The organism is Bordetella genomosp. 13 (assembly GCF_007679965.1).
Taxonomy (GTDB): domain Bacteria; phylum Pseudomonadota; class Gammaproteobacteria; order Burkholderiales; family Burkholderiaceae_B; genus Bordetella.
Genome location: NZ_VEHL01000008.1, coordinates 225773 through 283443 on the forward strand (window position 1 = coordinate 225773; position 57671 = coordinate 283443).

General features: G+C 68.8%; 43 protein-coding genes and 1 pseudogene (2 of these 44 running past the window's edge). 37 read left to right on the top strand and 7 right to left on the bottom strand.

The annotated features are described in order from the left end of the window. The 8 genes from scpB to typA form a co-directional block, all read left to right on the top strand. Positions 1-606, top strand: the 3' end of a protein-coding gene (gene scpB / locus FS845_RS19545) for an SMC-Scp complex subunit ScpB (RefSeq protein WP_144638441.1). Its footprint begins 648 nt before the window's first position; only the last 606 of its 1254 coding nucleotides appear in the window; its start codon lies off the left edge, out of view; its stop codon occupies positions 604-606. Between the two features lie 17 nt (positions 607-623). Next, positions 624-2693, top strand: coding sequence for a pseudouridine synthase (locus FS845_RS19550; RefSeq protein ID WP_260986356.1), 2070 nt, complete (start codon positions 624-626; stop codon positions 2691-2693). Between the two features lie 443 nt (positions 2694-3136). After that, entirely contained in the window at positions 3137-3643 is a 507-nt protein-coding gene (gene rimP / locus FS845_RS19555; protein ID WP_144638660.1) for a ribosome maturation factor RimP, read from the top strand. Further along, positions 3640-5118 (top strand): transcription termination factor NusA, encoded by a 1479-nt coding sequence (gene nusA / locus FS845_RS19560; RefSeq protein WP_144638443.1) that lies wholly within the window; start codon positions 3640-3642, stop codon positions 5116-5118. The genes rimP and nusA overlap by 4 nt, the downstream gene beginning before the upstream one ends. A gap of 79 nt (positions 5119-5197) precedes the next feature. Next, on the top strand, positions 5198-8329 hold the full coding sequence (gene infB, locus FS845_RS19565; protein WP_144638445.1) for a translation initiation factor IF-2: 3132 nt from the start codon (positions 5198-5200) through the stop codon (positions 8327-8329). 21 nt (positions 8330-8350) lie between these two features. Beyond that, positions 8351-8752, top strand: coding sequence for a 30S ribosome-binding factor RbfA (gene rbfA, locus FS845_RS19570; protein ID WP_144638447.1), 402 nt, complete (start codon positions 8351-8353; stop codon positions 8750-8752). A gap of 35 nt (positions 8753-8787) precedes the next feature. After that, on the top strand, positions 8788-9540 hold the full coding sequence (gene truB / locus FS845_RS19575) for a tRNA pseudouridine(55) synthase TruB (RefSeq protein WP_144638449.1): 753 nt from the start codon (positions 8788-8790) through the stop codon (positions 9538-9540). Then, positions 9537-11357: a translational GTPase TypA gene (gene typA, locus FS845_RS19580; RefSeq protein ID WP_144638451.1), complete on the top strand. Its 1821-nt coding sequence runs from the start codon at positions 9537-9539 to the stop codon at positions 11355-11357. Before truB ends, typA begins: the two co-directional genes overlap by 4 nt. A 174-nt stretch (positions 11358-11531) precedes the next feature. Here typA and FS845_RS19585 read toward each other — a convergent pair whose 3' ends face one another. Beyond that, positions 11532-12158: a TIGR00730 family Rossman fold protein gene (locus FS845_RS19585; protein ID WP_144638453.1), complete on the bottom strand. Its 627-nt coding sequence runs from the start codon at positions 12156-12158 to the stop codon at positions 11532-11534. Positions 12159-12210: 52 nt separating this feature from the next. Here FS845_RS19585 and polA point away from each other — a divergent pair, with 52 nt between their 5' ends. From polA to FS845_RS19600, 3 genes are all read left to right on the top strand, one after another. Beyond that, entirely contained in the window at positions 12211-14928 is a 2718-nt protein-coding gene (gene polA, locus FS845_RS19590) for a DNA polymerase I (RefSeq protein WP_144638455.1), read from the top strand. A 712-nt stretch (positions 14929-15640) separates the two neighbouring features. Next, on the top strand, positions 15641-16504 hold the full coding sequence (locus tag FS845_RS19595; RefSeq protein ID WP_144638457.1) for a ZIP family metal transporter: 864 nt from the start codon (positions 15641-15643) through the stop codon (positions 16502-16504). 52 nt (positions 16505-16556) lie between these two features. Continuing rightward, entirely contained in the window at positions 16557-17345 is a 789-nt protein-coding gene (locus tag FS845_RS19600; protein ID WP_144638459.1) for a dienelactone hydrolase family protein, read from the top strand. Between the two features lie 159 nt (positions 17346-17504). On the opposite strand, the gene FS845_RS19605 is transcribed toward FS845_RS19600, so the two are convergent. From FS845_RS19605 to glnE, 3 genes are all read right to left on the bottom strand, one after another. Continuing rightward, positions 17505-19166: a Na/Pi cotransporter family protein gene (locus tag FS845_RS19605; protein ID WP_144638461.1), complete on the bottom strand. Its 1662-nt coding sequence runs from the start codon at positions 19164-19166 to the stop codon at positions 17505-17507. A gap of 409 nt (positions 19167-19575) precedes the next feature. Continuing rightward, positions 19576-20247 carry an epoxyqueuosine reductase QueH gene (locus FS845_RS19610; RefSeq protein ID WP_144638463.1) on the bottom strand — a complete coding sequence of 224 codons (672 nt, stop codon included), beginning with the start codon at positions 20245-20247 and terminating at the stop codon, positions 19576-19578. 290 nt (positions 20248-20537) lie between these two features. Further along, positions 20538-23330 carry a bifunctional [glutamate--ammonia ligase]-adenylyl-L-tyrosine phosphorylase/[glutamate--ammonia-ligase] adenylyltransferase gene (gene glnE / locus FS845_RS19615; protein ID WP_144638465.1) on the bottom strand — a complete coding sequence of 931 codons (2793 nt, stop codon included), beginning with the start codon at positions 23328-23330 and terminating at the stop codon, positions 20538-20540. Positions 23331-23408: 78 nt separating this feature from the next. On the opposite strand from glnE, the gene FS845_RS19620 reads away from it, so the two are divergent. After that, positions 23409-27227, top strand: a complete 3819-nt coding sequence (locus FS845_RS19620; RefSeq protein ID WP_144638467.1) for a YhdP family protein — start codon at positions 23409-23411, stop codon at positions 27225-27227. 192 nt (positions 27228-27419) lie between these two features. Here the strand turns inward: FS845_RS19620 and rho are convergent, their stop codons facing one another. Together rho and trxA are read right to left on the bottom strand one after the other, a co-directional pair. Beyond that, positions 27420-28676, bottom strand: a complete 1257-nt coding sequence (rho, locus tag FS845_RS19625) for a transcription termination factor Rho (protein ID WP_144638469.1) — start codon at positions 28674-28676, stop codon at positions 27420-27422. A 137-nt stretch (positions 28677-28813) separates the two neighbouring features. Next, on the bottom strand, positions 28814-29140 hold the full coding sequence (trxA, locus tag FS845_RS19630) for a thioredoxin TrxA (protein WP_144638471.1): 327 nt from the start codon (positions 29138-29140) through the stop codon (positions 28814-28816). A 296-nt stretch (positions 29141-29436) separates the two neighbouring features. Between trxA and FS845_RS19635 the strand changes: the two genes are divergently transcribed. The 12 genes and pseudogenes from FS845_RS19635 (at position 29437) to FS845_RS19690 (ending at position 41201) form a co-directional block, all read left to right on the top strand. After that, on the top strand, positions 29437-31401 hold the full coding sequence (locus tag FS845_RS19635) for a DNA topoisomerase IV subunit B (RefSeq protein WP_144638473.1): 1965 nt from the start codon (positions 29437-29439) through the stop codon (positions 31399-31401). Next, a complete protein-coding gene (locus FS845_RS19640; RefSeq protein ID WP_144638475.1) occupies positions 31401-31979 on the top strand; it encodes a YcxB family protein in 579 nt (192 codons plus the stop codon). Before FS845_RS19635 ends, FS845_RS19640 begins: the two co-directional genes overlap by 1 nt. Before the next feature lie 49 nt (positions 31980-32028). Continuing rightward, entirely contained in the window at positions 32029-34344 is a 2316-nt protein-coding gene (parC, locus tag FS845_RS19645; RefSeq protein ID WP_144638477.1) for a DNA topoisomerase IV subunit A, read from the top strand. Between the two features lie 325 nt (positions 34345-34669). Further along, on the top strand, positions 34670-35230 hold the full coding sequence (locus tag FS845_RS19650; protein ID WP_144638479.1) for a MarR family winged helix-turn-helix transcriptional regulator: 561 nt from the start codon (positions 34670-34672) through the stop codon (positions 35228-35230). After that, a complete protein-coding gene (gene ectA / locus FS845_RS19655; protein WP_144638481.1) occupies positions 35227-35799 on the top strand; it encodes a diaminobutyrate acetyltransferase in 573 nt (190 codons plus the stop codon). Before FS845_RS19650 ends, ectA begins: the two co-directional genes overlap by 4 nt. 102 nt (positions 35800-35901) lie before the next feature. Next, a complete protein-coding gene (gene ectB / locus FS845_RS19660; protein ID WP_144638483.1) occupies positions 35902-37209 on the top strand; it encodes a diaminobutyrate--2-oxoglutarate transaminase in 1308 nt (435 codons plus the stop codon). Further along, positions 37206-37604, top strand: a complete 399-nt coding sequence (locus FS845_RS19665) for an ectoine synthase (protein ID WP_144638485.1) — start codon at positions 37206-37208, stop codon at positions 37602-37604. The genes ectB and FS845_RS19665 overlap by 4 nt, the downstream gene beginning before the upstream one ends. A 16-nt stretch (positions 37605-37620) precedes the next feature. Next, a complete protein-coding gene (thpD, locus tag FS845_RS19670; protein WP_144638487.1) occupies positions 37621-38544 on the top strand; it encodes an ectoine hydroxylase in 924 nt (307 codons plus the stop codon). A 385-nt stretch (positions 38545-38929) separates the two neighbouring features. Continuing rightward, positions 38930-39269: pseudogene (locus FS845_RS19675) on the top strand (type II toxin-antitoxin system RelE/ParE family toxin). After that, complete coding sequence (locus FS845_RS19680) at positions 39266-39601, top strand: helix-turn-helix domain-containing protein (protein ID WP_144638489.1); 336 nt, start codon at positions 39266-39268, stop codon at positions 39599-39601. Before FS845_RS19675 ends, FS845_RS19680 begins: the two are co-directional and overlap by 4 nt. Before the next feature lie 88 nt (positions 39602-39689). Continuing rightward, complete coding sequence (locus FS845_RS19685) at positions 39690-40238, top strand: DUF924 family protein (RefSeq protein WP_144638491.1); 549 nt, start codon at positions 39690-39692, stop codon at positions 40236-40238. A gap of 90 nt (positions 40239-40328) precedes the next feature. Beyond that, on the top strand, positions 40329-41201 hold the full coding sequence (locus FS845_RS19690) for an MOSC domain-containing protein (RefSeq protein WP_144638493.1): 873 nt from the start codon (positions 40329-40331) through the stop codon (positions 41199-41201). Between the two features lie 146 nt (positions 41202-41347). Here FS845_RS19690 and sugE read toward each other — a convergent pair whose 3' ends face one another. Further along, positions 41348-41665: a quaternary ammonium compound efflux SMR transporter SugE gene (gene sugE, locus FS845_RS19695; protein WP_144638495.1), complete on the bottom strand. Its 318-nt coding sequence runs from the start codon at positions 41663-41665 to the stop codon at positions 41348-41350. A 334-nt stretch (positions 41666-41999) separates the two neighbouring features. Between sugE and FS845_RS19700 the strand changes: the two genes are divergently transcribed. The 13 genes from FS845_RS19700 to alaS all read left to right on the top strand — a co-directional run. Then, complete coding sequence (locus FS845_RS19700) at positions 42000-43046, top strand: CDP-6-deoxy-delta-3,4-glucoseen reductase (protein ID WP_144638497.1); 1047 nt, start codon at positions 42000-42002, stop codon at positions 43044-43046. 165 nt (positions 43047-43211) lie between these two features. After that, positions 43212-44468 carry a D-amino acid dehydrogenase gene (locus FS845_RS19705; RefSeq protein ID WP_144638499.1) on the top strand — a complete coding sequence of 419 codons (1257 nt, stop codon included), beginning with the start codon at positions 43212-43214 and terminating at the stop codon, positions 44466-44468. Between the two features lie 5 nt (positions 44469-44473). Next, entirely contained in the window at positions 44474-45805 is a 1332-nt protein-coding gene (locus FS845_RS19710) for an extracellular solute-binding protein (RefSeq protein ID WP_144638501.1), read from the top strand. 323 nt (positions 45806-46128) lie between these two features. Next, the gene (locus tag FS845_RS19715) at positions 46129-46566 is read left to right on the top strand and encodes a hypothetical protein (RefSeq protein WP_144638503.1); all 438 of its coding nucleotides are present in this window, start codon (positions 46129-46131) and stop codon (positions 46564-46566) included. A gap of 133 nt (positions 46567-46699) precedes the next feature. After that, on the top strand, positions 46700-47659 hold the full coding sequence (locus FS845_RS19720; RefSeq protein WP_260986357.1) for a TcpQ domain-containing protein: 960 nt from the start codon (positions 46700-46702) through the stop codon (positions 47657-47659). A gap of 53 nt (positions 47660-47712) precedes the next feature. Further along, positions 47713-49317 (top strand): hypothetical protein, encoded by a 1605-nt coding sequence (locus FS845_RS19725; RefSeq protein WP_260986358.1) that lies wholly within the window; start codon positions 47713-47715, stop codon positions 49315-49317. A gap of 9 nt (positions 49318-49326) precedes the next feature. Beyond that, on the top strand, positions 49327-50613 hold the full coding sequence (locus tag FS845_RS19730) for a type 4b pilus protein PilO2 (RefSeq protein ID WP_144638505.1): 1287 nt from the start codon (positions 49327-49329) through the stop codon (positions 50611-50613). Continuing rightward, positions 50600-51361 (top strand): hypothetical protein, encoded by a 762-nt coding sequence (locus FS845_RS26875; RefSeq protein WP_260986359.1) that lies wholly within the window; start codon positions 50600-50602, stop codon positions 51359-51361. Before FS845_RS19730 ends, FS845_RS26875 begins: the two co-directional genes overlap by 14 nt. After that, positions 51351-53060 (top strand): GspE/PulE family protein, encoded by a 1710-nt coding sequence (locus FS845_RS19740; protein ID WP_260986360.1) that lies wholly within the window; start codon positions 51351-51353, stop codon positions 53058-53060. Before FS845_RS26875 ends, FS845_RS19740 begins: the two co-directional genes overlap by 11 nt. 206 nt (positions 53061-53266) lie before the next feature. Continuing rightward, on the top strand, positions 53267-54340 hold the full coding sequence (locus tag FS845_RS19745; protein ID WP_144638667.1) for a general secretion pathway protein: 1074 nt from the start codon (positions 53267-53269) through the stop codon (positions 54338-54340). Positions 54341-54387: 47 nt separating this feature from the next. Further along, positions 54388-55005, top strand: coding sequence for a type 4 pilus major pilin (locus FS845_RS19750; RefSeq protein WP_144638509.1), 618 nt, complete (start codon positions 54388-54390; stop codon positions 55003-55005). A 7-nt stretch (positions 55006-55012) separates the two neighbouring features. Then, positions 55013-56167: a shufflon system plasmid conjugative transfer pilus tip adhesin PilV gene (locus tag FS845_RS19755; RefSeq protein WP_260986361.1), complete on the top strand. Its 1155-nt coding sequence runs from the start codon at positions 55013-55015 to the stop codon at positions 56165-56167. Between the two features lie 87 nt (positions 56168-56254). Next, positions 56255-57671, top strand: partial view of an alanine--tRNA ligase gene (gene alaS / locus FS845_RS19760; RefSeq protein WP_144638510.1) — the 5' portion only. Its footprint extends 1202 nt past the window's final position; only the first 1417 of its 2619 coding nucleotides appear in the window; the start codon lies at positions 56255-56257; the stop codon falls past the right edge of the window.

The window sequence follows — 57671 nt, forward strand, 5'->3', positions numbered from 1 at the left end:
GCCGGTATGCCGGTGCAGGAATCGTCCGATCCGGACGCGCCGGCGGCGCAGGCGGACGATGCGCCCGCGTTCGACGCGGAGCTGCCGGCGGCTGCAGAAGGCAATGCGCCGGCATCCACGGTGGATGAAGGGGCTGGCGATGCCGATCGGAACGGCGCCCAACCCGTCGAGCATGATGGCAATACACCGGACGCGGCCGATACGGATGCCGAAGCCGATGCGGATGACGGGATCGACGTCGACCCCGAGGTTCGGGCCGACGCGGATGTCGAAGCAGACGCCGGGGCGCAAGCCGATGACGGCATCGATGCGGACAACCCCGACGAATCCCGGCAGTTGGCCGCGGGCGGCATGACGCCCGAGCCGCTGCCCGATATACCCGAGGTGATGCCGATCCAGGGCGACTACGTCCAGCGGATCGAGGGCGACCACATCACCCCGCCCGACGCGGCGCCGGAAATCCAGCCGGGCCTGCGTCGACCCGAATTTACGCCGCCCGGTCTCGAACCCGAGATCGTGCCGCCCAAACCGGACGAGATCCCTGGGACACCGTCCGATCCCGACCAAGATGATGTGCCTGCCCCCGGCAGGCTCCCCAAAGTTTGACATTCGGAGCTGTCTCAGTGACAACGAATACCCATAACCAGGAAGACACTTCCCTCCCGCGTGAAGAGGCGTCTTCGCCCGCCCCGACCCAGGCGCCGGCGCAGGCCGCCGACGCTGCCGCGCAAGGCGCGGGCGGCGAGGCCGCCGAGTCCGGCGAGGGCAGGGCGCGCGGCCGCAAGCTGCGCACGCCTTTCCGCCGCCGCCGCGGCGACGCCACGGCGGCGCCTGGCGAGGCGGGCGCGTCGGGCGAAGCCCCGGCTGCCAAGGCGCCGAGGGCGCCGGCCAAGGGCAAAGCGCACGCCAAGGGCGGTGAGTCGGCCAAGAGCGGCGCCGCTTCCAAGGGTGGCGCGTCGTCCCGGGGCCGGGCGTCGTCGCGGGCGCAGGCGCCCATCCAGGCCTACGGGGCCGACGATGCACCGATGGCCGATGATGCGCTCATGGACGATGACGCGCTCATGGCCGATGGAGTCGAGGTGGTGGAAGCGCCCGTGCCCGACGTCGATCCGCGCGTGCTCGAGCGCGAGACCGACGAGGCCCTGGCCTATCTGGATGCCGACGCGCGCACCGAACAGCGCCTGGGCAAGTACCTGAACAGCGAGGCCGTGATGCCCAAGCTGCACAAGGTCCTGGCCGACGCGGGCATCGGGTCGCGCCGCGAGATGGAAGAGCTGATCGTCGCCGGCCGCGTGTCGGTCAACGGCGAGCCGGCCCACATCGGCCAGCGCGTCGCGCCCAACGATCAGGTGCGCGTCAACGGCAAGCCCATTGCCCGTACCAATACCAAGAAGCCGCCGCGCGTGATCCTGTATCACAAGCCGGCCGGCGAGATCGTCAGCCACGACGATCCGGGCGGCCGCGCCAGCGTGTTCGCCCGCCTGCCCAAGCTGCGCACGGGCAAGTGGCTGTCGGTCGGCCGCCTCGACCTGAACACCGAGGGCCTGCTGATCTTCACGACCTCGGGCGACATGGCCAACCGCATCATGCACCCGCGCTACGGCACCGAACGCGAGTATGCCGTGCGCGTGCTGGGCGAGATGGACGAGGCCACGCGCCAGTCGCTGGTCGACGGCATCGAGCTGGAAGACGGCACGGCCGCCTTCGGCGCGCTGGATTACCTGGGCGGCGACGGAAGCAATCGCTGGTATCGCGTCACGCTGCAGGAAGGCCGCAACCGCGAAGTGCGCCGCATGTTCGAATCGGTGGGCGTGACCGTCAGCCGCCTGATCCGCACCCGCTTCGGCGACGTCGTGCTGCCGCGCAACCTGCGCCGCGGCCGCTGGGAAGAGGTCGAGCCGCAACTGGTCAGCGCCCTGATGGTGCAGTTGGGCCTGTTGCGCGACGGCGACGACGGCGATGGCCGCCGCCGCTCCAAGCAGCCCCAGTCGCATGACAGCGCGCTGCCCCCGGGCTTCGGCACGCTGGAACGCAACGGCATGAACGGCGCCCGCATCGGACGCCGTGGCAAGCTGCAGGGCGGTCGTCCGGCCGGCGCGGCAGGCGGCGGCCAGGCGTATCCGTCCGATCCGTTCGGTACCGGCCTGATGTTCACGGGCGGCTATGCCAACGGTCATCCGATGGGCAGCGAAGGCGGCGGCGCGCGCGGCGGCAAGGCCGGCGGCGGCAAGCCGGGCGGCGCGAAGGGCGGTCACCGGGCGGGTGTCGGCAAGGGCGGCAACGGCAAGCCGGGCGGTCCCCGCCGCGGCGCCGGCAACGCCAGTGCCGGCGCTGCCGTGAACGGCAATGTCAACGGCAACGTGGGCGGCTTCAACGCCGAGGCCGGCAACGGCGCCGGCAAGCCGAAGGCGGGCGGCAAGGCGCGCGGCGGCCAGGGCGGCGCCCGCAAGCAGGCGGCCGGGCAGGGTGGCCGCGCCGGCGGCCCCAAGGCCGCCGGTCCGCGCGGACCCAAGCAGGAGGGCGCGCGCGGCAACGCGGCGCCCGGCAACAAGGGGTCGGCCAAGCCGCGTGCCCGCAAGCCGGGCGGGGGGGGCGCGGCCAGCGGCGGCCGGGGCGACGACTGGCAGCCCCGCGGCGCCGCGGCGCACGAGTCGCGCCTGGGCTTCCTGGGCGGGCGCGGCCGGGACCGCTGACCGGATTCTTGGCGTAAACCCTATTCTGTTCAGGCAAATAGCTGGTTTATCTGCTAAAATCAATGGTTTTCATGGCGGTTGCATTGGCCACCGGTATTGGTGGCTGATACAAGGTGCCAGGGTCGGCAGGTCTGCAGGCACATCTTGGTCCCGGTACAAGTTTCCAGGACCAGGGGTTTCCAGGCCCAGGGTGGCTGCACGGTTGCATGGGATTCGCATGCAGATCCGCAGCCCAGCCGCCGTAGCAAGGTAGACACAAGCCCCAAGCCTGGCGCCGCGCCTACGCAAGTCGGTGCCGCCGGGCTTTCGAGCAGGGCTGCTGGAATACGGTGGGCTGGGTATGCAGCCCATTTTTTATGGTCGTTGGGTCGACCCCAGGCAACAAGCGTCTTTGTGGGCGCCGCCAGCTGAAGGGCGCGGCGCGGGGGCATTTTTTAGAGCGTATGGCTGATTTATTCGCATTGACCGAAGAGGCACTGGCCGGCATTGACGTCGAACTCGTCGACGTCGAGCGCGCGGCCATGGGCCTTTTGCGCGTCACGATCGACAAGATCGGTGGCGTACGCATCGAAGACTGCGAGCAGGTCTCGAAGCATCTGTCGCGTGTGTACGAAGTCGAGAACATCGACTACAAGCGCCTGGAGGTCGGTTCGCCCGGCGTCGACCGGCCGCTGCGCACCCAGACCGAGTTCCTGCGTTTCGCGGGCGAGCGCGTCGAGATCAAGCTGCGCGAGGCGGTCGATGGCCGCAAGGTGTTCACCGGTACGCTGCGCGGGCCCGACGAATCGCCCGCGGATGCGCCGGCCGATGCGGCGCGCGCCACCCCCATCACATTCGCACTCGAATTCGAGGCAAAAAAGAACGATATCCAGGTGCTGAGCTTCACGCTCGATGACATCGAGCGCGCCAAGCTGGATCCCGTTCTGGATTTCAAGGGCAAAAAGCGATGAGTCGCGAAATTCTTCTGTTGGTCGATGCACTGGCGCGTGAAAAGAACGTCACGCGCGACACCGTGTTCGGTGCGCTGGAAAGCGCGCTGGCCTCGGCCATGAAAAAGCGCTTCAAGGAAGACGCCGAGATCCGCGTCAGCATCGATCGTGAAACCGGCAGCCATGAAGGCTTTCGCCGCTGGTTGGTCGTGCCCGACGAAGCCGGCCTGCAAGAGCCCGACAAGCAGGAAATGCTGTCCGATGCCCGCGAGCTGCTGCCCAGCATCGAGGTCGGCGAATACATCGAGGAACCGCTCGAACCGGTCGAGTTCGGCCGTATCGGCGCGCAGGCCGCCAAGCAGGCCATCCTGCAGAAGATCCGCGACGCCGAGCGCGAGCAGGTCCTGAACGACTTCCTCGACCGCGGCGAGACCATCGTGTCCGGCACCATCAAGCGCATGGACAAGGGCGACTGCATCATCGAGACGGGCAAGATCGAGGCCCGCCTGCCGCGCACCGAGATGATCCCGAAGGAAAACCTGCGCATCGGCGACCGCGTGCGCGCCTTCGTGTTGCGCGTCGACCACGCCGCCCGCGGCCAGCAGGTCATCCTTTCGCGCACGTCCCCGGAATTCATCCGCCAGCTGTTCGAGAACGAAGTGCCTGAAATCGAGCAGGGCCTGCTCGAGATCAAGGCTGCGGCCCGCGACGCCGGCGTGCGCGCCAAGATCGCCGTGATCGCGTACGATAAGCGGATCGATCCCATCGGCACCTGCGTCGGCATGCGCGGCTCGCGCGTCACCGCGGTGCGCAACGAGCTCGGCGGCGAGCAGGTCGACATCGTGCTGTGGTCGGAAGACCCCGCGCAGTTCGTCATCGGCGCCCTGGCGCCGGCCAACGTCGAATCCATCGTGGTCGACGAAGACCGGCATGCCATGGACGTCGTGGTCGACGAGGAAAACCTGCCCAAGGCCATCGGCGCCAAGGGGCAGAACGTCCGTCTGGCGTCCGAACTGACCGGTTGGCAGATCAACATCATGACGCCGGAAGAAAGCCTCAGCCGCCAGGAAACCGAGCGTGTCGGCCTGCGCGTCACCTTCATGAGCAAGCTCGACGTGGACGAGGAAGTCGCCGACATCCTCATCGACGAAGGCTTCACCGGCATCGAGGAAATCGCCTACGTGCCCATGCAGGAGCTGCTGGAGATCGAGGCCTTCGACGAGGACACCATCAACGAACTGCGCGCCCGTGCGCGCAACGCGTTGCTGACCGAAGCCATCGCCCAGGAAGAACGCCTGGAGACGGCGCAGGACCTGCTGGAACTGGAAGGCATGACGCCCGAGCTGGCTGCCAAGCTGGCCGAGCGCCAGGTGCACACCCGCGATGACCTGGCCGAGCTGGCCACCGACGAGCTCGCCGAGATCGCCGGTCTGGACGAACAGCAGGCCAGCGACCTGATCATGCGTGCCCGGGCCCATTGGTTCGACGAAGAATGACCATGTACCTGAGCGCCCGCCAACACCGTCGCGCATCGTGGACATCACATAGATAGAAGCAAATAGGGAAGAGAGCCTAATGTCGAGTAATACCGTCGCGCAGTTCGCCACAGAGTTGAAGATGCCCGCCAACGTGCTGCTGGAGCAGCTGCGTTCGGCTGGCGTTGACCTCAAGTCGGTGGACGACGCGGTCACTGACAGCGACAAGGCGAAGTTGCTCGATTCGCTGCGCCGCGCGCATGGCGGCGCCAGCGAGGGCAAGAAGATCACGCTGACTCGCCGCCAGACCTCCGAGATCCGTCAGGCCGATGCAACCGGCCGCTCGCGTACGATCCAGGTCGAGGTGCGCAAGAAACGCGTGTTCGTCAAGCGCGACCCGTCCGAGCTGGCCGCCGAGCAGGCGGCTGCGCGTGCCGAGGACGAGGCCGCCGTCCAGGCCGAGGCCGACGTCGAAGCCACGCCCGCGGCCGCCGAGCCGGCGGTGCAGACGCCCGCGCCGGTCGCCGAGAGGTCGGTCGCCGAGAAGTCGGTCGCCGAGAAGTCGGTCGCCGAGAAGTCGGTCGCCGACCAGCCGGCCGAGCCCGTGGCCGAGGCGCCCGTCGAGCAACCCGTGCCGGCGGAAGCCGCACCGGTCGAGCCGCCCGTGGCCCAAGCCCCGGCGGCCGAACCCACTCAGGCGCCCGAGGCGCCCGCCAGCGAGCCCGAGCCCGTCGCCCCCGTGGCGGCCGAGCCCGCGCCGGCGGCACCGGTCGAGCCCGAATCGAGGACGCCCGCCGAGGCGCCCGCAGACACGCCGGCCTCCACCGACGCCCCGAATGAACCCGCTGCCGCGCCTGCCGCTGAAAAGGCTGAGCCGGAACCCGTTGTGCACGCCCAGACTGAAAAGACCTCCAAGGCGACGGCGCCTGCCGCCCAGCCCGCCGCACCGACTTCGCAGGCCAAGCCTGCTGCCGCCGCGCCTGCCAAAGCCGACGCGCCCCGCCGTCCCGACCTGCGCCGCGGCCCGCCCGTGGTCGCCGCCTCGGCGCTGGCCGCCGCATCCGACCGTGGCCGTGACGAAGCGCGCCGCAAGGCCGAAGCGGAGGCCGCCGCGCTGCGCGACATGCTGAACCGTCCGCGCAAGGTGCTGCGCGCGCCCGAGCCCGAGCAGCCCGCGGCTGCCCTGTCCGGCACGCTGCACAAGCCCGCCGCCAAGCAGGCCGCCCCCGGTGCCGCCGCGGCAGCACCCAAGAAAGACGGAAACAAGCCCAACGCGCCCGGCGCCAAGAAGACCATCAAGACGGCCGAAGTGTCGTCCACCTGGTCCGATGACGCCTCGCGCAAGAAGCCTGCCGAAAAGCCCGCCGCGCCGACGCGCGACGGCTGGCGCGCCGGCGGCAAGGGCGGCAAGAATTCCCGTGGCGGCCGCAACCAGCAGTCCGATCGCCGCAACGAGCCCGTGGCGCAGGAGTTCATCGCCCGCGAGATCCACGTGCCCGAGACCGTCACGGTGGCCGACCTGGCGCACAAGATGTCCGTCAAGGCCGCCGAGGTCATCAAGCAACTGATGAAGCTGGGCCAGATGGTCACCATCAATCAGGTGCTCGACCAGGAAACGGCCATGATCGTGGTCGAGGAACTGGGCCACAAGGCCATCGCGGCCAAGCTGGACGATCCGGAAGCCTTCCTGGACGAAGCGCCCGCCACCGCCGAGGCCGCCGAAGTGCTGCCGCGCGCGCCGGTCGTCACCGTCATGGGCCACGTCGACCACGGCAAGACCTCGCTGCTGGACTACATCCGCCGCGCCAAGGTCGCCGCGGGCGAAGCCGGCGGCATCACGCAGCACATCGGCGCCTATCACGTCGAGACCGAGCGCGGCATGGTCACCTTCCTGGACACCCCGGGCCACGAGGCGTTCACCGCCATGCGAGCCCGTGGCGCCAAGGCCACCGACATCGTCATCCTGGTGGTGGCCGCCGACGACGGCGTCATGCCCCAGACCCGTGAAGCCATCCACCATGCCAAGGCCGCAGGCGTGCCGCTGGTGGTGGCGGTCAACAAGATCGACAAGCCCGAAGCCAATCCCGAGCGCGTCAAGCAGGAACTGGTGGCCGAGCAGGTCGTGCCGGAAGAGTACGGCGGCGACGTGCCGTTCGTGCCCGTGTCCGCCAAGACCGGCGCAGGCATCGACGACCTGCTGGAAAACGTCCTGCTGCAGGCCGAGATCCTGGAACTGACGGCGGCCGTCGAGGCCCCGGCCAAGGGCCTGGTCATCGAAGCCCGCCTGGACAAGGGCCGCGGCCCGGTCGCCACGATCCTGGTGCAGAGCGGCACGCTCAAGCGCGGTGACGTGGTGCTGGCCGGCGCCAGCCATGGCCGCGTGCGTGCCATGCTGGACGAGAACGGCAAGCAGATCCAGACGGCCGGTCCGTCCATCCCCGTCGAGATCCAGGGCCTGACCGAAGTGCCGGCCGCCGGCGACGAACTGATGGTGCTGACCGACGAGCGCAAGGCGCGCGAGATCGCGCTGTTCCGCCAGGGCAAGTTCCGCGATGTCAAGCTGGCCCGCCAGCAGGCCGCCAAGCTGGAGTCCATGTTCGACAACCTGGGCGAGGGCACGCAGACACTGCCGCTCATCGTCAAGACCGACGTGCAGGGTTCGCAGGAGGCGCTGGTCACGTCGCTCACCAAGCTGTCCACCGACGAAGTGCGCGTGCAGGTCGTGCACGCGGCCGTCGGCGGCATCTCGGAAAGCGACGTCAACCTGGCCATCGCCTCGAACGCCGTGGTCATCGGCTTCAACGTGCGCGCCGACCAGAGCGTGCGCAAGCTGGCCGAAGCCAACGGCGTGGACCTGCGCTACTACAACATCATCTACGACGCCGTGGATGAGGTGAAGGCGGCCATGTCGGGCATGCTGGCTCCCGAGAAGCGCGAAGAGATCGTCGGCCTGGTCGAGATCCGCGAGGTCTACAGCATCTCGCGCATCGGCAACATCGCCGGTTGCATGGTGCTGGACGGTTTCGTGCGCCGCGATTCGCAGGTCCGCCTGCTGCGCAACAACGTGGTCCAGTGGACCGGCCAGCTCGATTCGCTGCGCCGCTTCAAGGACGACGTGCGCGAGGTCAAGTCGGGCTTCGATTGCGGTCTCACGCTGCGCAACAACAACGACATCCAGGTGGGCGACCAGCTGGAAGTGTTCGAGATCAAGGAGATCGCGCGCACGCTGTAAGCGCGCGTACGCCGTCTTTCCATGAGCCGTCACAAGTCCAAATCCATCCCCGGCCGCAATCTGCGGTTGGCCGACCAGATCCAGAAGGATCTGGCCGGCCTCATCCAGCGCGAGGTCGATGTGTCCCGCGCCGGATTGATCACGCTGTCCGGGGTGGAACTCTCCACCGACTACGCCCACGCCAAGGTGCACTTCACCGTGCTGGGCGCCGAGCCGGAAGCGGCCGCCGCCCTTCTCAACGAGAAGGCCGGCTGGCTGCATTCGCAGCTGTACAAGCTGCTGCACATCCATACCGTACCGACGCTGCGCTTCTACCACGATCCCCAGATCGAACGCGGCATCGAGATGTCCACGCTCATCGACCGCGCCAACCGCGGCGGTCCGGTGCTGGACGAACCCGACGAGCCTGAAGACAAGCCCTGAGGGGCTGTCGTCGCTTTTTTTTCCGGATTCCGACGATGGCCAAACGACGCGGGCTCGCGCTCGACGGTGTGCTGCTGCTCGACAAACCCGTGGGCTTGTCCAGCAACCACGCCCTGCAGCGCGCCAAACGCACGGTGGACGCGGCCAAGGCCGGCCACACCGGCACGCTCGACCCCTTCGCCACCGGCCTGCTGGTGTGCTGCATGGGCCGCGCGACCAAGATTTCCGGCGCCATGCTCGACGCCGACAAGACCTACCTCGCCACCGTGCAGTTCGGCGAGGAAACCGATTCCGGCGACCTGACCGGCATCGTGACCGCCCAGGCCGGGCCCGATTTCACGGGCGTGGACGAGGCGGCGCTACGCGACGTCCTGTCACGATTCAAGGGCACCATCGAGCAGATTCCGCCGATGTATTCTGCCCTTAAGCGCGACGGCAAGCCGTTGTACGAATACGCGCGGGCCGGCATCGAACTGGAGCGCCCGCCGCGGCAGATCACGATCCACCGGATCGAGCTGCTTGAATTCAAGGGCCGGCAGGCCCTTATCGAGGTGGCCTGCAGCAAGGGCACCTACATCCGGACGCTGGCCCAGGACATCGGGCGCGCGCTGGGTTGCTTTGCCCACCTGGCGGCGCTGCGGCGCACGCACGCCGGGCCATTCTCCCTGGACCGCGCCGTCACGCTGGAGGCCCTGCAAGGCCTGCCGGACCCCAAGCAGGCACTGCTTGGCATGAACGAATTGCCGGCGGGCCTGCTGCCCGCCACAAACTTAAAGGACTCTCTATGACTCGCGCCTTGCGCAACGTCGCCATCATTGCCCACGTGGACCACGGCAAGACCACGTTGGTCGACCAACTGCTGCGTCAATCGGGCACCTTCCGTGAAAACCAGGCGGTGGCCGAACGGGTCATGGACTCGAACGACCTGGAAAAGGAACGCGGCATCACGATTCTGGCCAAGAATTGCGCCGTCGAGTACGAAGGCACCCACATCAACATCGTCGATACCCCGGGACACGCCGACTTCGGCGGCGAGGTCGAGCGCGTGCTGTCGATGGTCGACGGCGTGCTGCTGCTGGTCGACGCGGTCGAGGGCCCGATGCCCCAGACCATCTTCGTCACGCGCAAGGCGCTGGCGCTGGGCCTGAAGCCCATCGTCGTGGTCAACAAGATCGACCGTCCGGGCGCGCGCCCCGACTTCGTCATCAACGCCACGTTCGAACTGTTCGACAAGCTGGGCGCCACGGAAGAGCAGCTGGACTTTCCGGTGGTCTACGCCTCGGGCCTGTCCGGCTACGCCGGCCTGACCGACGACGTGCGCTCGGGCGACATGCGTCCGCTGTTCGAAGCCATCCTGCAGCACGTGCCGCAGCGCGACGATGATCCCAACGGTCCGCTGCAGATGCAGATCATCTCGCTGGACTACAACAGCTACGTCGGCAAGATCGGCGTGGGCCGCATCAACCGCGGCCGCATGCGTCCGCTGATGGACGTGGCTTTCCGCTTCGGTCCCGACGCGCCCGTGCAGCGCGGCCGCATCAACCAGGTGCTGAAGTTCAGCGGCCTGGAGCGCGTGGTCGTCGATGAGGCCGAAGCTGGCGACATCGTGCTGATCAACGGCATCGAAGACCTGAGCATCGGCACTACCGTGACCGACGTGGCCACGCCGGAAGCGTTGCCCGTGCTGCGCATCGACGAGCCCACGCTGACCATGAACTTCATGGTCAACACCTCGCCGCTGGCCGGCCGCGAAGGCAAGTTCGTCACCAGCCGTCAGCTGCGCGACCGCCTGGACCGCGAGCTGAAGGCCAACGTGGCGCTGCGCGTGCGCGACACCGGCGACGACACCGTGTTCGAAGTGGCGGGCCGCGGCGAACTGCACCTGACCATCCTGCTGGAAACCATGCGCCGCGAGGGCTACGAGCTGGCCGTGTCGCGTCCGCGCGTGGTGTTCAAGGAAATCGACGGCGTGAAGTGCGAGCCGTTCGAGGCGCTGACGGTCGACGTCGAGGACGCTCACCAGGGCGGCGTGATGGAAGAGCTGGGCCGCCGCAAGGGCGACCTGCAGGACATGCAGCCGGACGGCCGTGGCCGTACCCGCCTGGAGTACATCATTCCGGCGCGTGGCCTGATCGGCTTCCAGAACGAGTTCCTGACGCTGACGCGCGGCACCGGCCTGATGAGCCACATCTTCCACGAGTACGGTCCCCTGCGCGAAGGCTCGGTGGGCGAACGCCGCAACGGCGTGCTGATCAGCCAGGACAACGGCGACGCCGTGGCCTACGCGCTGTGGAAGCTGCAGGATCGCGGCCGCATGTTCGTCAATCCCGGCGAAGCGCTGTACGAAGGCATGATCATCGGCATCCACAGCCGTGACAACGACCTGGTGGTCAACCCCATCAAGGGCAAGCAACTGACCAACGTGCGCGCGTCGGGCACCGACGAAGCCGTGCGCCTGGTGCCGCCGATCCAGATCACGCTGGAATACGCGGTGGAATTCATCGACGACGACGAACTGGTCGAGATCACGCCGAAGTCGATCCGCCTGCGCAAGCGCCACCTGCAGGAACACGAGCGCCGCAAGGCGTCGCGCGAAGGCGCGTGATCGACACGGGGCGCGCCCGCGCGCCCCGCGCCGGTGTGGCGAACGCCCGCCGAACCGCTCCAGGCCGAATCCGATGTCGGCCGCCAGGCGGGTCGGCGGGCGTTTGCTCGTCGGGCGCGATCCATGCGCCAGCCTGCGCGGGGCCGACCGTCCCGCCGCGCAGGGCGCCGCCGATCAGGCCGGCAGCGACGGCGCGTACTGCGCTTCGTCCAGGTGCTTGCGGTGGAACTCGACGATGCGCGCCACCACCCGTTCGGGATCGTCCTCGATGATGAAGAGGTTCAGGTCGTGCGCGCCGATCATGCCATTGCCCAGCAGCTGTTCGCTCATCCAGTCGACCAGGCCGCGCCAGTAGTCGCTGCCCACCAGCACGATGGGGGCAGGGGGCACCTTGCCGGTCTGCACCAGCGTCAGGGCCTCGAACAGTTCGTCCATCGTGCCGAAGCCGCCGGGCAGCGACACGTAGGCCATGCTGTGCATGAAGAACGTGGCCTTGCGCGAATAGAAGTATTCGAACGACAGGCTGATGGTCTGGTAGGCGTTGTTGTGGGCCTCGTGCGGCAGGCTGATGTTCAGCCCGACGCTGGTGCCGCCTGCCTCGTAGGCGCCCTTGTTGGCCGCTTCCATGATGCCGGGGCCGCCTCCCGCGATGACGGCGAAGCCCGCGTTGGCCAGCGCCGCGGCGATGGCGATGCTGGTTTCGTAGTGAGGCGAGTCGCGGCTGGTGCGCGCGCTGCCGAACAGGCTTACCGCCGGTCCGATATCGGCCAGCTTTTCAGCCGCGGCCGTTATCTCTGACATAATCACCGGAACTTGTTTGCCGGCGGGGGTGCCCAACTCTGCCTTTTTGACCATGAAGAAAACCTTATTGCTGGTAGACGGATCGAGCTACCTGTATCGCGCCTTTCACGCCATGCCTGACCTGCGCAATGCGCAGGGAGAACCCACGGGTGCGCTGTACGGCGTCGTGAACATGCTGCGCAAGCTCGTAGCGGATCATAAGGCAGAGTATGCCGCATGCATCTTCGATGCGCGCGGCAAGACATTCCGAGACGACTTGTATCCGGAATACAAGTCGCATCGGCCACCCATGCCCGATGATCTATCAGCACAGATCGAGCCCATCCTCCGTGTTGTGCGCGCGCTGGGCTGGCCCGTGCTGGCCATCGAGGGCGTCGAGGCCGACGACATCATCGGCACGCTGGCGCACTGGGCGGCCAGGCAGGGCGTGGACACCATCGTCTCCACCGGCGACAAGGACCTGGCGCAACTGGTCACCGACCAGGTCACGCTGGTCAACACCATGAGCGGCGAAGTGCTGACCCCGCCCGGCGTCATGGCCAAGTTCGGCGTGCCGCCCGAGCGCATCGTCGACTATCTCATGCTGGTGGGCGACACCGTCGACAACGTGCCCGGCGTCACCAAGGTGGGCCCCAAGACGGCCGCCAAATGGCTGGCCGAGCACGGTTCCGTCGACCAGCTGGTCGAGGCCGCCGCATCCATCAAGGGCGTGGCGGGCGAGAACCTGCGCGCCGCCATCGGCCAGTTCCCGCTGACACGCCAGCTGCTGACCGTGAAGTGCGACTGCGACCTCACGGGCCACGTCGCGGGCCTGCCCGACCTGGAATTCATCACGCCCGACACGGCCACGCTGGTCGAGGCCTACGACCGCTATGGATTCCGTACCTGGCTGCGCGAACTCAGCGGCGACGAGGAACGCCTGCCGGCGGGCGACGCGCGCGCGGCGGTCGACATCCCCGTCGCCCCGGCCGAGCAGGACTACCGCATCATCACCGACTGGGCCGCCTTCGACGCCTGGATGGCGCGGGTGCAGGACGCCCCGCTGGTGGCGCTGGATACCGAAACCACCTCGCTGTCCGAGATGCAGGCGCGGCTGGTGGGCATTTCCATGGGCGTGGCGCCCGGCGTGGCCTGCTACATCCCGGTAGCGCATCGCGGACCCGAGGCCGGCGAGCAATTGCCCAAGTCCGAAGTGCTCGAACGCCTGCGCGGCTGGCTGGAAGATCCTTCGCGCGCCAAGCTGCTGCACCACGCCAAGTACGACACGCACGTGTTCGCCAACGAGGGCATCCGCCTGGCGGGCATCTCCGACGACACCATGCTCGAAGCCTACGTGCTGGAATCGCACCGCGGCGTGGGCCTGTCCGAACTGTCGCAGCGCTTCCTGGGCCGCAGCGGCATCTCCTACGAAGACCTGTGCGGCAAGGGCGCCAAGCAGATCGGCTTCGACGAGGTCGCGGTCGAGCGTGCCGGCCACTATGCCTGCGAGGACGCCGACTTTACCATCCAGCTGCACCAGGTGCTGCGGCCGCGCGTGGCCGCCGAGGCCGGGCTGGAGTTCATCTACCAGCTCGAGATGCAGGTCTCGGGCGTGCTGACGACCATCGAGCGCAACGGCGTGCGCGTGGATGCCGCCGAGCTGGGCCGCCAGAGCCACAAGCTGGGCCAGGAAATGCTGCTGCTGGAGCAGCGCGCCTACGAGCTGGCCGGCCAGCCGTTCAACCTGAATTCGCCCAAGCAGCTGGGCGAGATCCTGTTCGGACGCATGCAACTGCCCGTGGTGCGCAAGACGGCAAGCGGCGCGCCGTCCACCGACGAAGAGGTTCTGACGCGCCTCGCGCAGGACTATCCGCTGCCGCAGGCGCTGCTGGAGTACCGCGGGCTGTCGAAGCTGAAGTCCACGTACACCGACAAGCTGCCGCGCATGATCAACCCCGACACGGGCCGCGTGCACACGCACTATTCGCAAGCCGCGGTCATCACGGGCCGGCTCGCTTCGTCCGATCCCAACCTGCAGAACATCCCGGTGCGCACCGAGGCGGGCCGCCGCGTGCGCGAGGCCTTCATCGCCGAAAGCGGCACGCTGCTGTCGGCCGACTATTCGCAGATCGAGCTGCGCATCATGGCGCACGTGTCCGACGACGCGAACCTGCAGAAGGCCTTCGCGGCTGGCGAGGACATCCACCGCGCCACCGCGGCCGAGGTGTTCGGCGTGCCGCTGGACGCGGTGGCTTCCGAGCAGCGCCGCGCCGCCAAGGCCATCAACTTCGGCCTGATCTACGGCATGGGCGTGTTCGGCCTGGCCTCGAACCTGGGCATCACGCGCGACGCCGCGCAGGCCTACATCGACCGCTATTTCGCGCGCTATCCCGGCGTGGCCAGCTACATGGACATGACGCGCCAGATGGCACGCGAACAGGGCTACGTCGAAACCGTCTTCGGCCGCCGCCTGCAGATGCCGGACATCCGCGCCGCCTCCGGCCCGCGCCGCCAGGGCGCCGAACGCGCCGCCATCAACGCCCCCATGCAGGGCACGGCCGCCGACCTGATCAAGCTGGCGATGGTGGCCGTGCAGAAGTGGCTGGACGACGAGAAGCTGCGCACGCGGATGATCATGCAGGTGCACGATGAACTGGTGCTTGAAGCGCCGGACGATGAGCTCGAGGTGGTGCGCGAGGCGTTGCCGAGGTTGATGTGTGGGGTGGCGACGTTGAAGGTGCCGTTGGTGGCCGAGGTCGGGGTGGGCAAGAACTGGGAGCAGGCGCACTGATTGCCGTGTGCTGTGCTTTGGATTGCTTCTGCTGGCGGGGCGTTCTGGGTTCTTGAGGCGTCCCGCATGAGGGCGGAGGGCGCACGCCGGCCAAGTCGTCGGGCTCGGGCGCGCCACCAGGCGCCCTCGGTCCCCTGCGGGGACTTCCCCTCCTCCAATTGGCCGGCGCGCGCCCTCCGCCCTCATGCGGGACTCACGACATCGGCATGCCGTCCGTATACGGCAGGGCCGCTGGTCATCGCTTGTTTTTTTTCTCTCTCTCCTCTTCTCTTGAGGCATCGATCAATGGAAGCGTTGGTCATGCGCAATGTTTTCGCGCGCCCGGACGACGTAGCTATCCGTCCGCCTGCATCACTTGCGTGCTCGCACAGCTCCATGATCGGGGCAGGTGTATCCCATGTCGTAAAGGGAGAGAGAAAAAACCGCAGTACGGAACATCGAGCTGCTTGAGCAGCGTCGGGGCTTGCGGGGGCGTGACGGCCAATTGGAGGAGGGGAAGTCGCCGAAGGCGACCGAGGGCGCCTGGGGGCGCGCCCGAGCCCGACGACTTGGCCGGCACGCCCCCGCAAGCCCCGGCGCTGCGCCTCAAGAACCCAAATATTCCGACCATCGATCACCTCACGTCCCTAAGACCCCAGTCAGCCCTGTAACGATATAATGTTGCGACACTGAATAGAACAAAGACGTACCCCGTCAAGCAGACGCCCCCACCATGTTGCTCCTCTGGATTCTCCTTGCCACCCTGGCTGGCGGCCTCATCGCCATTTCCATCGCCAGTTGGCTGGCCTACCGTGTGTTCGCCCAGTACCTGCATCACATGGTCAGCCTGTCGGTCGGCGTGCTGCTGTCCGTGGCGCTGCTGCACCTGATGCCCGAGGCGTTCGAGACCGCGCAGGCCGACGCGCGCACGCTGTTCGGCCTGCTGCTGGTGTCGCTGATCGCATTCTTCGCGCTGGAGAAGATCTCTCTCTTGCGGCACAGCCATCATCACGAAGGCGATGGGCATCATCACCATCATGGCCATGACCGGCACGAGGCCGGGCGGGGCGGGCGTTTCATCCTCATCGGCAGTTCGCTGCACAACCTGTGCGACGGCGTGCTGGTGGCCGGGGCTTTCCTGACGGATCCCTTGCTGGGCGTGCTGACCGCGGCATCCATCATCGTGCACGAAGTGCCGCACAAGCTGGGGGATTTCGTGGTGCTGATCAACGCGGGCATCGCGCGCCGGCGCGCCGTGATGCTGATCCTGCTGAGCAGCCTGTGCACGGCGGCGGGCGGCGGTGTAGGATATTTCGTGTTGCAGGAAGCGCAGGCCTGGACGCCCTACATCCTCGTGATCGCGGCCAGCAGTTTCCTGTATATCTCGGTTGCCGACCTGATGCCGCAGATGCACGAGCGCGTCTCTCTGTCCGACGCGATTCCGCAACTGCTGCTGGTGGGCGTCGGTGTGGTCCTCATCTATGGCGTCACCACCCTCATGCACCACGGGCACGAACACGGGCATGAACACGACGCCAACCACGGCGAGGCCGTGCACGGCGGCCATGCGCACGGATCCGCCACGGCGCATCCATAGCGGGCGGGGCAGGCGGCCGGGTCCTCCGTTTCATCCAACCAGGAGTCCCGCCATGAATTTCGCCGCCGCCGCCGGCAATCCCGCATCGACCACCATCCACACCGACAGCCAGGGCCTGGCCCAGGGCGACTTCGAGCTGCCGACCGCCAACGGCACGATCAGCGCCTACTACGCGGCGCCCGAAGGCAAGAAGGACCTGCCCATCGTGCTGGTGGTGCAGGAAATCTTCGGCGTGCACGAACACATCAAGGACCTGTGCCGCCGCTTCGCAAAGCAGGGCTACGTGGCCGTGGCCGCCAACCTGTACGAGCGCCAGGGCGACGCTTCGCAATACACCGACATCCCCAAGCTGGTCTCCGAACTGGTCTCCAAGGTGTCCGACGAACAGGTCTTCGGCGACCTGGACGCCAGCGTGGCCTGGGCAGCGGAGCACGGCGGCGACGCCACCCGCGTGGGCATCACCGGCTTCTGCTGGGGCGGCCGCATCACCTGGATGTACGCCGCGCACAATCCGCGCGTGAAGGCCGGCGTGGCCTGGTACGGCAAGCTGGCGTCGGGCCATGGTCCGCTGATCAAGCAGTACGTGGTCGACATCGCCGGCCAGCTCAACGGCCCCGTGCTGGGCCTGTACGGCGCCAAGGACGAGAGCATTCCGCTGGCCGACATCGAGAAGACCAAGGCCGTGCTGGCCCAGGGCAACGAGAACTCGCGCGCGTCCGAATTCGTGGTGTATCCGGACTCGGGCCACGCGTTCATGGCCGACTACCGTCCGTCCTATGTGAAGGCCGATGCCGAGGATGGGTGGAAGCGCGCGCTGGACTGGTTCGACCGCTATCTCTGACAGGGCCGGGCTCGGGCCCGGCGTCCGTGTGCGTCCGTGGCCGCGGGGCGCCACGTGGCGCAGCGGACCGAAGCGACGCGTGGATCCACGCGTCGCCGTTTCACGCGACGATCACGGTGCCGCTTTACACAAAGATCACGGCGCCGCTTCGCACAACGATCACGGCGCCGCTTCGCGCAGCCGGCTGGGCAGCAGTTCGCCGTGTCGCGCCAGCAGCGGATAGGCGGCCGCGCCCACCAGGTGCGAGTTGACGTTCTTGGCGTCGCGCAGGATGTCCAGGTAGAGCGCGCCGACTTCCGCGGTCTCGACCTCGCCGTTCTTGATCTTCTGCAGGTGCGCCTCGGCCGCGCGCACCTCGATCTCGCGCAGCCGGGATTTTTCGGCGGCCAGCATGCGCGCCTGCCGCAGGTCGCCGTTGACGAACAGCGACGCGGCCAGTTGCTGGTTGGCCATCACCATGTCCAGCGTCTCCTCCAGTTCCGCGCGCTGGGCAGGCGCCAGCGTCCAGCCATGCTTGCGCAGGCGCGTCGCGTGGCCCAGCAGGCCGTGGTAGGCCAGGTCGCCGGCATGGCCGATGTTGCTGCTGAACGCGAGGATGTCGTCGCGGCGTTCGCGGTCTTCGCGCGTCATGTTCTCCTGGTCCAGCGTGGCCAGGTAGGCGGTGATGGCCTGCTCGATCCTGTCCAGCGCCACGTCCAATTGCCGTGCCTGCGGCAGGCGGCGCCGGTTGTCGCGGCGGAACGCGGCGCGCGCCACCAACAGCTGGGTCTGCAGCATGTCCGCCATGCGCAGGGCCTCGCGCGTGGCGTTGCCCAACGCCACGCCGGGTATGCCGTGCGCCCGCTCGTCCAGATAGCGGGGCCGGCCGGGATCATCCGGATTCGCGCGGCTGGGCAGCCACCGCGTCAGCAGGGCCGCGTAGGGCGTCACCACGGGCAGCACCAGCAGCGCGACGGCCAGGTTGAACAGGGTGTGGAAGTTCGCCACGTCGCGCGACGGGCCGCCGGGCAGGGCATTCAGCACCGCGGGCAGCAGGGGCAGCAGCAACAGGCCCAGCACCACGCCGGCCAGCCGCGTCAGCAGATTGCCCAGTGGCAGGCGCCGCGCGGCCGGGTCGTCGCCCGTCACGCCTTCGATCATCGGATTGATCGCGGTGCCGAGGTTCGCGCCCAGCACCAGCGCGTAGGCCAGCTCGGGCGAGGCGACGCCATGTCCGGCCAGCGACATGACCAGCACGACGATGGCGACGCTGGAGTGCGCGGCCCACGTCAGCGCGGCCGACAGCAGCACGGCGGCCACCGGCTGGCTGGACAGCGCATTCAGGATGATGGCGAACAGCGGCGCGCGTCCCAGCGGCTGAAACAGCAGCATCAGTTGATGCAGCGACAGCAGCAGCAGGCCCAGGCCGATGAAGACGCGCCCCAGGTCACGCGGCCGGCCCGGCGGATTGCGCCGGAACATCCACACGCCGATCAGCACCAGGATGGGAATCAGCGGCGTCAGGTCGAAGGACAGCAGCTGCACGATCAGCGTGGTGCCCACGTTGGCACCCAGCATGGCGGCCAGCGCGGGCGCCAGGCCCACCATGCCGCCAGCGGCAAATCCGGTGACCATCAGGCCCGTGGCGGTGCTGCTCTGCAGGATCGCCGTGATGCCCAGCCCGGTGGCGAACGCCCGCAGCCGCGTGCCCAGCGCGCGCCCCAGCACCGCGGCCAGCGTGGCGCCGAACGCGCGCTGCACCCCGGTCTGCACCATGTGCACACCCCACATCAGCAGCGCGACGTAGCCTGCGAAATCGAGCAGCGGCAGCAGTCCGGACATCGTCTTCGTGGCACTCCCTGGACGACAGCGTTCGCCGCATCCTTATGTGACATGAAATATAAATGACATGATCGCACGGGTGGCGTGCGGCGACAAATCCGCGCCAGGGGCGGGGTGATCGCGACGCCATCACAGGCTGCCGCCAGGCACCGGCGGCAGGCCCCGGCACGGCGTACAGCGGTGCGCGGCAACAATGCCGCGGCAAACGCCGATGCCTGCGGGGCAGGTCGTCGCCTTTACTGCGCGGAATGAGCGGTCCTGGTGGGCAAAACAACCCTCCGGGGTGGCGGCCTTTGGCGTTGCCGGGCGTCTCTCCGGCCGAGTGCCCACCGCCAACGAGCCGGGGCCATGGCGCACCGGCGTATCCGGCGGCGGGTGGTCCGGGGAACCGCGGCGGACCTCGCGCGCCTTACGAATCGCCGCTGATGATCTCTTCGCGGCCGTAGAACTTCACGCCGATGTGGATGCGTTCGCGTCCTTGCGAGCGGCGGTGGCGGTTGGTGTCGCGCAGCGAATACACGCAGCCGCAATATTCCTGCTGGTAGAAGTTCTCGCGCTTGCTGATCTCGATCATGCGCGACGAACCGCCGCCCTTGCGCCAGTTGTACGTCCAGTACACCAGATCGTCGTAGCGCGCCGCGGCCCGTTCGCCGCAGCCGTTGATCTGGTTCATGTCCTTCCAGCGCGAGATGCCCAGCGAACTGGTGATGGTGTCGAAGCCGTGCTCGTGCGCATACAGCGCGGTGCGCTCGAAGCGCATGTCGAAGCACTTCGTGCACCGCTCGCCGCGCTCGGGCGTATCCTCCAGCCCCTTCACGCGCTCGAACCAGTTGTCCATGTCGTAGTCGGCATCGATGAACTCGATGCCGTGCTGCTCGGCGAACCGGATGTTCTCCTGCTTGCGGATCTCGTACTCCTTCACCGGATGGATGTTCGGGTTGTAGAAGTAGATGGCGTACTCGATCCCCGACGCCGTCATGGCCTCCATGACTTCCCCGGAACAGGGCGCGCAGCAGGAGTGCATCAGCACCTTCTTGCGGCCGGCGGGCAGATCGAGCTTGGGACGAACGAATTCAGACATGGCGGATGTCGCCGCAACGACAGGGAGTATCCCGTCCACTACGGCCAATCGGAAAAACGCTGGGAGAATCCATAGTTTACTGCGTTGGCGGCGGCATGCCCCACCTCTCTCTCACAGGACTGGCGAGGGACTCCTGACAGTTGAATGCGCCGCATCGTCCCTGACCCCGTAAGCGAGCCGCATCCGTCCCGGAGAAGTCCCGCCCGCAGCGCGAAAGCGCGAGGACGGGACTACGCAGGGACGGATGCGGCGTCTTAAGAACTCAATACAACGCAGCCACAAAACACCCTTTACTCCCCCAACACCGCCTTCCACAATTCACCCACAGCCTCCCTCTCCCCCGCCACCTTCTCCACCGGCACCCGCGCCTTCTCCACTCCCTGCAACCGCAGCGAATGCTGCATCCGCCGCAGCGTCCGGTACGCATCGCCCGCCAGCCGCGCCTGCCCCGGATCGATCAGCCCCGCCTGTCCGGCCAGCCGCAGCAGCGTGATGTTCCCCAGGTTGTTCACCAGCTCGCGATGCTCCGCGCCATGGCACAGCACCAGGTATTGCGTGACGAACTCCACGTCCACCATGCCGCCGCGATCGTGCTTCAGGTCGAACAGCGGCGTGGGATTGGGATGGCCCGCGCTGATCTTGCCCCGCATGCCCAGCACCTCGCGGCGCAGCTCGGCCGTGTCGCGCGGCTGCACCATGATCTCGGCGCGGATGCGCTCGAACCGCGCGCCCACCGCGGGATCGCCCGCCGAATAGCGCGCGCGCGTCAGCGCCTGGTGTTCCCACGGCCATGCGTGGCCGCGCTGGTACTGCTCGAAGGCCTCGACCGACACCGCCAGCAGCCCCGCGTCGCCATCGGGCCGCAGCCGCAGGTCCACCTCGTACAGCCGGCCCGACGAGGTCATCGTCGACAGCCATGACGTCATCCGGCGGCTGAGCTTGGCATAGACCTCGGCCGCGTCCTCGCGCGGATCGTCGAACAGGAACACAAGGTCCAGGTCGGAGGCATAGCCCAGCTCCTTGCCTCCCAGCTTGCCGTAGGCGATGACGGCGAAGCGCGGCTGCGCGGCGGGCACGCGGTTGACCAGCGGCCACACGCGCCGCACCGTCTCGGCCAGCAGCACGTCCGCCAGGGCCGACAGCTGGTCGGCCAGGCGTTCCACCGTCAGCTCGCCTTCCAGGTCCTGCGCCAGCAGCTGGAAGCTGGCCTGGCGCTGCACGTCGCGCATCAGGTTCATCTGGCGCTCGACGTCGGGTTCGCCGCCCGGCAGTACGCAGGCATTGAGATCGGCCGTCAGCTGGCGCGCCAGCTGCGCGAAATCGAGCGGCTCGAACAGCGTGCGCCAGTCGATCAGGCTGTCCAGCAGCAAGGGATGTTGCGTCAGGTATTGCGCCGCCCAGGGACTGGCGGCCATCATGCGCGCCACGCGCGCCAGGGTGTCGGGGTACTCGGCCAGCAGCGCCAGATAGGCGCTGCGCTGCGCGATGGTCTCGATCAGGTCCATCAGGCGCACCGCGGCGTCGCGCGGATTGGGCGTCTGCAGGGCGGCCTGCAGCGCGGCCGGCAGCAGGGCGTCCACGCGTCGGCGGCTGCTGTCGGGCAGGCTGCGCACGCGGTGGCTGGACAGCAGCGACTCGGCGCGCCGCACCAGCTCGTCGGCCTCGTCGGCACCGAAGCCCGCGCGGATCTGCGCGGCCAGGCGGCTTTCGGCGTCGTCCTGCGCCTGGTCGTCGGGCGGCGCATTGCGCTGCGCCGCGCGGCCCAGGCCGGGTTCGTCCAGGTCGCCCATGCCCGCCAGGCGGAAGGCATCGCGGAAGGTCTGGGACACGAACTGGCGATGATCCGCGAGCGTGCGCTCGAATTCGTCCGACGCACAGCCCAGCGCGGCGGCCAGCGCGGCGCGCTGCTCAGGGTCGCTGGGCAGCAGGTGCGTCTGCGCGTCCTCGCGGTATTGCAGCGCGTGCTCGGTGCGGCGCAGAAAGCGGTAGGCGGTCTCAAGCCGCTGCGCATCTTCGGGCGTCACCAGCCCCGCGTCGCGCTCGGCGTGCAGCGCGGGCAGCAGCCCGCGGTGGCGCAGGGCGGGCATGCGGCCGCCGCGCACCAGCTGGAACAGCTGCACGATGAACTCGATCTCGCGGATGCCGCCGTCGCCCAGCTTGACGTTGTTGGCGCTGTCGACGCCGCTGCGCGACAGGGCGCGGCGCTGCCAGTCCTGGCGGATGCGCTCGCGCAGGGCGCGCAGCGCGGCCAGCGCGTCGAAGTCGAAGTACTTGCGGTACACGAACGGCATGCGCAGGCTTTCGAGCTGGCGCGCCTGCGGTTCGGGATCGCTGTCGGCATAGGCCCGCGCCGGCATGAGGCGGCCCTTCAGCCAGGCGTAGCGCTCCCATTCGCGCCCCTGGCCGATCAGGTAGTTCTCCAGCGCGTCCAGGCTCCAGGCCAACGGCCCGGCATCGCCGTCGGGGCGCAGCCGCAGGTCGGTGCGGAACACCTGGCCGTTGGCGTCGACCTCGGACAGGATGGGCATCATGCGGCGCGTCAGCCGGCCGTAGAACTCGTGGTGGCTGATGGAGCGTGGGCCGTCGGTGTCGCCTTCCTCGCCGTACAGCATGATGAGGTCGATGTCGGACGAGACATTCAGTTCGCGCCCGCCCAGCTTGCCCATGCCGACGATCAGCATCTCCTGCGGCGCGCCGGTGGCGGGGTCGCGCGCCACGCCGTGCACCTCGCGCAGTTCGGCCGCCACGCTGCGGTAGGCGGCGTCCACGGCCACGTCGGCCAGTTGCGTCATGCCGCCGACCACTTCCTCCAGCTCGGCCTGGCCTGCCAGGTCGCGCACCATCAGGGTGGTGAACACACGTTCGCGCAGCTTGCGCAGCACGCTGCGGCATTGCGCGCCGGGCAGCGCCTCGGGCGCGTCCGGACCGGCCAGCTCGGCCATCCAGCTGGCCAGCACGTTGGGCGTGACGGGGCGTCCGGCGGCATTTTGCAACCAGGCGTACAGGTCGGGATGGGCGTCCAGGCGGCGCCGCAGGTGGCCGGACCAGGCCAGCGCGGACTCGAGCAGGGGAGCGGAAGACATGGTGCGGTCTCGATGGCGGAATGTCGTGTAATGTATAAAGGGACGATACCGCAACCTGCCTGCTCCTGCCGACCCTCCGTGCCCGTTTCCATCAAAGTCTTGCGTTGCCTGTTCTGGGGCGTATTGGCGGTCTTCGTGCTGGCCGCCGCTGCGTTCCTGAGCCTGCGGTACTGGGTGCTGCCGCGGGTGGATCAATGGCGTCCGCAGATCGAGCGCCACGTGTCCGATGCGCTGGGCGCGCGGGTGCGGATCGGCCACATCGACGCCGACTGGAGCGGCCTGAATCCGCGCCTGCGCCTGGCCTCGGTGCGCGTCTACGAAGACCAGCAGGCCGAGCCCGCGCTGGACCTGCCGTCGGTCAGCGCCGTGGTGGCCTGGCGCAGCCTTGCGCGCCTGTCGCCGCGGCTGCTGGACCTGCGCGTCGACGAGGCCGACCTGACGGTGCGCCGCGACCCCGAGGGCCGCATCTGGGTGGCCGGCCAGTCCATCGATCCCGACGAGCCTTCCGACGGACGGTCCCCCGCGCTGCGCTGGCTGCTGGCGCAGCGCCAGGTCGTGCTGTATCACGCCACGCTGCGCTGGCAGGACCAGCAGCGGCAGGCGCCCGAGCTGGTGCTGTCCGATCTCGACGTGCTGCTGCGCAACGGCGCGCTGTCGCACCGCTTCGGCATCCATGCGCGCACGCCGGGCGACCTGGCCGCGGGCTTCAGCCTGCGTGGCGAGTTCAATCGCCACCTGTTCTCGCGCGACGGCGGCAACCCGTTGCGCTGGGACGGGCAGGTCTACGTGCAGCTCGACGATGCGCAGCCTTCGGCATGGCAGCCCTGGGTATCGCTGCCGGCCCGTCCCGACGGCCGCATGGCCGCGCGCGCCTGGTTGCGCATGTCGCATGGCCAGGTGCAGGACGTGACGCTGGACACCGTGCTGCGCGGCATGCGCTGGCAGGGCCCCGAGAATGGCGGCGGCGCGATTGCTGCGCGCGCCGTGCGGGCCCGCCTGCAGGGCGCGCCGGGCGACCTGTTCCAGTTTGAAGACGTGCCGCTGGCGCGCAGCAAGGATGCCGCGGGCCTGGCGCTGAATACCGAGATAGAGGGCCTGCGCATCGATGCGCCCCGTGTGTTCGAGACGCCCGGCCTGGCGTTCGACCAGGCGCAGATCGATGGCCGCGTGCTGCAGCGGCCCGGCCAGCCGCGCACCCTCGAACTGCGCCAGGCGCGCGCCGTCAATCCCGACGTGGATGCGCGCCTGCAGGGCACCTGGCACGAGGACGGCCGGGCGCCCGCCGGCATCGCGGACCTGCGCGGCAGCCTGGCGCGCGCCTCGATGCCGGCCATCCACCGCTATCTGCCGCTGAGCGTGAGCGAGGATGCGCGCCGCTGGCTGGCCCGCGGGCTGGTGGCCGGCGAGGTGCGCGACGCGGCGGTCACGCTGCGCGGCGACCTGACCGACTTTCCCTTCGGACGGCAGGGCAGCACGGGCGAGTTCCGCATCGCGGGCGCGTACCGCGACGCGGTGGTCGACTATGCGCCGGCCGAAGGCAGGCGCAAGGGCTGGCCGCGGCTGGAGAAGCTGCACGGCGGCTTCGCCATCGACAAGGCCAGCCTGACCCTGGATACCCGGGACGGGCAGGTGCCGACCGGTCCCGGCCAGGTGGTCGGGCTGGGCGCGGTGCAGGCCTCGATTCCCGATCTGGAACACGATGCGGAACTGTCGGTGACCGGCGCCTCCGAAGGCCCGGCGCCGGCGTACCTGGCGCTGGCCGCGAATTCGCCGCTGGGCGGCCTGCTGGACGGCGTGCTGGCCGAGGCGCAGGGCACGGGGGTGTGGCAGGTACCGCTGAAGCTGCGCATCCCGCTGGCCAACGTCGATGACGCGCGCGTCGAGGGGCATGTGGGCTTCACGGGCGGCGATTTCCAGTTGATGCCGCAGATCCCGCGCTTCACGCAGCTGCACGGCGAGCTGGGTTTCACCGAGCGCGGCCTGGAGGCGCGCGACCTGCGCGCCACTTTCCTGGGCGGCCCCGCGCGCGTGTCGGGCGGCATGGGCAATGGCCGCGCGCTGAACTTCGCCGGTACGCTGAGCGCCGCCGGCCTGTCGGAACTGAGCCGCTCGCCCGGCTTGCAGCGGCTGTCGGGCAAGACCGACTACCAGGGCCGGCTGACCTACTCCAAGGGCGCGGACCTGGATGTCTCGGTGCAGAGCGAGCTTACGGGCATGGCCATCGACCTGCCGGCCCCCGTCGGCAAGCGGGCCGAGACGGCCCTGCCGCTGCGGCTGCAGTTCAGCCCGGCCACGGACCGCGGGCCGGAGGGCCGGCGCTGGCTGTCGGGCGGCCTGGGCGAGGACATCAACCTGCTGCTGGAACGCGACCCGTCGACGCGCGGCGGCGGTCCGTATTTCGGCCGCGGCGCGTTGGGCGTGGGCCGCGCGGCCACGCTGCCCACGCAGGGCCTGAGCGTCTCGGGCAGCTTCGACACGCTGGACCTGGACGGGTGGAACGACGCGGCCGAGGCCTTCGCCGCCGAGCCGCCGCCCGCCGAGGCGCGGCGGGCACGCGCGCGGGCGGCCGCGGCGCAGGGGACGCAGTCCGCTTCGCAGGGTACGCAATCCGCCACGCAGGCCGCGCAGTCCGCTGGCAAGGCTCCCATGCAGCCCGCAGGCAGGCGCGAGCCGGGCGCGCCCGATGCCGCCGAGTCCGGCCTGATGCCGCCCCTGAACCAGATCAGCCTGTCGGCCAAGCGCCTGCAGGCCTCCGGCCATACGCTGGACCAGCTGACGCTGTACGCGCAACGTCCCACGCCGGCCCAGTGGCGCGTCAATCTCGACGCGCGCCAGGCGGCCGGCACGCTCGAATGGACGGAGGCCCAGGGTGCCGTCGCGGGCAAGGTGCTGGCGCGTTTCTCGCGCCTGGCGCTGGGCGGCGAGCAGGGCATCGGCACCGGGGACGAGAGCGGCGGCGGGCAGGGCCAGGACGCCGACTCGGGCAGCGAACTCTCCGACATCCCCGCCATCGACGTGCAGGCCAAGCAGTTCACCCTGTACGGCCACGACGTAGGCAGCCTCGAAGTGCTGGGCACGAACCTCGAGCGCGGCAACCTGTGGCGCCTGGACAGGCTGCGCATCGCCAGCGACAGCGCCACGCTGGACGCGAAGGGCCAATGGCGCCTGAGCGGCGGCGACCGCGGGCTGACCGTCGACACCAAGGCCTCGTTCCAGGACCTGGGCAAGTTCCTGGCGCGCGTCGGCCACGAGGGTACCATCAGCGACGGCGCGGGCACGGTGGACGGCCGCATCGCCTGGCGCAATTTTCCGTGGCGCCACGACGTGGCCGACCTGGAGGGCGGGCTGGCCGTCAGCCTGGACAAGGGCCGCTTCCTGAACCTGAACTCGCGCACGGCGCGCCTGCTGGAAGTGCTGTCGCTGCAATCGCTGCAGCGGCTGATCAAGCTGGACGTGAATCCGATCGACGTGCTGCGCGAAGGCTTTCCGTTCGACACGGTGCGCGGCAACATGAAGATCGGCGGCGGCGTGGTGACGACCGACGGCTACAAGATCAATGGCCCGGTGGCGGCCGTCTCGCTTGAAGGCAAGGCCGACCTGGTGGCCGAGCGCTGGGACATGCGCGCAGTGGTGGTGCCCAACCTGGACGCCAGCGGCGCGGCGGTGGTGACGGCGCTGGCCGTCAATCCTTTGGTCGGGCTGGGCGCGTTCGTGACGCAGTGGCTGCTGAAGGAGCCGCTGGCCGAGGCCATGTCGGTGCGGTACCGGGTCACCGGACCGTTCGACGATCCCAAGGTCGAAAGCGTGGATTCGGACGGGACGCGGACGACGCCGTCGCCCGCGGCGCCGCAGCAGCCGTGGCCGCAGCAGCGCGGCGATGGATGGGTCGAGCCCTGAGCCGTACGACCATCAGGTGTGCCGGGATAGGCGGCTGTCCGCCGACAGGGCCGGCAGGAGCTGACATGGGGTGATGCGCGCCGACCCGCGGGACGGGGCCAGGCTTGCCGCGCCGCCGCGCCAGGCGCCGGCCCCGGCCATGGCCGGCGGCGCCGGCGCCGGATGAGGCATCCGGGCCGGCGCCGCCGCTCCTTACTTCTTCATCATGTCGAAGAATTCGGCGTTGGTCTTGGTGGCGCGCATCTTGTCCAGGATGAACTCCATGGACTGGACTTCGTCCATGTCGTGGATGAACTTGCGCAGCACCCACACCTTCTGCAGCAGTTCGGGCTTGATCAGCAGCTCTTCGCGGCGCGTGCCCGACTTGTTCAGGTTGATGGACGGGTAGACGCGCTTCTCGGCCAGGCGGCGCTCGAGGTGGACTTCCGAGTTGCCGGTGCCCTTGAACTCTTCGTAGATGACTTCATCCATGCGGCTGCCGGTCTCGATCAGCGCGGTGCCCAGGATGGTGAGCGAACCGCCTTCCTCGAGGTTGCGCGCCGCGCCGAAGAAGCGCTTGGGACGCTGAAGGGCGTTGGCGTCGACGCCGCCGGTCAGCACCTTGCCCGACGCGGGCACCACGGTGTTGTAGGCGCGGGCCAGGCGGGTGATGGAGTCCAGCAGGATCACCACGTCCTTCTTCATCTCGACCAGGCGCTTGGCCTTCTCGATGACCATCTCGGCGACCTGCACGTGGCGCGTGGCGGGCTCGTCGAAGGTGGATGCCACGACTTCGCCGCGCACCGTGCGCTGCATTTCGGTTACTTCCTCAGGGCGCTCGTCGACCAGCAGGACGATCATGACGGCGTCGGGGAAGTTGGTGGTGATGGCATGCGCGATGTGCTGCATCATCACCGTCTTGCCCGACTTGGGGCTGGCGACCACCAGGCCGCGCTGGCCCTTGCCGATGGGGGCGAAGATGTCGAGGATGCGGCCCGTCAGGTTCTCTTCGCTCTTGATGTCGCGTTCCAGGCGCATCGGCTGGTTCGGATGCAGCGGCGTCAGGTTCTCGAACATGATGCGGTGCTTGATCGACTCGGGCGCGGCGCCGTTGATCTTGTCGACCTTGACCAGCGCGAAGTAGCGCTCGCCGTCCTTCGGCACGCGCACTTCGCCTTCGATGGAATCGCCGGTATGCAGGTTGAAGCGGCGGATCTGCGAGGGCGAGATGTAGATGTCGTCCGTGCTGGCCAGGTACGACGTCTCGGGCGACCGCAGGAAGCCGAAGCCGTCAGGCAGGACTTCGAGCACGCCGTCGCCGAAGATCTGCTCGCCCTGCTTGGCGCGACGCTTCATGATGGCGAACATCAGTTCCTGCTTGCGCAGGCGGTTGGCGTTCTCGATTTCCAGGCCAGCGGCCATTTCCAGCAACTGCGATACGTGCAGCGCCTTCAGTTCATTGAGGTGCATTGCGGTGAGAGGGGGGAAGAAGAGAGGGGATGTGTTGGCAGGCAGCGGATGTGCCCACGCGGTAGGAATTTTTTTGTGGGAACCGGTCGCCGCCCTGGCGGGCGGCGACTTGCGTTATCTACGCCGTCCCCGGCAGTTTACAACGCGCCGTCGAGGAATGCAGTAAGTTGCGACTTCGACAGGGCGCCGACCTTGGTGGCGGCGGCCTGGCCGTCCTTGAACAGCATCAGCGTGGGAATGCCGCGGATGCCGTACTTGGCGGCGGTGTCCTGGTTCTCGTCGACGTTGAGCTTGGCCACGGTGAGGCGGCCGGCGTATTCGGTGGCGACTTCTTCCAGGATGGGGGCGATCATCTTGCAGGGGCCGCACCAGGCCGCCCAATAGTCGACCAGCACGGGCTGGCCGGCCTGCAGCACGTCGCTGTCGAAGCTGGCGTCACTAACGTTCTTGATTTGCTCGCTCATGGTGTTTCTCGGGTTCAGCGGCGTGGCGCCGCGCGGCGGGCAACCGCCTGGCGTACCGGCCACCGTTCTTGTTGGTTGCAATGGACTAAGCATACCACTGTCGATAACAACAGCGTTCGCCGCTTTTGTGTAGCATGTTGCGGCGCGACGGGAGGTCCGGGATCACCGGGCGGAACCGTAAGCGCCATCGTACCGAATCCGGGGCTGCTCAGGCTCTGCGCATCCCACCGGGAACCGCGCGGGCTGGGCGCCTGTCCGTAAAATGTCGGTTTTTTTCCACAGATCTTGGGGATAACTTGGCCACACCACGTTACACCGAAGCGTCCATCCGCGTCCTGAAAGGCCTGGAGCCCGTGCGGCAGCGCCCGGGCATGTACACGCGCACCGAAAATCCCCTGCACATCGTGCAGGAAGTCATCGACAACGCCGCCGACGAGGCGCTGGCCGGCCATGGCAAGCAGATCCAGGTGATCCTGCATGCCGACGGCAGCGTTTCCGTCGAGGACGACGGGCGCGGCATCCCGGTGGGCATGCACCCCGAAGAGAACGCTCCCGTGGTCGAGCTGGTGTTCACCCGCCTGCACGCGGGCGGCAAGTTCGACAAGGCGGGCGGCGGCGCGTATGCCTTCTCGGGCGGCCTGCACGGCGTCGGCGTGTCCGTCACCAATGCCCTGGCCACCAAGCTGGAAGTGGTCGTCTGGCGCGACGGCGCCACCAGCCGGCTGGTCTTCAAGGGCGGCGACGTCGCCGAACCCCTCGCGCCCTATGAGGCGCCGGGCCCGCGCAAGAAGTCAGGCACGCGCGTGCGCTGCTGGCCCGATCCGAAGTATTTCGACAGTCCCGCCATTCCCACCGGCGAGCTGACGCACCTGCTGCGCAGCAAGGCCGTGCTGCTGCCCGGCGTGAAGGTGTCGCTGATCAACGAGAAGACCGGCGACGTCAAGACCTGGCAATACACCGATGGCCTGCGCGGCTACCTGGCCGAGGCCCTGGCCGGCGCCGAACTGATGGTGCCTTTCTTCGACGGCCAGCAGTATGCCGGCGCCGACCACGAAAGCTTCGCCGAAGGCGAGGGCGCGCAGTGGGTGGTGGCATGGACCGAAGACGGCAACGTCATGCGCGAGTCCTACGTCAACCTGATCCCCACGCCAGCGGGCGGCACGCACGAATCCGGCCTGCGCGAGGGCCTGTTCTCGGCGGTGAAGGGCTTCGCCGAGCTGCACAGCCTGCTGCCCAAGGGCGTCAAGCTGCTGCCCGAGGACGTGTTCGCGCGCGCCAGCTTCGTGCTGTCGGCCAAGGTGCTCGACCCGCAGTTCCAGGGCCAGATCAAGGAGCGCCTGAACAGCCGCGACGCGGTGCGCCTGGTGGGCGGTTTCGCCCGCGGCGCGCTGGACCTGTGGCTGCACAGCAATGTCGAGTACGGCAAGAAGCTGGCCGAGCTGGCCATCCGCCAGGCGCAGGCGCGCGTGCGTTCGGCGCAGAAGGTCGAGAAGCGCAAGAGCTCCGGCGTGGCCGTGCTGCCCGGCAAGCTGACCGATTGCGAAAGCAGCGACGCCACCCGCACCGAGGTGTTCCTGGTCGAGGGCGACTCGGCCGGCGGCTCGGCCAAGATGGGCCGCGACAAGGAGTTCCAGGCCATCCTGCCGCTGCGCGGCAAGGTGCTGAACTCGTGGGAGGTCGAGCGCGACCGCCTGTTCGCCAACAACGAGATCCACGACATCGCCGTGGCCATCGGCGTCGACCCGCACGGGCCGACCGATACGCCCGACCTGTCGGGGCTGCGCTATGGCCGCGTCTGCATCCTGTCCGACGCCGACGTCGACGGCTCGCACATCCAGGTGCTGCTGCTGACGCTGTTCTACCGCCACTTCCCGCGCCTGGTCGAGGCCGGCCACGTGTTCGTGGCGCGCCCGCCGCTGTTCCGCCTCGACGTGCCGGCGCAAGGCAAGCGTCCCGCGCGCAAGATGTACTGCCTGGACGACGGCGAGCTCGAAGCCGCGCAGGACAAGCTGCGCAAGGAAGGCGTGCGCGAGGGCAGCTGGAGCATCAGCCGCTTCAAGGGCCTGGGCGAGATGAATCCCGAGCAGTTGTGGGAGACCACCATGAACCCGGACACGCGGCGCCTCTTGCCGGTGGGCTACGGCGGCCTGTCGCCCGACGACACCACCCGCATGTTCGACATGCTGATGGGCAAGGGCGAGTCGGCCCAGCGCCGCGCCTGGATCGAGGAGAAGGGCAACCTGGCGGAGCTGGACATCTGATGGCGCACGCCTCGATGACCGTCGACCTGCGCGCCGACGACTATGCCGCCTTCGTGCAGCGCGCCCACCAGCAGCCTGCGGTGCGCCGCCAGCGCTGGGCGCGCCACAAGCGCTTCGCGGTGATCACCGTGATCGGCCTGGCGGCGCTGCTGCTGTCGCGAGCCTGGAACGGCGGCGACGTCGCCTGGGCGCCGTTCCTGCGCGACTTCGCGCTGGCCGTGGTGCTGGGGCTGGGCGCATTGGCCTTGCTGGTGCTGGGCTTCGAGCGCCTGCTGCCCGTGCTGATCCGGGCCAACGTGCGGCGCCTGCTGCGCCAGCAGGCCGACCAGCCTTTCCTGGGCGTGCACCGGCTGGCGTTCGGGCCCGACGGCATCGACGACACCACCGACAGCGCCTCGGGCCGCGTGCCCTGGGAGGCCGTCAGCCGCGTCGAGGAAAGCGCCGACCACCTGTACGTGATGCTGGGCGGCGCGCAGGGCGTGATCGTACCCAAGCGCGGCCAGTCCGAGGCCGTACTGGCCGAGGTACGCGCCGTGCTGCGGCAGCACGTGGCCGACGCCAGCCTGGTTGGCGCCTAGGCGCACGACCCGTCCATTTCAAAGATATTCCGCAAGGCCACAGACACCCATGACCGACACGAATCAACCGGACCTGTTCGCGGCGCCCCCGGAAGATGGCGCCGCCATCACGCTGGGCGCGTATGCCGAACAGGCCTACCTGGACTATGCCGTTTCCGTGGTGCGCGGCCGCGCGCTGCCCGACGTGGGCGACGGCCAGAAGCCCGTGCAGCGCCGCATCCTGTACGCCATGCAGGCAATGGGGCTGGCCGCCGGCGCCAAGCCCGTCAAGTCCGCCCGCGTGGTGGGCGACGTGCTGGGCAAATACCATCCCCACGGCGACCAGGCGGCCTACGACGCCATGGTGCGCATGGCGCAGTCGTTCTCGCTGCGCTATCCGCTGATCGACGGCCACGGCAACTTCGGTTCGCGCGACGGCGACAACGCCGCCGCCATGCGGTACACCGAAGCGCGCCTGACGCCCATCGCCCGCCTGCTGCTGGACGAGCTGGACGAGGGCACGGTCGACTTCGTGCCCAACTACGACGGCAGCCAGGAAGAGCCGCAGCAGTTGCCCGCGCGCCTGCCCATGATGCTGCTGAACGGCGCGTCGGGCATCGCCGTGGGCATGGCCACCGAGATGCCGTCGCACAACCTGCGCGAAGTGGCCCGCGCCTGCGTCGAGCTGATCCGCCATCCGAACATGGATGCCGCCACGCTGGCCGAGCTGGTGCCCGGGCCGGACTTCGCCGGGGGCGGCCAGATCATCACGCCGCCCGCCGACATCGCCGCCATCTACGCCAACGGCCGCGGCTCGCTGAAGGCCCGCGCGCGCTGGCAGTTCGAGGAAATGGCGCGCGGCCAGTGGCAGTTGGTCGTGCACGAGCTGCCCCCGGGCACTTCGGGCCAGAAGGTGCTCGAAGAGATCGAGGAGATCACCAATCCCAAGGTGCGCGCCGGCAAGAAGAGCCTGACCCCGGAGCAGCTGCAGTCCAAGGCCGTGATGCTGGGCCTGCTGGACGCGGTGCGCGACGAGTCGGGCAAGGACGCCGCCGTGCGGCTGGTGTTCGAGCCCAAGACCTCGAAGGTCGATCGCGACGAGTTCGTCAACACCCTGCTGGCGCAGACCAGCATGGAAAGCAACGTGCCCATCAACCTGGTGTGCATCGGCCTGGACGGCCGGCCGCGCCAGAAGGGCCTGCGCGCCATCCTGGACGAATGGGTGCAGTTCCGTACCGCCACGGTGCTGCGCCGCACCCGCCACCGCGTGGAGAAGGTCAGCGACCGCATCCACGTGCTGGAAGGGCGCATGATCGTCTACCTGAACGTGGACGAGGTCATCCAGACCATCCGCGAGGCCGACGAGCCGCGCGAGGCGCTGATGAAGCGCTTCGACCTGACCGAACGCCAGGCCGAGGACATCCTGGAGATGCGCCTGCGCCAGCTGGCCCGCCTGGACGGCATCAAGGTCGAGCAGGAGCTGGCCGACAAGCGCGCGGAACTGCTCAAGCTGCAGGACCTGCTGGAGAACGCGTCGTCGCTCAAGCGCCAGCTGATCAAGGAAATCGAGGCCGACGCCAAGCAGTTCGGCGACGAGCGCCGCACGCTGATCGAGACCGCCGAACGCGCCGTGCTCGAGACCCGCGTGGTCGACGAGCCCGTCACGGTGGTGGTGTCGCAGAAGGGCTGGCTGCGCGCCCGCCAGGGCCATGGCCACGACGCCTCGCAGTTCGCGTTCAAGCAGGGCGACGACCTGTACGGCGCCTTCGAGTGCCGCACCACCGACACGCTGATCGCGCTGGGCGACAATGGCCGCGCCTATACGGTGGCGGTGTCCGGGCTGCCTTCGGCGCGCGGCGACGGCCAGCCCGTCACCACCATGATCGACCTGGAAACCGGCACCCGCATCACGCACATGCTGGCGGCCGCGCCCGACAGCCGCTGGCTGCTGGCCACCCGTGGCGGCTTCGGCTTCGCGACCAAGCTGTCCGACATGACCAGCCGCCAGCGCGCGGGCAAGCAGTTCGTGTCGCTGGAGCCGGGCGACGAGCTGCTGCGTCCCGTGCCGCTGTTCGAGGGCGCGGCGCAACTGGCGCTGCTGTCGGCCAAGGGCAAGTTCCTGGTGTTCGGCCTGGACGAGGTCAAGGCGCTGTCCGGCGGCGGCCGCGGCACCATCCTGATGGGGCTGGACGACAAGGACGGCGTGCAGCAGGTGGTGCCCATCGGGCGCAAGGGCTTGCGCGCGGCGGGCATCTACCGCAACAAGCCCACGGAAGACATCCTGGCCGGTCCGGCGCTCGCGCCCTACGTGGGCAAGCGCGCCCGCAAGGGACGCCAGCTGGACGTGCGGCCCAAGCAGCCGGTGCTGTCGCCGGTGTTCGAGTAGGGCGCACGGCGCGTCGGGCCGCCGGTTGTAACCATACGTCAGGCAGGATTCGTCAGGCCTGGCGATCGGGGACGGTGCATTGCGCCGTCCCCGAATCATTTCTGCGTCGTTCGTGGCCCCTGCCAGGGCGACAGCGACCGTATTGCGCATCCCTGTATCACGTGTAACGATGATGCCGCCGCGACCGGTAATGGCGACATCCTCTGTTAATTTTTCCCTAATTTATTGCATTTCTACCGAAAGTTCTGTCTACCATGGGTTGACGGAACTGGCTTCGGGCCATATCATTTCGGTAGAAATCATTTTTTCTGAACTAATTTTCACCATGAATAATTCGGCTACCGCTGATTCCTCCAACACCCCGCCGATGCAGCAGTACGACCTGCGCATCCTGCGGGCGCTGCGCCGCATCACGCGTTCGATCGCGTTGCATTCGCGGCAGTTGTCGGCGGTGAGCCACATCACGGCGCCCCAGCTGATGTGCCTGCGCACCGTCATCGCCAACGGTCCCCTGACCGCCACGGCGATCAGCCGCGAGATCCACGTCAGCCCCAGCACCGTGGTCGGCATCCTGGACCGGCTCGAGGACAAGGGCCTGATCCGCCGCGAACGCGGGCGCGAAGACCGCCGCATCGTCTTCGTGACCGCCACCGAGGCGGGTCGCGCCCTGGCCATCGAGGCGCCTTCGCCATTGCAGAAGCATCTGGCGGATGCCTTGAACGCCCTGCCCGAACTGGAGCAGGCCACCATCACCCTGGCGCTGGAACGCATCGTGGAACTGATGGAACAGGGCGGCCACGCTATCGAGACGCATAGCGATCCGGCCTCGCCCATCCTGGAAGTGCCCACGGGCGGAGCGCCGCCGGAATCGGGATTGGTCGTATGAAGAAAATCGATCTGTACGCAACACCCACCAGCCCCCGCGCTGGTGCGCACGGCACGGACCTTACGCAATACACCCTGCGCCAGCCCCGGCGCAACGATGGCGCCGCCATCCACCGCCTGATCGGCGAGTGTCCCCCGCTGGACGTGAACTCGCTGTACGCCTACCTGCTGCTGTGCGAGCACAACGCCGCCACCTGCATCGTCGCCGAGAGCGAGGGCGGGCACATCGACGGCTTCATTTCCGCCTACCTCGTCCCGGAACGTCCCGACGTGCTGTTCGTCTGGCAGGTCGCCGTGCACGGCCGCGCCCGCGGTCACCGCCTGGCACGCAGGATGCTGCGTGAGTTGCTGCAGCGCCCCGGCCTTGAACACGTCCGCCATCTCGAGACCACGGTCGCACCCGACAACCAGGCCTCTCGCCGCACCTTCGCCGGGCTGGCCCGCGAAGCCGGCGCCCACGTCGCCGAACAGCCGCTGTTCGACCGCCAGGCCTTCGGAGGGGCCGACCACGACGACGAGATGCTCTTGAAAATAGGTCCGTTCAGCATGCGCCCCCTCGGGGCCCGCTGACGGCCTGTACCACCACCGTGACGTCCCCGACCGGTGCCGATCTGGCCCGCCGGCGGGGAGCCGTTCGCCTGTCAACCTAAGCTGCTAAAGGAGAAAGTTGCCATGGACTTGAAAATTTTTGATCGGATGGAGTCGGAGGTACGCGGCTATATCCGTTCGTTTCCGGTGGTCTTCAGCCAGGCGCGAGGTTCGCTGCTGATCGATGAAGAGGGCACAGAGTACATCGACTTCTTCAGCGGCGCCGGCACTCTGAATTACGGTCACAATAATCCCGTCTTCAAGGAAAAGCTGGTCGAGTACCTGCAATCTGATGGCGTGGTGCACGGCCTGGACATGGCCACCAGCGCCAAGAAGCATTTCCTTGAAACCGTGGATCGCGTGCTGCTCAAGCCGCGCAACTGGCAATACACGCTGCAGTTCACGGGCCCCACCGGCACCAACGCCGTCGAGGCCGCGCTGAAGATCGCGCGCCAGGTCAAGGGCCGTCCGAACATCATCTCGTTCACCCACGGCTTCCACGGCGTGTCCGGCGGCTCGCTGGCGGCCACCGCCAACATGAAGTTCCGCGACGCCGCGGGCTATGCCCTGGGCAACACCACGTTCATGCCGTACGACGGCTACTTCGGTCCGGACGTGGACACCATCGCCTACCTGGAACGCATGCTGGACGATCCCAGCAGCGGCATGGACAAGCCGGCCGGCGTCATCGTCGAGACCGTGCAGGGCGAGGGCGGCGTCAACGTCGCCACGCTGCGCTGGCTGAAGGAACTGGAAAAGCTGTGCCGCCGCCACGACATGCTGCTGATCGTCGACGACATCCAGGTCGGCTGCGGCCGCACCGGCAGTTTCTTCAGCTTCGAATCGGCCGGCATCCGCCCCGACATCATCACGCTGTCGAAGTCGCTGTCGGGCTATGGCCTGCCGATGTCGCTGGTGCTGATGAAGCCCGAGCTGGACATCTGGAAGCCGGGCGCCCACAGCGGCACGTTCCGCGGCAACAACCTGGCCTTCGTCACCGCGACCGCCGCGCTGGACACCTACTGGGCCAGCGACGCGTTCTCCACCGACGTGCAGCGCAAGGAACGCATGGTGCGCGATTGGCTGGAGAACCTGGCGCACAGCTATCCCAACGCCGGCCTGTCGGTCCGCGGCCGCGGCCTGATCCAGGGCCTGGTCACGGGCAACCAGCCGGACCTGGCCAACCGCATCGCCCGCAAGGCCTTCGAGCGCGGCGTGGTCATCGAGACCGCCGGCGCGCACGATGAAGTGCTGAAGCTGCTGCCGGCGCTGACCATCGAGGACGAGCTGCTGACCCGCGGTCTGGACGTCATCGAGGCCAGCGTGGCGGAGGCCCTGGCCGAGGATTCCCAACCCGCACGTGTGCTCAACTTTGGAGGAAAGCGTCGATGATCGTACGTAACGTCAAGGATGTGATCGGAACCAAGGACGAGGTCCGCACCGATACCTGGATGAGCCGCCGCGTGCTGCTGAAGAAGGATGGCATGGGCTTCTCGTTCCACGAGACCACCATCTTTCCGGGTACCCGCACGCACATCCACTACAAGAACCACCTCGAGGCCGTGTGGTGCATCGAGGGCGACGGTTCGATCGAGGTGATCGCCGACGGCAAGACCCACGCGCTGGGCCCGGGCGTGGTCTATGCCCTGAACGAGAACGACGAACACTGGCTGTGCGGCGGGAAGGAACCGCTGCGCGTCATTTGCGTCTTCAATCCGCCGCTGACCGGCCAGGAAGTGCACGATGCCGACGGCGTCTACGCGCTGCCGGTCGAGAAAGCGGCCTGACGACAGGAGGATATTCATGATCTCACCTGCGAAGGATCCGTACGCCTCGCGTACGGACCGAGGCTCCGCCATCCTGGCCCGCCAGGATCCCGTGGTCTACGGCGACGGCAAGTATGCCGATGCGCTGTCGGCCGAACAGCTCGGCAGCTACGAGCGCGACGGCTTCCTGCTGCTGGAGAACCTTTTCTCCGAGCAGGAAGTGGCAGCGCTGGTGGCCGAGGTCGACCGCATGACGCGCGACCCGGCCATCGTGCGCCGCGAGGAGGCCATCACCGAACCCGGCAGCAACGCCGTGCGCTCCATCTTCATGGTGCACGTGTTCAGCCAGGTCATGGAGCGCCTGGCGCGCGAGCCGCGCCTGATCAACGTGGCGCGCCAGATCCTCGGATCGGAGGTTTACCTGCACCAGACCCGCGCCAACATGAAGCCTGGCTTCAAGGGCAAGGAGTTCTACTGGCACTCGGATTTCGAGACTTGGCACGTCGAGGACGGCATGCCCGCCATGCGCGCGCTGAGCTGCTCGGTGCTGCTGTCGGACAACGACGAGACCAACGGCCCGCTGATGCTGGTGCCGGGCTCGCACCGCCACTTCATTTCGTGCGTGGGCGAGACGCCGCGCGAGCACTACAAGCAGTCGCTCAAGAAGCAGGAATATGGCGTGCCCGACGCGGTCAGCCTGCAACTGCTGGCCGAACAGGCCGGCGGCCTGCGCACCATGATGGCCAAGGCGGGCTCGGTGGTGTTCTTCGACTGCAACACCATGCACGGCTCGAACAGCAACATCTCGCCTTATCCGCGTTCGAACGTCTTCATGGTCTACAACAGCATGGAGAACACGCTGAATCCGCCGAAGTACGGGCTGAGTCCGCGCCCCGAGCACATCGCCACGCGCAAGGCTTTCAAGGCCCTGACCCCGCTGGACAAGCTCAAGCTCGTGTGACGCCGGGCAGCGCCGCGGCCGCGTGCCGGCGTGGTCCGCGGCGTTGCACGGTATGACTGAGGCCCGCCATCGATGATGGCGGGCCTTTTTTTGCGCCCGGCAGGGGCGCACTTCTGCGGGTGCAGGTCTCGCCGTGAATGGGTCACGACGAGCGAAGCGAAATGCAACTGCGGGAGGGTGACCGATCGGCGTTGCCGAGCAGGGCGAAGATGGACAGAAGCTCACGGGTCGCAAGATCGCGATGATTGTTCATGCACTATGTTCACGACGAGGACAAGCCGGTGCGCGAAGCGGCCGGATGGGGGGCGTATCGGCGGCTGGTGACTGCCTTCGGTTCCCTGCACCGGAACTCGTCTTGGTATAAAATTTTATACAGTGGTGCGTGGTGGACAAAGAAATTCGTTGGGTCGGCTCGGCCTATGAAGACCTGCTGGGTTTTCCCATCGAAGCCCGCCGGCGGGGGGCGGGCTTCCCGTTGGGCAGGGCAGGCTTGCTTGGAGCCTGAGGACTGGAAGCTTTTTGATGAAGTCGGTGCCGGCACCCGTGAAATCCGCTTCCGGGAATCTGGCGGCGCATTCCGGGTGATGTACGTTTCCAAGTTTGAGGAAGCCCTGTATGTTCTTCATTGCTTTCAGAAGAAGACGCGGGCAACCGGCCAGCAGGACAAGCGCATTGCAAAAGCACGCTGTCGGGCCATCGTCGACGCGAGGGAAGGCAAGTCATGAAGATCGACACTGAAATCCGCCATGTGACCAAACCTGGGGCGAACCTATTCTTGGAGCTGGGATTCCCGCAGGAAGAGGCTCGGCGGCTGCACCGGGCGTCGCAGCGGCAGATCAATGACACCAGACAGCTTAAGGAACAGCTTATGACAGAGCTGGCGGGGTGGATCGAACAGCATCACCTGAAGCAGGCCGACGCGGCGGAAATCCTGATGGTTTCACGGCCGCGTGTGTCGGACGTGGTGAACAAGAAGACCACCAAGTTCACGATCGATACCCTGGTTGAGATGTTGAGCCGCATAGGCAGGCCCGTCCGCTTGGCAATTGGCCGGTAGGCAAAGGGATGACGGCCATCGGTATTTATGCCGTGCCTTGGATTCCGGATCGGCACAACTTCATTCGCTCAGGCAGGAGACCGTTTCGATGCCGCACTACGAAGACACCGCGCAGGGCGTCCTGCAGTTCTGGCGCGACGCGGGGCCCTCGCGCTGGTTCCGCAAGGATGCGCAGTTCGACCGGGATTTCCGCCAGCGCTGGGAAGGCCTGCACCTGGCCGCCGCGCGGCGCGAGCTGGACGGGTGGGCCGCCGATGCCGACGGTATCCTCGGGCTGCTGATCCTGCTGGACCAGTTTCCGCGCAACGCCTATCGCGGCACGGCGCACATGTTCGCCACCGACCCGCTGGCGCGCCATTTCGCGCGACTGGCCGTCGAGGGCGGCCTCGACGTGCGCGTCGACGCCGGGCTGCGGGCGTTCTGCTACATGCCGTTTGAGCATTCAGAGAATGCGGACGACCAGGCCAACGCGGTGAAGCTGATGGCCACGCTGGACCCGCGCTCGCTGGATTTCGCCCTCGTGCACCAGCGCATCATCGAGCGCTTCGGCCGCTTTCCCCATCGCAATGCGCTGTTGGGGCGCGCGTCGACGGCGCAGGAGTTGCAATTTCTGGCGGAGGGTGGGTTCGCGGGCTGAGTTGCCCGGGGCGGCATGCCTTGGACACGCCCATCCCGCGCGCAGCCGCGCTATGCTGCTTCTCTTTTCCGGTCCATCCCGCCCGCCATCATGTCCGCCCGCATCCTCAGCCTGCACGTCTATCCCATCAAGTCCTGCGCCGGCATCGACCTGGCCGAATCCGACCTGGACCGCGCCGGCCTGGCGCACGACCGGCGCTGGATGCTGGTGGACGAGGCCGGTCAGTTCATGACGCAGCGCCAGTGGCCCGCCATGGCGCTGATCCGCACCGCGCTGGACGGCGCGGTGCTGCGCCTTGACGCGCCCGGCATGGCGCCGCTGGCGGTGCCGCTGGACGGATCGGAGCTGGCCGATACGGTCGAGCGCGTGGTGGTGTGGCGCGACCGGGTGCCCGCCCGCGCGGAGCATCCGCGCGCGGCGCAATGGTTCAGCCAGTTCCTGGGCCATGCGTGCCGGCTGCTGAAGGTGGACGCACAGGCGCATCGCCCTGCGCGCTCGGAATGGGTGGACCGCTGGCGCGACGCCCATCCTGACCTGGCCGGCGAATTCGAGGGCGAGCACCTGTTCGGCTTCGCCGACGGCTTTCCCTTGCTGGTCGCCAACCAGGCCTCGCTGGACGACCTGAACGCCCGCCTGGCCGCGCAGGGCAAGGCCGCGGTGCCGATGAACCGGTTCCGGCCCAACATCGTGGTACAGGGCGATTGGCCGGCATTCGAGGAGGACTACACCGCCGCGATCACCGCGGGCGCGGCGCGGCTGGCCTTCGTCAAGCCCTGTACGCGCTGTCCCGTGCCCGACGTGGACCAGGCCACGGCGGTCCGGGGCGACGAACCCGGCCGCACGCTGGCCGGCTACCGCCAACTGGAGGTGGGCGTGGTGTTCGGGCAGAACGCCATCGTGGCCGGCCAGGACCGGGTGTGCCTGCGCGTGGGCGATCCGGTGGACGTCGAACTGGATTTCTGAGGCGGACGGCGCGGCGCGCCCGGCACGGGGGCGTGCGCGGCGCCCGGCGGTTCGGCCCGTGCCCGTCAGACGGGCCTGCTGCGTTGCGCCGGCCGGCGGGCGTGAACGGCCGGCATGGACCCGCCGATGGCACGGATGGCGCCGGATCAGCCCGCCGAGAGCTTCAAACCCACCAGCCCCGCCACGATCAGCCCGACGCTGACGATGCGCGCCGTGCTGGCGGATTCTCCGAACAGGATGATGCCGGCGATGAACGCGCCGATGGTGCCGATGCCCACCCAGATGGCGTAGGCGGTGCCCAGCGGCAGGGTCTTCATGGCCTGCGACAGCAGCCAGAAGCTGGCGATCATGGCCACGACGGTGAGAACAGAGGGGAGGGGACGCGTGAAGCCGTGGGTGTACTTCAGTCCGATGGACCAGACGACTTCGAGGAGTCCGGCCAGCACGAGGATGAGCCAGGTCATTGAACAGCCCTTGCAATGGCGCCGGCGGCAGGCCGGCAGGTAAGGGGCCGTCCCCGGTAGAGGCGCCGTCCGGGACGGCGCGCAGCGACTGCGGCCGGGACTGCGATCCCGGGTCGTCCCGGGACAAGCGCGATTATAGGCATTGCGGGCGTTGCGTGGGCCCGTCGCCGGATCGCCCCGCGGCCGGGATCGCACGCACCCGGGCCCGCGGCGGCCCATGCAGGACATGCAGATGGGTTCGGGCGCTAGAATCTGACAATTCGACGTCAATCATCCAGCCCGATGCCGAACCCGCCGCGCGCGGCGCCGGCCACCGGGTATCTGCCAACAGATCATGAGCTTTCAGGTAACGATCCAACCCAGCAAGCATCAATTCCAGGTCGAGTCCGGCCAGACCGTGCTCGAGGCCGCGATGGCGGCCGGATTCGTGCTGCCCTACAGCTGCCGCACCGGCGCGTGCTCCACCTGCAAGGGCAAGGTGCTCGAGGGCGAGTACGACGCCGGTCCCTACCCCGCGCAGGTGCTGGCGCCCGAGGAACTGGCGCGCGGCTACACGCTGTTCTGCCAGGCCCGCCCGCAGACCGACCTGGTGGTGGAGTCCGCCGAGGTGCGGCTGGCCACCGACATCCAGATCCGCAAGCTGCCGTCGCGCGTGCAGACGCTGGAGCGCGTCGCGCCCGACGTGGTCGTGATCAAGCTGCAATTGCCGGCCGCCGAGCAGTTCCGCTATTACGCCGGCCAGTACGTCGAGGTCATCCTGAAGGACGGCAAGCGCCGCAGCTATTCGATGGCCGGCGCGCCGCACACCGGCAGCCCGCTCGAACTGCACGTCCGGCACCTGCCGGGCGGGCTGTTCACCGACCACGTGTTCGGCGCCGGCGCCACGCAGATGAAAGAGCGCGAGATCCTGCGCCTGGAAGGGCCGTTCGGCTCGTTCTTCCTGCGCGAGGACAGCGCCAAGCCCATCGTGCTGCTGGCCAGCGGCACCGGCTTCGCGCCAGTCAAGGCCATCGTCGAGCACATGGTGCACAAGCAGATCGATCGGCCGGTCACGCTGTACTGGGGCGGCCGCCGGCCGCATGACCTGTACATGGACGAACTGGCCCGCTCGTGGGCGGATGCGCTGCCCAACCTGCGCTACGTGCCCGTCGTGTCCGACGGCCTGCCGGAAGACGGCTGGCAGGGCCGCACGGGCTACGTGCACGAGGCCGTCATCCAGGACATGCCCGATCTCTCCGGCCACCAGGTGTATGCCTGCGGCACGCCGCTGATGGTCGATGCCGCGCGCCGCGAGTTCAGCCTGCAGTGCGGCCTGCCGCCCGAGGAGTTCTACGCCGATGCCTTCACCTCGCAGGCCGACCTGGCGCGCGCGGCGGGCTGAGCGCCCACGGGGCCTGTGCCGCGGGGTCGCGCGCGACCCTGTTTTACGCATTGAAATGACGAACGCGGCGGCCCCTCGGGGTAAACTGCCGGACCAGCACCTCGTCCGGTGCGCACGGCCTGTGGCCGTTCCGGCCGAGCTTCGCACGCAGGGGGCAATTGGCGCATGAAAGTAGCGGTTTTGGGCAGCGGCATCATCGGCGTCTCCACCGCATGGTGGCTGAGCCAGTCGGGCCACGAGGTCGTGGTGATCGACCGCCGCGCCGGCCCGGCCCAGGAAACCAGCCTGGCCAACGGCGGCCAGATTTCGGTGTCCTACGCCGAGCCCTGGGCCAATCCGCAGGCGCCCCTCAAGCTCTTGAAGTGGCTGGCGCGCGACGACGCGCCGCTGCTGTTCCGCCCGCAACTCGACTGGCGGCAATGGATGTGGGGCCTGGCCTTCCTGCGCGAATGCCTGCCGTCGCGGCTGGCGCCCAACATCCGCGCCATGGTGCGCATGGCCGAGTACAGCCGCGCCACGCTGCGCGGCATGCGCGCCCAGATGGGCATCCAGTACGAACACCTGGAACGCGGCATCCTCAATTTCTACCGCGACCCGCACGAGTTCGAAGCCTCGCAGCGGGCCGCCGGCCTGATGCGCGACTTCGGCGTCGAGCGCCGCGTCATCGGCCCCGACGAGGTCATCGCGATCGAGCCCGCCCTGGCGCCGCATCGCGGCACCATCGTGGGCGGCGACTACACGCCCGAGGACGAAAGCGGCGACGTGCACCTGTTCACCGCCGCGCTGGCGCAGCACTGCGAAGCGGCCGGCGTCGAATTCCGCTTCAATACCCAGGCCACGCGCCTGGAAAGCGTCGGCGGCGCCGTGCAGGGCGTCGAGCTCATCGGCCCCGACGGGCGCTACGGCCGGCTGGTGGCCGACGCCTACGTGGTCGCGATGGGCAGCTACACGCCCACGCTGGTGCGCCCGCTGGGCGTGCCGTGCAACGTCTATCCCGCCAAGGGGTACTCGGCCACGTTCCCGGTGCTGGCGCCGGCGCGCGCGCCCACCGTCAGCCTGACCGACAGCAGCCACAAGGTGGTGTTCTCGCGGCTGGGCAACCGCCTGCGCATGGCGGGCACCGCCGAGCTGGCCGGCTACGACCGCGGCCTGAACACCGCGCGCTGCGAGGCGCTGTTGCGCCTGGCGCGCGAACTCTTTCCCGACGCCCTCGATTTCGAGGGCGTCAGTTATTGGTCGGGCCTGCGCCCTTCCACGCCTTCGAACGTACCGCTCATCGGCCAGACCCGCATTCCCAACCTGTATCTCAATACGGGCCACGGCACGCTGGGCTGGACCATGGGCGTGGGTTCGGGACGAGCCTTAGCCGACCTGCTCAGCGGACGCAGGCCGGAACCTGACTTTCCCTTTCTGGGGTCATGACACTTATGAAGACACTGCAACACTCGGGCGTGGCCCGTGCATTGGGCGCCACGCGTCGCGTGTGGTTGTTCGGCCTGGCGATGGCCGCCTCCGGCGCGGCGTATGCCGACGCCGTCCCGATCCAGGTCTGGCACACGCTGGCCGGCCCCAACAAGGCCGAGTTCGAGAAACTGGTCAAGCAGTACAACAAGGAGCAGGGCGACGTGCAGGTCACGCTGCGCGCCTTCCCGACCCAGGCCGCCCTGAAGCAGGAAGCCGCCGCCTCGCGCAAGAGCAAGAACGGCCCGAACCTGCTGCAGCTGGACGACAACCATTCGCCCGAAGTGGTGGCCGAGCATCGCGACATCCTGCCGATGCACGAGCTGCTGGCCAAGTACCCGATCAAGGACGCCAACTGGTTCCTGCCCACCACGTCCAGCTTCACGCGCGATGCGCGTGGCCGGCTGCTGGCTTTCCCGTGGATGGCCGAGATCCCCGTCATGTTCTACAACCTGGACCAGTACAAGAAGGCGGGCCTGGATCCGAACAAGCCGGCGCGCACCTGGGCCGACCTGCAGGGCGATCTGCTGAAGCTGCGCGACGTGGCCAATTCCAATTGCCCGTACGCCTCCAGTGAGCAGGTTTCCGTGCACCTGGAGAACCTGGCGCCGATCAACGGCCAGACCTACACCAGCAACGAGAACGGCCTGGACAAGGGCCGCGCCGCGCCAGCGCTGCAGTTCGACACGCTGTACATGCGCCACCTGTCGCTGATGGTCAGCTGGAAGCGTTCCGACCTGTTCACCAACCACTCCGAAGACCGTGCCAACGACGCGCTGTTCGCCAAGGGCGACTGCTCGGTGCTGACCACCGGCTCGGGCGCGCTGGGCCAGTTCCTGGACAACAAGTCGCTGAAGTTCGGCGTGGCGCCGCTGCCGTTCTATGACCAGGCCACGCCCAACGCGGGCCGTCCGTTCGTCAGCGGCGCGGCGCTGTGGGCCATCGAAGGCCGTCCGCAATCGGAAGAGAAGGCCACGGCGCAGTTCCTGGCCTGGCTGTCCAAGCCGGTGATCGCCGCCGAATGGCACCAGCGCACGGGCTACCTGCCCCTGACCGAAGCGGCGTTCCGTGCTTCCGACGTATCGTTCTACGACCGCATGCCGGGCGCCCAGCAACTGGTGGCCGCCATGCGCAACCAGCCTACCTCCAGCGGCCGCGGTTTCCGCATGAACAACTACGACCGCATCGAGCCCGTGCTCAGCCGGGGCCTGGACGAGGCGCTGGAAGGCCGTACCCCGCCGATGGCGGCGCTGAACAACGCGGCGGCGCAAGCCAGGTCGATTGCCCAGCAGAAGTAAGCGTAAGCGTGGAGTAATAAGCGCCCCGGTATAATCCGGGGCGTTTTTTTCATTATGCGGGCCAGGCGAAAAAAATGCCCGAACCCCTTGCCACCGGCTCGATCCGGCAAATGCGGAATATGCAGCCGCAATAATAAAAGGGGCAATTCTGTTTTTTGTTTTTAGGTTTTGTTTTTCAACTAGACGTTGTGCTCCATCGAATCCATCTTGGCCGATGCGCGTCGCGGAAGGCGAAAATCCGCGGGGTGTTGCCGGTAATTTGAGGAGGGTGAGGTTTCGCGAGGAGCGCGCGACAATTAAAAAAATCAAAGGTTTCGATCGGCATGCTCGATGCAACGATCAATAGTTTGCGGGTATTCGACAACAATAATTGGAATATCTCGATCGACGATGTGCCGGGCCTGGGCGATGCGCTGCGGGTCCTGGCGGCCGAGCTGGGCAGGTGGGTCCAGCAGGTCCTGGCGTCGGCCGCATGGCTGGCGGACCAATTGGCTGCGGTGAATTCGGCGCTGGGCGGCCTGGGTGCCTTGCCGGGCGCGCTCGACGGCGGTGTCCACGCCGCGCCCGTGCCGCCGCCCTTGCCGGCGGCCCCCCCCGATGACGCGGTGCAGGGCGTGGTCGACGCAGTCCAGGCGCTGAACGGCAAGCTGCATGCAATGGCCAGTTGGATCGAGGCGCCCGTTCAGGGTCTGGATGCCATGGTCGACGCGCTGCATACCGCTTACCAGAACGTCGGCACGTTTCTCCACGCGCTGTTTTGAGTCGCGCGGCCAGTGCGCACGCAGGCCGTGCGCGTCGCAGTGACCGATCGATCCATGCGTAGATCTGCGTCTATCGCCGTTTTTCCGGCTGGCCCACCATGCGGGCTTGACGGATGGCGGTGGCGGAGGACGCATGGTTCGGTGGGCGGGTTTGGTGCTGTTGCTGGCGGCCGGCGGCTGCGCGGCGCTGGCGGATGATGGACTGAGCGGTCCCGGTCCGGCCGGGTCCTACGACTTCGACTGGAAGCTGTCGGGCGACGCCGCCGTGGCGCCGCTGCAGGTGTTCGCCACCGACGCGCAGGTCTGGCTGCAGTTCGGCGCGGGGCAGGAGGTGCCGGCCATCTTCGCCGGCACGGCGCAGGGCGACCGCCTGGTCGCGTGGCGCAGGCAAGGGCCTTACGTGGTGCTCGACGGGGCCTGGCGGTCTCTGACGATGCGCGGCGGCCGGTACGTGGCGCGCGCGGCCCGGGCCGGCGAACCGGCGCTCGGCAGGCAGGGGGTGGTGCCATTGGGCACGGCGTCCGCGCCCGTGGCCATCGTGGCGGGCCAGGCCGGTGGGTATGGGGGCATGGAGCCTGGTGCGGTGGGGGCGCAGCAGGCGGGGGCCGTGGATCCTGGCGCGACGGCGCCGGGCGCGGCAATGGCCGGTGCGATGACGTCCGAGGCGCTGAAGTCGAGTGCGGCGGCGCCCGGTGCACCGATGTCCGGCGCAACCGCCAGCCTGTCCGCGCCATCCGCGTCTTCGCAGCCGTCGGCGTCCTCCGGCGTCCTGTCCGCGCCACGTCCCGCTGCTTCGCCGGCCTTCCATGCCGGGCCGCCCGAGGCCACGCTGCGCGCGGTGCTGGCGCGCTGGGCGCAGGCCGCAGGCTGGACCTTCCAGGCCCAGCATTGGGCGGTCGACGTCGACATCCCCTTGGCCGGCAGCGCCGAATTCGGCTCCGACTTCAAGCAGGCCGTGCGTGCGTTGCTGGGATCGACGGAACTGACCGACCGGCCCGTGCAACCCTGCTTCTATACCAATCGCGTGCTGCGCGTCGTGCCCTTTACCCAGGCCTGCGACCCCTCCGCCATGCCCGCCGGGGTGCCGTCATGAAACGCCTGCCGTGTGTCTTGTCGAGGGGCCGGGCGTCGTTGGTGCCGCGTGTCGTGCCGAGAGCCCGTGCCTCGCTCCTGCTGCGTGTCCTGCCCCTGGCCGGCGCGTCGGTCGCGCTGGGCGGCTGCGGGGTCAGCGAGGCCTTGCAGGTCCTGCGCGGCCAGGCCCGCCAGCAGGAGCAGGCGGTGCAGGAACAACAGCGCCGGTTCAAGGACCGCATGACCGATCCGCAGGCGCGCAGCGCCGCGCAGGACGTCGCGAAACCCTGGCTGGCGGGCCCCGCCCAGCCCCTGGCGCGCGACGTGCTGCTGCCGCCCGCGTTGCGCGCGAACGTGGACACCACGCTGCTGTTCGCCGGTCGCATCGACCTGCCCGCCATCGCCGAACGCCTGCAGCGTGCCACCGGCATCGCCGTGCGCGTGCATCCCGATGCCTTGCTGCCCCACGAACTGTTCCTGCCCCGCCTGGCCGAGGAGGCCACCCTGGCGGTCGAAGCCGCCACGCGCATCGAGATCCAGTCGGGGCCCCGCCCGCTGCCCGATACGCTGGATGCCCTGGCGGCGCAGCTCTATCTGCAATGGCGCTATCACCAGGGCGCCATCGAGTTCTACCGTACGCAGACGCGCGTCTTCGACGTGCGCACGCTGACCTTGGCCAGCCGTGTCGATGCGCGCCTGGGCCGCGCGGCCAGCGCGCAGTCCGGCGGATTCGAAAGCGCGTCCAGCACCACGCTGTCCAGCGGCGAGCAGCAGGTCGTGCAGGCGGTGCGCAGCCGTCTCGAGCCCTTCCTGACGCGCGCGGGCGTCATCGCGCAGGCCGAGGGCGGGGGCACGTCCCTGGTGGTCACCGACACACCCGCCGTGCTCGACCGCATCGGCGCGTTCGTCGAGCGCGAGAACCGCTCGCTGACGCGCCGCGTGCGCCTGGTGTTCGAAGAGATCACCGTGCAGACGCACGACGATGCCGAGGCCGGCATCGACTGGTCGGCCGTCTACGACAGCCTGCGCGGCGTGGCCTCGCTGTCCTTGCCGGCCGATGCGAACAGCGCCGCGGCGGCGGCCAGCGCGGCCGTGGCCGGCGGCCCGCTCGCGGGATCGCGCGCGGTGGTCAATGCGCTGTCCAGCATGGGGGCGGTGGTGCGGCATGCCAGCGTGCCGCTGCTGACACTCAATCGTCGTCCGGTCACGCACGCGGTGCGCTCGACGTTCTCGTATGTCGACCAGGTGCAGAGCGTGGCCGTGCCCGCGTCGGGCGGTGTCGCGGCCGCCTTGCCCTCGGTCTCCATCAGCCAGAAGCAGGAGACCGTGGGCACCGTGCTGACGCTGGTGCCCGATGCGCAGGACGACGGCAGCATCCTGCTGTCGGTGTCCTACGACAACACCGTGGCGCAGCCCCTGAAGTCCATCAGCTTCGGCGAGACCGGCAACCAGCTGCAGGTGCAGCAGATCGCGGTCGACGGCAGCGGCACCGTGCAGCAGGTCGAGCTGCGGCCCGGCGTGCCGGTGATCCTGTCGGGCTTCGACCGGCGCGAGGACGAATACGAGCGCCGCCGCGTGCTGCCCGATGCGCCGCTGTTGGCCGGCGGGCGCGACCGCAGCGCACGCGAACGCCTGACCACGGTGGTGCTGATCACCGCGCAGGCCGAGGACGGCGTCTGAGGAGCACGCATGCAACCCGGCAATGTCCATATCGTGGCGCGCCCCGACGCGCGCCAGTCGCTGGTGTTCGGCCTGACCTGGTTCGCGCTGGTGGGCAGCCATATCGCGCCCATGGCGCGGGCGCGGGCGCGCCAACTGAAGGCCACGCATTACGTTGCCGGCGGACTGCGGGTGGCCGCCGGCGGCTGTGCCCGCATCAACAGGCCCGCGCGGCGTGCGCCGCTGTATGCCGCCGCGCAGGCCTATGCGCACCTGCATCCCGACGGCGCGGTGGCCTGCGTGGCCGCGCTGCCCGAGGGACGGCACTGGCTGGTGGCCGCGCAGGATGGCGCGGTGCTGTCGCGCGGCGACCGCCTGTATGCCAGCGCCGAGGCGGCCGAGCTCGCGTTGCGGGAACTGTGCGGGCAGCGTCCTGAAATACGCGTGCTGGACGGCGCGGACGTGCTGGCGCGATTGCAGCAGGCACTCGATCCGGCCGCGCGGCTGGTGGCGGTGGATACGCGATGGAGTAGCCTGCCGTGGCCCGTGCGCGCCTTCGCGGCCGGTCTGGCCGGCGCGGCGCTGCTGCCGCCGCTGTGGCACTACGCGGCCGGCCGCGGCGCCATGCAGCCGGCGCCGGTCGCGGTGGACGCCGAGACCGCGTGGCGGGAGGCCTTCCAGGCCTTGCGCGGCAGCCTGCGCGTGCATGGGCCCGCCGAGGTGCAGCGTGTCGTGCAGTCCCTGTACGGCATGCCGCTGGCGGTGCGGGGTTGGCGCCTGCAGGGCGCGCAATGCGTACCCGAGACCGTGGCCTGGCAGTGCGCCGCCCGCTTCGAACGGGTGCTGCCGCAGGCCACGCACGAGGATCTGGCGAGTGCCGCGCCGGCGGGCTGGCGGGTCGAGTTCGAGTCGCTGGGCCAGAGCGCATTGCATTGGCAGGTGCCGGGCGCGGGCCTGCCGCTGGCCGCCATGCCGCAGCGGCCTCGAGCGCAAGGCTTCATCAGCGATCTGCAGCGGGTCGCGCTGGCCTTCGCCGACGTGCAGCTGGGGCCGGCCGTGCCGCTCATGCCGGCCGTGCCGCGCGACGCGGGCGGCGTGCCGTTGCCGCCGCCAGCCGCGCAGGGCCTCTGGCCGCCGCTGCGCAGCCGCGCGCTGTCGCTGTCGGGCCCGTTGCGCTCGTTCGGCGTGTTGGCGCTGGATGGCGTCTGCGTGTCCTGGTCATCGATATCGCTGCATCTCGAGCCCGGCCGCCAGGCGGCCCTGGCGGCCAGCGTCGTGGTCGCGCAACTTCAAGGAACCCTTTATGAATCGCATTGATCCGCCAGGCCGCATGCGCCGGGCATTCGCTGAAGGCCGCGCGTTCGCGCGGCGAGGTCTGCCGCCGTGCGCAGTGGCGGCGCTGGCCGTGGCCGCTGCGATGCCGTTCGCGAGGGCGGAAGCAGCCGCGGGCGCGAAATCCGGCAACGAAACAAGCGTGGAAACGGCCGTCGAGAAACCTGCCGAACAGGGCGCCGGACGACGCACCGGGCAGGACGTCGAGCAAAACGTCGAACGAGGCGCCGCTGCCGCAGCAGAAGCCGCTACGGAAAGCGGCTCCGCGCCGCGCGCCGGCACGCCGGACGCGACCCGCAAGCCGGGCGCATCCCATGCCGGCGCGCAGCCCGCCTGGCCGGAGTCCGACACGGTGCTCGACCTGCTGCGTGCCGACGCCCGCGCGGCAGCGGCGCAGCGCCTGGGCCACGCGCAGGACTGGCTGGCGCCGTCGCCGGCCGGGTCCGCGCCTGCCCGGCTCTCGCCGCCGGGCAGGGTGTCCGGCACGGACGACGCGGATCGCGTCGACGTGCTGGCCATCTATGGCATCGGCCGCACGCTGCTGGCCGATATCGAGGTCAACGGCGCCGTCTGGCGCTACCGGCAGGGCCGGCCGTGGCCGCTGGGCGCCACGGAGCAGGGCCCGGAGCACCGCTATGCGCTGGTCGCCATTGACCTGCCGTGCGTGCGCCTGCGCTACCGGAACGACGTCCGCACCGCCTGCCTGCATACGGAGTCCGTCCATGAACGCTGACCCGTCGTTGCCGCGTCGACACGTCTTGCCCACGCTGGAATTTCCGGAAGACCTGGCCTCGCTCGATCCTCCCTTGCAACGCTCCCTGGGCGACCAGTTCGACCTGGCCGCGCTGGCGGGGCGGCTATGTCCGGTGCTGTTCGAGGATGGCCGCGCGGCCCTGTTCGGATTGGCCGACTACGTCGCCGGAGATCAGGCGGACGAGATCGCGCGCATGCTGCGCCGGCGCGGCCATGCGCTGGCCGAACCGTCGCGCTACGTCGTCTCGCCCGCGCTGCTGTTGAGCGTCGCGCGCGGCCAGTTCGGTGCGCCGGCCGCGGCCGGCCGGCGCGCCGGGCCGTCTCGCGCGCAGCGCTCGGCGCTGGCCGCCATGTTCGCGGAGTTCGTGCACTGGGGCGTGCGCGCGGGGGCCAGCGACCTGCACATCAACGTGGACGAGCGGGGCGACCGCTCGCAGGTGCGCTACACGGTCGATGGCGCTTACGTGGCGCCGGCCTGTTTCGACGGCATCGCCGCGGCCACGCTGGGCGAGGTGCTGGCGGTGGCCTGGATGGACGTGCGCGGCGGCAACGGCGCCGTGTTCGATCCCCGCATCGAGCAGCAGGGGCGCATTGCCATGCAGGTCGACGGCGCGCCCTACATGCTGCGCTGGGCCTCCCTGGCCGCCGATGCCGGACCGTCCGTCTGCCTGCGCCTGTTGCGCCTGGACGCGCCGGCCGGCGGCGCCACGCTCGAGGCCCTGGGATACCTGCCCTCGCAGGCGGCGGCGCTGGAGCGCGCCCGTGATCGAGAGGGCGGCGCCATCGTCATGTCGGGCATCGTGGGCTCGGGCAAGTCCACCACCATCGCCACGCTGATGCGCGGCATCGACCCATTGCGCAAGGTCATCACGCTGGAAGACCCCGTCGAGTACCTGATCGAGAACGCGCTGCAGAACACCGTGGGCCGCGCGCTGGATGGCGACGAGACCTTTCCGTTCGCCGCCAAGCTGCGCACCATCAAGCGCTCGGCCATGAACGACCTGCTGATCGGCGAGGTCCGCGACCGCGAGACCGGCCGCGCCTTCATGGACCTGGCGGGCAGCGGCGTCAGCCTCTACACCACCACCCATACCGGATCGGCGCTGATGATTCCGGAGCGGCTGGCTTCCGACTTCATCGGCGTCTCGCGCGATTTCCTGGCCGCGCCGGGCGTGTTGAAGCTGCTCGTTTACCAGACGCTGCTGCCGCGCCTGTGCCAGGCCTGTGCTCGGCCCCTGGCGGAGGGGTCCTCGAACGCGGACGCCGACTGGCGGCGCTGGGGACAGGCGATGCAGCGGGCATTCGACATCGACCCCGCGCGCCTGCGGGTGCGCAATCCGGCGGGCTGTCCGGCCTGTGCATCCGACACGCGGATGCAGGGCGGCGGCCAGTCCGCGGGCTGGCGCGGACGCACGGTCGTGGCCGAGATGTTCGCGCCCGCGCAGGACGACGTCCTGCTGGAATGCATCCGCCGGCGCGACAACCCCGGCCTGATGCGCCACCTGCACGCCATGCATCGCACGTCGGCCGACGATCCCGACATGCGCGGCAAGCCGGTGCATCTGTGCGCCGTCTACAAGGCGCTGCAGGGCGAGGTGGACGCCCGGGTGCTGGCCCGCCAGTTCGGCCTGTGCGACGACGCGGCCCCGCGCGCAGCGCTGCTTCAGGAGGCGGCATGAGACATCCTGTGCCGACCCGCTGCGTTGATGGCGACGTTTTGAGCGGCACGATGACGAGTCGCCCCAAGGGCGAACACCGGAGTGCGCAGCACGAAGGTGTTCCAGTGAAAAGGCCAGCAGTAGCGCCGCCAACGCCGCACGCCGGCTCCGCGGCGCGCGAGGCTGAACCGTACGCCGGCCGGTGGCCCGCGCGTGCCGGGCAGTGGCTGGATGCCTGGCGTTTTCGTGCCGCGCGCGCCGACTATTACGCCTATCTGGCGGAGGTCCTGGTCGCGCTGCGGGGCCGCAAGACCCTGCTCGATCTGTTCGAGGACGACGCACGCCGGTATGGCGCCGCAACGGTGCGCGGCCGCCTGGCGCAGCGCTGGGCGCGCCGCTACCAGGAAAGCGGCGGCGATCTCGCCGCCGCCTGGGCCGATGCGCTGCCGGCCGACGAATGCCTGCTGGTGGCGTCGGCGCAGGCGGCCGGCGGCGAGGCGCTGGCCGAGGTGTTGCGCGACCTGGCCCGCGCCGTGCGCCTGGTGCGCGGCCTGCGCGACGAACTGACGGTCACGTTGGCCGCGGGCCTGGCCGCGCTGGGCGTGGCCATCGCACTGCTGTGTGCGGTGCCGTATTTCACCGTGCCGCGGCTGCAGCACGTGTTTCAGGGATTGCCGCCCGAATACCTGGGGCCGTTGACGCGACGGCTCTATGCGCTGGCCGATGCCGTGCGGCGCCTGCTGCCGCTATGGAGCTTCGCGCTGCCGGCCGGCGCGCTGCTGGTCCTGTGGTCGCTGCCCAATTTCACGGGACGGACGCGTCCCGCACTGGACGGCTGGGCCGTGTGGCGGCTGTATCGCGATTTCCATGCCGTGCGCTTCCTGGCGATGCTGTCGGTGCTGCTGCGCCAGCGCGGCAACATCGATACCCGCCTGCGCGAGGCGCTGGCCATCTTCGCCTGGAATGCCCGCCCATGGCTGGCCGGCCACGTCACCGCCATGCTGGCCCGCATCGACGCGGGCATCGTGGGCGAGCACAGCCTGGACACCGGCCTGTTCGACCGCGAGCTGTGGTGGTTCATGGCGGACATGATCGCCGCGCACGGCCTGGCCGGCGGGCTGCAGCAGGCGCGCGCTCGCATCGAATCCCATACCGTGGCGCGCGTGCGCAGGCAGGCCCAGGCAGCGCGCTGGCTGTTGCTGCTGGGCGCCACCGGCGCCGTGCTCGGTCTGGCGCTGTGGCACTACGCCGTCATCGACGAGCTGCGCCGCGCGCTCACGCAGTTCCACGCCAGCCGCTAGCGCCGACAGGCGGCCGATCCCCTTTTTCCCGTCCGGAGTCACTCCCCATGCGTACGTCCCCAACCTGCATCGTCCCGCCGCGTCGGCAGCGCGGCTTCTCCCTGATCGAAGTGTCCATCGTCACCGCGATCGTGCTGCTGGCCGCCATCGTTGGCATCCCGGCCATCGGCAACTACGTCGTCGAGAACAAGGTGCCCAACGTCGGCGAAGAGCTGCAGCGCTTCGTGTCGCGCACCAAGGCCAATGCGCAGGGCGCCGGCCCCACGCCCTATGCGGGCATCGACACCGGCGCGCTGGCCAATGCGCTGCGCGACTCCAGCGTGCTGTCGGTCAACGGCACCGGCGCCGCCTCCGTCGTGGCCCATGGCCTGGGCGGCAACGGCACCTCGGGCAATGGCGTCGTCTCGCTGGCGCCGTCGGTGTTCGCGGCCGGCGGCGCGGGCTCGGGATTCACGCTGACCCTGAACAATGTCAGCCACGCCGCATGCCCGGGCATCGCCTCGGTCATGCAGCGTGTGGCCGAGATCATCTCCGTGCAGGGGCAGGGCGGGGCGGTCGTGGTGAAGGACGCCACCGCCACGCCGCCGCTGGCCTACCTGGCCACGCGGGCCGAGGCGCAGTGCGCGCAGGGCGATCACAACACCTTCGTCTTCACCGCGCGCTGAGGCCGCCATGTTCCGGTCCGTGCCTTCCTCCCAGCCCGGCCGGGCGTCCGCCGGACCGATGCGCGGCTTCGCCCTGCTCGAACTGTCCATCGCCCTGCTGGTGGCAACGCTGCTGGCCATCTGGGGCGCGGGCGCCCTGATGCGCCACGCCGATGAGGCCGAGTCCCAGGCCACGGGCATATGGCTGCTGGAGATCCGTCATGCCGCCGGCCGCATGCTGGAGCGCCACTTCGACAGCCTGGCCGCCGGCACCCGTCCCCTGGACGAGCAGGGCCGCGCGCCGTACGCCGATGCCATGGCGCCCACGGTGGCGGAGTTCAAGGCCGCCGGGCTGCTGCCGCCCGGCTTTCCCGAGACCGCGCCCGATGGCTCGGCGGCGCGGGTGCGCGTGCTGCGCCTGAACGCCTGCCCGGGCGCCGCGTGCCGGCTGGATGCGCTGGTCCATTCCTCGCAGCCGCTGCACACCGCCCAGGGCGAGCCCGACATGATGCGCATGGCGGTGCTGGTGCAGGCCGCCGCGGGGTACGGCGGCCAGGCAACCGGCGGGCGGGACGGCCGCCTGCGCGGCGCCGCCTTCGATTTCGCCAACCCGCCGACGCCCGACATGCCAGCGCTGCCGGCCGGCACGCCCGTGCTGTGGGCGGGCATGGACGTCGCCACCGCCGACCGCTACGTCCGTCGATTCGACACCCGGGACCCGCAGCTGCGGGCATCGCTATCCACCACCGGCGGCGTACAGGCGGCCGGCAACCTCGAAACCGATGGCAACGTCTCGGCCGCCGGCAGCATCACCGCGCGTGGCGGCATCGCCGCCGGCGGCAGCGTGTCGACGTCCGGCCGGTTCATCGCGTCCGAATACCTGCAGATGGGCGCGGCCAGCCCAGGCTTCTGGTGCGAATCGCCCGGGCTGATCGCGCGGGCGCCGCAAGGCGGGGTGCTGGGATGCAGGAACGGCGTCTGGACGCCCGAGGACGGCGGATTCGGAGGCGCCTTCGCCACCAACAACCGCTTCGGTTGCCAGCATTACACCGGCGTGTCCACCGCCAATCCGCGCACGGGCAACTGCTCGTGCCCGTCGGGCTATGCGCCCGTCATCGTGTCGGCCGGAGGAAAATGGAACGACGACGAGGGCTGGACCACGGGCTACGTCTGCGTCCGCTAGGCCGGTGCGCCCGTGGCGTGCCGGCCACCCCGCCGCAACCGCGACCCTCTATAATCAAAGATTCGCCTAGATTCCGCGTCGTCCACGATGAAATCCTCCGAGATTCGCCAGAAATTCCTGCAGTTCTTCCAGTCCAAGGGCCACAGCATCGTGCCGTCCTCGTCGCTGGTGCCTGCCAACGATCCCACGCTGCTGTTCACCAATTCGGGCATGGTGCAGTTCAAGGACGTCTTCACGGGCAAGGAATCGCGGTCGTACACGCGCGCCACCTCGTCGCAGCGCAGCGTGCGCGCCGGCGGCAAGCACAACGACCTGGAAAACGTCGGCTACACGGCGCGGCATCACACGTTCTTCGAAATGCTGGGCAACTTCAGCTTCGGCGACTATTTCAAGCGCGACGCCATCCAGTACGCCTGGGAGCTGCTGACCAAGGCCTACGGCCTGCCGGCCGAGAAGCTCTGGGTCACCGTCTACCAGGAAGACGACGAGGCCTATGACATCTGGGCCAAGGAAGTCGGCGTGCCCACCGAGCGCATCATCCGCATCGGCGACAACAAGGGCGCGCGCTACGCCTCCGACAATTTCTGGCAGATGGCCGACACGGGCCCGTGCGGTCCGTGCTCCGAAATCTTCTACGACCACGGTCCCGACGTCTGGGGCGGCCCTCCGGGATCGCCCGAGGAAGACGGCGACCGCTACATCGAGATCTGGAACCTCGTGTTCATGCAGTTCGAGCGCGACGCCGCCGGCAACATGACGCGCCTGCCCAAGCCCTGTGTCGATACCGGCATGGGCCTGGAACGCATCGCCGCCGTGCTGCAGCACGTGCATTCCAACTACGAGATCGACCTGTTCCAGAAGCTGATCGCCGCCGCCGCGCGCGAAACCGGCGTGCAGGACCTGGCCGACAACTCGCTGAAGGTCATCGCCGACCACATCCGCGCCTGCTCGTTCCTGATTGTCGACGGCGTCATCCCCAGCAACGAAGGCCGCGGCTACGTACTGCGCCGCATCGTGCGCCGCGCGCTGCGCCACGGCTACAAGCTGGGCCAGACCAAGCCGTTCTTCCACCGCCTGGTGCCCGACCTGGTCGCCGAGATGGGCGAGGCCTATCCCGAGCTGGCGCAGGCCGCCGCGCGCGTGGCGCAGGTGCTCAAGCAGGAAGAAGAGCGCTTCGGCGAAACGCTGGAAAACGGCATGAAGATCCTGGATGCCGCGCTGGCCAGCGTGCCAAAGGGCGGCCAGCTCGACGGCAATACGCTGTTCACGCTGTACGACACCTACGGCTTCCCGGTCGATCTCACGGCCGACATCTGCCGCGAGCGCGAGGTCGAGATCGACATGCCTGGCTTCGAGTCCGCGATGGAGCGCCAGCGCGACCAGGCGCGCGCCGCGGGCAAGTTCAAGATGGCCGAGGGCCTCAGCTACGAGGGCGCGCAGACCCGTTTCGAAGGCTATGAAAGCCTCGAGATCTCGGGCGCCAAGGTCGTGGCGCTGTACGTGG

Bases quoted from the DNA above. Each gene is read 5' to 3' on its own strand.
- rimP (WP_144638660.1), top strand. From the start codon at position 3,137: ATGGCTGATTTATTCGCATTGACCGAAGAGGCACTGGCCGGCATTGAC.
- nusA (WP_144638443.1), top strand. From the start codon at position 3,640: ATGAGTCGCGAAATTCTTCTGTTGGTCGATGCACTGGCGCGTGAAAAG.
- infB (WP_144638445.1), top strand. From the start codon at position 5,198: ATGTCGAGTAATACCGTCGCGCAGTTCGCCACAGAGTTGAAGATGCCC.
- rbfA (WP_144638447.1), top strand. From the start codon at position 8,351: ATGAGCCGTCACAAGTCCAAATCCATCCCCGGCCGCAATCTGCGGTTG.
- truB (WP_144638449.1), top strand. From the start codon at position 8,788: ATGGCCAAACGACGCGGGCTCGCGCTCGACGGTGTGCTGCTGCTCGAC.
- typA (WP_144638451.1), top strand. From the start codon at position 9,537: ATGACTCGCGCCTTGCGCAACGTCGCCATCATTGCCCACGTGGACCAC.
- FS845_RS19585 (WP_144638453.1), bottom strand. From the start codon at position 12,158: ATGTCAGAGATAACGGCCGCGGCTGAAAAGCTGGCCGATATCGGACCG.
- polA (WP_144638455.1), top strand. From the start codon at position 12,211: ATGAAGAAAACCTTATTGCTGGTAGACGGATCGAGCTACCTGTATCGC.
- FS845_RS19595 (WP_144638457.1), top strand. From the start codon at position 15,641: ATGTTGCTCCTCTGGATTCTCCTTGCCACCCTGGCTGGCGGCCTCATC.
- FS845_RS19600 (WP_144638459.1), top strand. From the start codon at position 16,557: ATGAATTTCGCCGCCGCCGCCGGCAATCCCGCATCGACCACCATCCAC.
- FS845_RS19605 (WP_144638461.1), bottom strand. From the start codon at position 19,166: ATGTCCGGACTGCTGCCGCTGCTCGATTTCGCAGGCTACGTCGCGCTG.
- FS845_RS19610 (WP_144638463.1), bottom strand. From the start codon at position 20,247: ATGTCTGAATTCGTTCGTCCCAAGCTCGATCTGCCCGCCGGCCGCAAG.
- glnE (WP_144638465.1), bottom strand. From the start codon at position 23,330: ATGTCTTCCGCTCCCCTGCTCGAGTCCGCGCTGGCCTGGTCCGGCCAC.
- rho (WP_144638469.1), bottom strand. From the start codon at position 28,676: ATGCACCTCAATGAACTGAAGGCGCTGCACGTATCGCAGTTGCTGGAA.
- trxA (WP_144638471.1), bottom strand. From the start codon at position 29,140: ATGAGCGAGCAAATCAAGAACGTTAGTGACGCCAGCTTCGACAGCGAC.
- FS845_RS19640 (WP_144638475.1), top strand. From the start codon at position 31,401: ATGGCGCACGCCTCGATGACCGTCGACCTGCGCGCCGACGACTATGCC.
- parC (WP_144638477.1), top strand. From the start codon at position 32,029: ATGACCGACACGAATCAACCGGACCTGTTCGCGGCGCCCCCGGAAGAT.
- FS845_RS19650 (WP_144638479.1), top strand. From the start codon at position 34,670: ATGAATAATTCGGCTACCGCTGATTCCTCCAACACCCCGCCGATGCAG.
- ectA (WP_144638481.1), top strand. From the start codon at position 35,227: ATGAAGAAAATCGATCTGTACGCAACACCCACCAGCCCCCGCGCTGGT.
- ectB (WP_144638483.1), top strand. From the start codon at position 35,902: ATGGACTTGAAAATTTTTGATCGGATGGAGTCGGAGGTACGCGGCTAT.
- FS845_RS19665 (WP_144638485.1), top strand. From the start codon at position 37,206: ATGATCGTACGTAACGTCAAGGATGTGATCGGAACCAAGGACGAGGTC.
- thpD (WP_144638487.1), top strand. From the start codon at position 37,621: ATGATCTCACCTGCGAAGGATCCGTACGCCTCGCGTACGGACCGAGGC.
- FS845_RS19680 (WP_144638489.1), top strand. From the start codon at position 39,266: ATGAAGATCGACACTGAAATCCGCCATGTGACCAAACCTGGGGCGAAC.
- FS845_RS19685 (WP_144638491.1), top strand. From the start codon at position 39,690: ATGCCGCACTACGAAGACACCGCGCAGGGCGTCCTGCAGTTCTGGCGC.
- FS845_RS19690 (WP_144638493.1), top strand. From the start codon at position 40,329: ATGTCCGCCCGCATCCTCAGCCTGCACGTCTATCCCATCAAGTCCTGC.
- sugE (WP_144638495.1), bottom strand. From the start codon at position 41,665: ATGACCTGGCTCATCCTCGTGCTGGCCGGACTCCTCGAAGTCGTCTGG.
- FS845_RS19700 (WP_144638497.1), top strand. From the start codon at position 42,000: ATGAGCTTTCAGGTAACGATCCAACCCAGCAAGCATCAATTCCAGGTC.
- FS845_RS19705 (WP_144638499.1), top strand. From the start codon at position 43,212: ATGAAAGTAGCGGTTTTGGGCAGCGGCATCATCGGCGTCTCCACCGCA.
- FS845_RS19710 (WP_144638501.1), top strand. From the start codon at position 44,474: ATGAAGACACTGCAACACTCGGGCGTGGCCCGTGCATTGGGCGCCACG.
- FS845_RS19715 (WP_144638503.1), top strand. From the start codon at position 46,129: ATGCTCGATGCAACGATCAATAGTTTGCGGGTATTCGACAACAATAAT.
- FS845_RS19720 (WP_260986357.1), top strand. From the start codon at position 46,700: ATGGTTCGGTGGGCGGGTTTGGTGCTGTTGCTGGCGGCCGGCGGCTGC.
- FS845_RS19730 (WP_144638505.1), top strand. From the start codon at position 49,327: ATGCAACCCGGCAATGTCCATATCGTGGCGCGCCCCGACGCGCGCCAG.
- FS845_RS26875 (WP_260986359.1), top strand. From the start codon at position 50,600: ATGAATCGCATTGATCCGCCAGGCCGCATGCGCCGGGCATTCGCTGAA.
- FS845_RS19740 (WP_260986360.1), top strand. From the start codon at position 51,351: ATGAACGCTGACCCGTCGTTGCCGCGTCGACACGTCTTGCCCACGCTG.
- FS845_RS19750 (WP_144638509.1), top strand. From the start codon at position 54,388: ATGCGTACGTCCCCAACCTGCATCGTCCCGCCGCGTCGGCAGCGCGGC.
- FS845_RS19755 (WP_260986361.1), top strand. From the start codon at position 55,013: ATGTTCCGGTCCGTGCCTTCCTCCCAGCCCGGCCGGGCGTCCGCCGGA.